Annotated in this window: 54 protein-coding genes and 1 pseudogene (2 of these 55 only partly in view); 30 read left to right on the forward strand and 25 right to left on the reverse strand. The window is 66.8% G+C overall.

Translation table 11 applies throughout. The annotated features are described in order from the left end of the window. Positions 1-1,344: the 5' portion of a GMC family oxidoreductase gene (locus ACYRGX_RS03965; RefSeq protein WP_473055316.1), read on the reverse strand. Its footprint begins 315 nt before the window's first position; the window shows 1,344 of its 1,659 coding nt (coding positions 1-1,344); it begins with the start codon at positions 1,342-1,344; the stop codon falls past the left edge of the window. A 273-nt stretch (positions 1,345-1,617) separates the two neighbouring features. On the opposite strand from ACYRGX_RS03965, the gene ACYRGX_RS03970 reads away from it, so the two are divergent. From ACYRGX_RS03970 to ACYRGX_RS04000, 7 genes are all read left to right on the forward strand, one after another. Continuing rightward, positions 1,618-2,361 carry a GntR family transcriptional regulator gene (locus tag ACYRGX_RS03970; protein ID WP_473055317.1) on the forward strand — a complete coding sequence of 248 codons (744 nt, stop codon included), beginning with the start codon at positions 1,618-1,620 and terminating at the stop codon, positions 2,359-2,361. Further along, positions 2,358-3,491: a mandelate racemase/muconate lactonizing enzyme family protein gene (locus ACYRGX_RS03975; protein ID WP_473055318.1), complete on the forward strand. Its 1,134-nt coding sequence runs from the start codon at positions 2,358-2,360 to the stop codon at positions 3,489-3,491. Before ACYRGX_RS03970 ends, ACYRGX_RS03975 begins: the two co-directional genes overlap by 4 nt. A gap of 55 nt (positions 3,492-3,546) precedes the next feature. Next, positions 3,547-3,909: a YidH family protein gene (locus tag ACYRGX_RS03980; RefSeq protein ID WP_473055319.1), complete on the forward strand. Its 363-nt coding sequence runs from the start codon at positions 3,547-3,549 to the stop codon at positions 3,907-3,909. Positions 3,910-3,918: 9 nt separating this feature from the next. After that, a complete protein-coding gene (locus ACYRGX_RS03985; RefSeq protein ID WP_473055320.1) occupies positions 3,919-4,239 on the forward strand; it encodes a DUF202 domain-containing protein in 321 nt (106 codons plus the stop codon). 357 nt (positions 4,240-4,596) lie between these two features. Continuing rightward, positions 4,597-5,574, forward strand: coding sequence for a Bug family tripartite tricarboxylate transporter substrate binding protein (locus tag ACYRGX_RS03990; RefSeq protein ID WP_473055321.1), 978 nt, complete (start codon positions 4,597-4,599; stop codon positions 5,572-5,574). Positions 5,575-5,589: 15 nt separating this feature from the next. After that, positions 5,590-6,090, forward strand: coding sequence for a tripartite tricarboxylate transporter TctB family protein (locus ACYRGX_RS03995; protein ID WP_473055322.1), 501 nt, complete (start codon positions 5,590-5,592; stop codon positions 6,088-6,090). A gap of 25 nt (positions 6,091-6,115) precedes the next feature. Beyond that, positions 6,116-7,597, forward strand: coding sequence for a tripartite tricarboxylate transporter permease (locus tag ACYRGX_RS04000; RefSeq protein WP_473055323.1), 1,482 nt, complete (start codon positions 6,116-6,118; stop codon positions 7,595-7,597). 287 nt (positions 7,598-7,884) lie between these two features. Here the strand turns inward: ACYRGX_RS04000 and pcaF are convergent, their stop codons facing one another. From pcaF to ACYRGX_RS04035, 7 genes are all read right to left on the reverse strand, one after another. After that, complete coding sequence (gene pcaF / locus ACYRGX_RS04005; RefSeq protein WP_473055324.1) at positions 7,885-9,090, reverse strand: 3-oxoadipyl-CoA thiolase; 1,206 nt, start codon at positions 9,088-9,090, stop codon at positions 7,885-7,887. Further along, positions 9,087-9,869 carry a CoA-transferase subunit beta gene (locus ACYRGX_RS04010; protein ID WP_473055325.1) on the reverse strand — a complete coding sequence of 261 codons (783 nt, stop codon included), beginning with the start codon at positions 9,867-9,869 and terminating at the stop codon, positions 9,087-9,089. Before ACYRGX_RS04010 ends, pcaF begins: the two co-directional genes overlap by 4 nt. Then, positions 9,869-10,732, reverse strand: a complete 864-nt coding sequence (locus tag ACYRGX_RS04015; protein ID WP_473055326.1) for a CoA transferase subunit A — start codon at positions 10,730-10,732, stop codon at positions 9,869-9,871. Before ACYRGX_RS04015 ends, ACYRGX_RS04010 begins: the two co-directional genes overlap by 1 nt. Before the next feature lie 175 nt (positions 10,733-10,907). Beyond that, complete coding sequence (locus ACYRGX_RS04020) at positions 10,908-11,858, reverse strand: 3-hydroxyacyl-CoA dehydrogenase (protein WP_473055327.1); 951 nt, start codon at positions 11,856-11,858, stop codon at positions 10,908-10,910. Next, complete coding sequence (locus ACYRGX_RS04025) at positions 11,851-12,552, reverse strand: SDR family oxidoreductase (RefSeq protein WP_473055328.1); 702 nt, start codon at positions 12,550-12,552, stop codon at positions 11,851-11,853. The genes ACYRGX_RS04020 and ACYRGX_RS04025 overlap by 8 nt, the downstream gene beginning before the upstream one ends. A gap of 459 nt (positions 12,553-13,011) precedes the next feature. Next, positions 13,012-13,851 (reverse strand): IclR family transcriptional regulator domain-containing protein, encoded by an 840-nt coding sequence (locus tag ACYRGX_RS04030; protein ID WP_473055329.1) that lies wholly within the window; start codon positions 13,849-13,851, stop codon positions 13,012-13,014. 132 nt (positions 13,852-13,983) lie between these two features. Then, positions 13,984-14,994, reverse strand: coding sequence for a zinc-binding alcohol dehydrogenase family protein (locus ACYRGX_RS04035; protein ID WP_473055330.1), 1,011 nt, complete (start codon positions 14,992-14,994; stop codon positions 13,984-13,986). Between the two features lie 114 nt (positions 14,995-15,108). On the opposite strand from ACYRGX_RS04035, the gene ACYRGX_RS04040 reads away from it, so the two are divergent. Then, complete coding sequence (locus tag ACYRGX_RS04040; protein ID WP_473055331.1) at positions 15,109-16,017, forward strand: LysR family transcriptional regulator; 909 nt, start codon at positions 15,109-15,111, stop codon at positions 16,015-16,017. Between the two features lie 14 nt (positions 16,018-16,031). Here the strand turns inward: ACYRGX_RS04040 and ACYRGX_RS04045 are convergent, their stop codons facing one another. From ACYRGX_RS04045 to ACYRGX_RS04060, 4 genes are read right to left on the reverse strand one after another with little or no spacing between them, the layout of a single operon-like run. Then, positions 16,032-16,322, reverse strand: coding sequence for a putative quinol monooxygenase (locus ACYRGX_RS04045; protein WP_473055332.1), 291 nt, complete (start codon positions 16,320-16,322; stop codon positions 16,032-16,034). 34 nt (positions 16,323-16,356) lie between these two features. Then, positions 16,357-17,544, reverse strand: a complete 1,188-nt coding sequence (locus ACYRGX_RS04050) for an MFS transporter (RefSeq protein WP_473055333.1) — start codon at positions 17,542-17,544, stop codon at positions 16,357-16,359. A gap of 54 nt (positions 17,545-17,598) precedes the next feature. Beyond that, positions 17,599-18,363: an SDR family oxidoreductase gene (locus ACYRGX_RS04055; protein WP_473055334.1), complete on the reverse strand. Its 765-nt coding sequence runs from the start codon at positions 18,361-18,363 to the stop codon at positions 17,599-17,601. A 13-nt stretch (positions 18,364-18,376) separates the two neighbouring features. After that, positions 18,377-19,174 (reverse strand): SDR family NAD(P)-dependent oxidoreductase, encoded by a 798-nt coding sequence (locus ACYRGX_RS04060; protein ID WP_473055335.1) that lies wholly within the window; start codon positions 19,172-19,174, stop codon positions 18,377-18,379. Between the two features lie 110 nt (positions 19,175-19,284). Between ACYRGX_RS04060 and ACYRGX_RS04065 the strand changes: the two genes are divergently transcribed. The 11 genes from ACYRGX_RS04065 (at position 19,285) to ACYRGX_RS04115 (ending at position 30,417) form a co-directional block, all read left to right on the forward strand. Next, on the forward strand, positions 19,285-20,235 hold the full coding sequence (locus ACYRGX_RS04065) for a GlxA family transcriptional regulator (protein WP_473055336.1): 951 nt from the start codon (positions 19,285-19,287) through the stop codon (positions 20,233-20,235). A gap of 77 nt (positions 20,236-20,312) precedes the next feature. Continuing rightward, positions 20,313-21,896 (forward strand): sigma-54 interaction domain-containing protein, encoded by a 1,584-nt coding sequence (locus ACYRGX_RS04070; protein ID WP_473055337.1) that lies wholly within the window; start codon positions 20,313-20,315, stop codon positions 21,894-21,896. 211 nt (positions 21,897-22,107) lie between these two features. Continuing rightward, positions 22,108-22,650: an OsmC family protein gene (locus ACYRGX_RS04075; protein ID WP_473055338.1), complete on the forward strand. Its 543-nt coding sequence runs from the start codon at positions 22,108-22,110 to the stop codon at positions 22,648-22,650. A 24-nt stretch (positions 22,651-22,674) separates the two neighbouring features. Then, positions 22,675-23,811 carry an acyl-CoA dehydrogenase family protein gene (locus ACYRGX_RS04080; protein WP_473055339.1) on the forward strand — a complete coding sequence of 379 codons (1,137 nt, stop codon included), beginning with the start codon at positions 22,675-22,677 and terminating at the stop codon, positions 23,809-23,811. Continuing rightward, complete coding sequence (locus ACYRGX_RS04085) at positions 23,808-25,145, forward strand: FAD-dependent oxidoreductase (protein WP_473055340.1); 1,338 nt, start codon at positions 23,808-23,810, stop codon at positions 25,143-25,145. The genes ACYRGX_RS04080 and ACYRGX_RS04085 overlap by 4 nt, the downstream gene beginning before the upstream one ends. A gap of 27 nt (positions 25,146-25,172) precedes the next feature. Further along, complete coding sequence (locus ACYRGX_RS04090) at positions 25,173-26,558, forward strand: CmpA/NrtA family ABC transporter substrate-binding protein (RefSeq protein WP_473055341.1); 1,386 nt, start codon at positions 25,173-25,175, stop codon at positions 26,556-26,558. 10 nt (positions 26,559-26,568) lie between these two features. Continuing rightward, positions 26,569-27,420: a nitrate ABC transporter permease gene (gene ntrB / locus ACYRGX_RS04095; protein ID WP_473055342.1), complete on the forward strand. Its 852-nt coding sequence runs from the start codon at positions 26,569-26,571 to the stop codon at positions 27,418-27,420. Beyond that, positions 27,410-28,318: an ABC transporter ATP-binding protein gene (locus tag ACYRGX_RS04100; RefSeq protein WP_473055343.1), complete on the forward strand. Its 909-nt coding sequence runs from the start codon at positions 27,410-27,412 to the stop codon at positions 28,316-28,318. The genes ntrB and ACYRGX_RS04100 overlap by 11 nt, the downstream gene beginning before the upstream one ends. Positions 28,319-28,344: 26 nt before the next feature. Further along, the gene (gene cynS / locus ACYRGX_RS04105; RefSeq protein ID WP_473055344.1) at positions 28,345-28,794 is read left to right on the forward strand and encodes a cyanase; all 450 of its coding nucleotides are present in this window, start codon (positions 28,345-28,347) and stop codon (positions 28,792-28,794) included. A gap of 6 nt (positions 28,795-28,800) precedes the next feature. Then, a complete protein-coding gene (locus ACYRGX_RS04110) occupies positions 28,801-29,619 on the forward strand; it encodes a sulfite exporter TauE/SafE family protein (protein WP_473055345.1) in 819 nt (272 codons plus the stop codon). A gap of 9 nt (positions 29,620-29,628) precedes the next feature. Beyond that, on the forward strand, positions 29,629-30,417 hold the full coding sequence (locus ACYRGX_RS04115) for an MBL fold metallo-hydrolase (protein WP_473055346.1): 789 nt from the start codon (positions 29,629-29,631) through the stop codon (positions 30,415-30,417). A 14-nt stretch (positions 30,418-30,431) separates the two neighbouring features. Here ACYRGX_RS04115 and grxC read toward each other — a convergent pair whose 3' ends face one another. After that, on the reverse strand, positions 30,432-30,671 hold the full coding sequence (gene grxC / locus ACYRGX_RS04120; protein ID WP_473055347.1) for a glutaredoxin 3: 240 nt from the start codon (positions 30,669-30,671) through the stop codon (positions 30,432-30,434). Beyond that, positions 30,668-31,204: a carboxymuconolactone decarboxylase family protein gene (locus ACYRGX_RS04125; RefSeq protein ID WP_473055348.1), complete on the reverse strand. Its 537-nt coding sequence runs from the start codon at positions 31,202-31,204 to the stop codon at positions 30,668-30,670. The genes grxC and ACYRGX_RS04125 overlap by 4 nt, the downstream gene beginning before the upstream one ends. Positions 31,205-31,340: 136 nt before the next feature. On the opposite strand from ACYRGX_RS04125, the gene ACYRGX_RS04130 reads away from it, so the two are divergent. Then, positions 31,341-32,165, forward strand: a complete 825-nt coding sequence (locus ACYRGX_RS04130; protein ID WP_473055349.1) for an AraC family transcriptional regulator — start codon at positions 31,341-31,343, stop codon at positions 32,163-32,165. A 24-nt stretch (positions 32,166-32,189) separates the two neighbouring features. Here ACYRGX_RS04130 and ACYRGX_RS04135 read toward each other — a convergent pair whose 3' ends face one another. Continuing rightward, the gene (locus tag ACYRGX_RS04135) at positions 32,190-32,837 is read right to left on the reverse strand and encodes a TetR/AcrR family transcriptional regulator (protein ID WP_473055350.1); all 648 of its coding nucleotides are present in this window, start codon (positions 32,835-32,837) and stop codon (positions 32,190-32,192) included. An 85-nt stretch (positions 32,838-32,922) separates the two neighbouring features. Between ACYRGX_RS04135 and ACYRGX_RS04140 the strand changes: the two genes are divergently transcribed. From ACYRGX_RS04140 to ACYRGX_RS04150, 3 genes are read left to right on the forward strand one after another with little or no spacing between them, the layout of a single operon-like run. Further along, positions 32,923-34,416: a flavin-containing monooxygenase gene (locus ACYRGX_RS04140; RefSeq protein ID WP_473055351.1), complete on the forward strand. Its 1,494-nt coding sequence runs from the start codon at positions 32,923-32,925 to the stop codon at positions 34,414-34,416. Further along, the gene (locus ACYRGX_RS04145; protein WP_473055352.1) at positions 34,413-35,330 is read left to right on the forward strand and encodes an alpha/beta fold hydrolase; all 918 of its coding nucleotides are present in this window, start codon (positions 34,413-34,415) and stop codon (positions 35,328-35,330) included. The genes ACYRGX_RS04140 and ACYRGX_RS04145 overlap by 4 nt, the downstream gene beginning before the upstream one ends. Beyond that, entirely contained in the window at positions 35,327-36,160 is an 834-nt protein-coding gene (locus ACYRGX_RS04150; protein ID WP_473055353.1) for an SDR family NAD(P)-dependent oxidoreductase, read from the forward strand. The genes ACYRGX_RS04145 and ACYRGX_RS04150 overlap by 4 nt, the downstream gene beginning before the upstream one ends. A 161-nt stretch (positions 36,161-36,321) precedes the next feature. Here the strand turns inward: ACYRGX_RS04150 and ACYRGX_RS04155 are convergent, their stop codons facing one another. After that, positions 36,322-36,855, reverse strand: coding sequence for a Dps family protein (locus ACYRGX_RS04155; protein WP_473055354.1), 534 nt, complete (start codon positions 36,853-36,855; stop codon positions 36,322-36,324). Positions 36,856-36,980: 125 nt separating this feature from the next. Further along, positions 36,981-38,990, reverse strand: coding sequence for a DNA helicase Rep (gene rep / locus ACYRGX_RS04160; protein WP_473055355.1), 2,010 nt, complete (start codon positions 38,988-38,990; stop codon positions 36,981-36,983). A 203-nt stretch (positions 38,991-39,193) separates the two neighbouring features. Here rep and ACYRGX_RS04165 point away from each other — a divergent pair. Together ACYRGX_RS04165 and ACYRGX_RS04170 are read left to right on the forward strand one after the other, a co-directional pair. After that, positions 39,194-40,246: pseudogene (locus tag ACYRGX_RS04165) on the forward strand (Cache 3/Cache 2 fusion domain-containing protein); the annotation flags it as partial. Positions 40,247-40,378: 132 nt separating this feature from the next. After that, the gene (locus ACYRGX_RS04170) at positions 40,379-41,101 is read left to right on the forward strand and encodes a methyl-accepting chemotaxis protein (RefSeq protein WP_473056630.1); all 723 of its coding nucleotides are present in this window, start codon (positions 40,379-40,381) and stop codon (positions 41,099-41,101) included. A gap of 48 nt (positions 41,102-41,149) precedes the next feature. On the opposite strand, the gene ACYRGX_RS04175 is transcribed toward ACYRGX_RS04170, so the two are convergent. The 5 genes from ACYRGX_RS04175 to ACYRGX_RS04195 are packed head-to-tail and all read right to left on the reverse strand — an operon-like array spanning position 41,150 to position 45,592. After that, positions 41,150-41,887, reverse strand: coding sequence for an amino acid ABC transporter ATP-binding protein (locus ACYRGX_RS04175; protein ID WP_473055356.1), 738 nt, complete (start codon positions 41,885-41,887; stop codon positions 41,150-41,152). Further along, on the reverse strand, positions 41,884-43,386 hold the full coding sequence (argH, locus tag ACYRGX_RS04180) for an argininosuccinate lyase (RefSeq protein WP_473055357.1): 1,503 nt from the start codon (positions 43,384-43,386) through the stop codon (positions 41,884-41,886). The genes ACYRGX_RS04175 and argH overlap by 4 nt, the downstream gene beginning before the upstream one ends. 10 nt (positions 43,387-43,396) lie before the next feature. After that, a complete protein-coding gene (locus ACYRGX_RS04185) occupies positions 43,397-44,074 on the reverse strand; it encodes an amino acid ABC transporter permease (protein WP_473055358.1) in 678 nt (225 codons plus the stop codon). A 10-nt stretch (positions 44,075-44,084) separates the two neighbouring features. Continuing rightward, positions 44,085-44,750, reverse strand: coding sequence for an amino acid ABC transporter permease (locus ACYRGX_RS04190; protein ID WP_473055359.1), 666 nt, complete (start codon positions 44,748-44,750; stop codon positions 44,085-44,087). An 11-nt stretch (positions 44,751-44,761) separates the two neighbouring features. Further along, positions 44,762-45,592, reverse strand: a complete 831-nt coding sequence (locus ACYRGX_RS04195) for a transporter substrate-binding domain-containing protein (RefSeq protein WP_473055360.1) — start codon at positions 45,590-45,592, stop codon at positions 44,762-44,764. 210 nt (positions 45,593-45,802) lie between these two features. Here ACYRGX_RS04195 and ACYRGX_RS04200 point away from each other — a divergent pair, with 210 nt between their 5' ends. Next, positions 45,803-46,702, forward strand: a complete 900-nt coding sequence (locus ACYRGX_RS04200) for a LysR substrate-binding domain-containing protein (protein WP_473055361.1) — start codon at positions 45,803-45,805, stop codon at positions 46,700-46,702. Positions 46,703-46,735: 33 nt separating this feature from the next. On the opposite strand, the gene ACYRGX_RS04205 is transcribed toward ACYRGX_RS04200, so the two are convergent. The 3 genes from ACYRGX_RS04205 to ACYRGX_RS04215 all read right to left on the reverse strand — a co-directional run bounded on the left by ACYRGX_RS04205 (position 46,736) and on the right by ACYRGX_RS04215 (position 50,577). Continuing rightward, on the reverse strand, positions 46,736-48,700 hold the full coding sequence (locus ACYRGX_RS04205; protein ID WP_473055362.1) for a BCCT family transporter: 1,965 nt from the start codon (positions 48,698-48,700) through the stop codon (positions 46,736-46,738). A gap of 99 nt (positions 48,701-48,799) precedes the next feature. Further along, a complete protein-coding gene (locus ACYRGX_RS04210) occupies positions 48,800-50,287 on the reverse strand; it encodes a YifB family Mg chelatase-like AAA ATPase (RefSeq protein WP_473055363.1) in 1,488 nt (495 codons plus the stop codon). Positions 50,288-50,319: 32 nt separating this feature from the next. Continuing rightward, positions 50,320-50,577 carry an accessory factor UbiK family protein gene (locus ACYRGX_RS04215; RefSeq protein ID WP_473055364.1) on the reverse strand — a complete coding sequence of 86 codons (258 nt, stop codon included), beginning with the start codon at positions 50,575-50,577 and terminating at the stop codon, positions 50,320-50,322. 403 nt (positions 50,578-50,980) lie between these two features. Here ACYRGX_RS04215 and glnK point away from each other — a divergent pair, with 403 nt between their 5' ends. The 4 genes from glnK to ACYRGX_RS04235 form a co-directional block, all read left to right on the forward strand. Continuing rightward, on the forward strand, positions 50,981-51,319 hold the full coding sequence (glnK, locus tag ACYRGX_RS04220; RefSeq protein WP_003096476.1) for a P-II family nitrogen regulator: 339 nt from the start codon (positions 50,981-50,983) through the stop codon (positions 51,317-51,319). Between the two features lie 35 nt (positions 51,320-51,354). Beyond that, positions 51,355-52,674, forward strand: coding sequence for an ammonium transporter (locus tag ACYRGX_RS04225; protein WP_473055365.1), 1,320 nt, complete (start codon positions 51,355-51,357; stop codon positions 52,672-52,674). A 77-nt stretch (positions 52,675-52,751) separates the two neighbouring features. Further along, positions 52,752-54,002 carry an ammonium transporter gene (locus tag ACYRGX_RS04230; protein ID WP_473055366.1) on the forward strand — a complete coding sequence of 417 codons (1,251 nt, stop codon included), beginning with the start codon at positions 52,752-52,754 and terminating at the stop codon, positions 54,000-54,002. Between the two features lie 92 nt (positions 54,003-54,094). Then, a protein-coding gene (locus tag ACYRGX_RS04235) for a secondary thiamine-phosphate synthase enzyme YjbQ (protein WP_473055367.1) crosses the window boundary here: on the forward strand, positions 54,095-54,393 show its 5' portion. It continues 127 nt past the right edge of the window; the window shows 299 of its 426 coding nt (coding positions 1-299); it begins with the start codon at positions 54,095-54,097; its stop codon lies off the right edge, out of view.

A 54,393-nucleotide genomic window follows, 5' to 3' on the forward strand; every position in this document is an offset into this window, starting at 1 on the left:
GCCGGGCTCCAGCTCGGCTTCCCAGAGCTCGCGAAAGGCCGGCTGGTTGGCGATGTCCCGCAGGATCTTGATGCCCTCGACCATGACCTTGCGGTCGAACGGGTCGGAGAAGTAGCGTGGGTCGATCACCGGGGCCGCGGCAGGATCGGCCGAGGCCAGGCGGATCGTTCCGCGAGAGCGCGGGTGGCACTGCCAGACGGACGCGGTGAAGCCCGGATAGCGGTGCAGCGGGGCGCCGGGTTTATCGACGGTGAGCGGCATGACGTTGAACTGCACGTCCGGGCGCTCCCCGTCGGCATAGGGCGTGCACGCGCTACCGCCCACCTGACCTGCGCCGACGGTCAGCGGGCCAGAAGACCTGAACAGCCATAGCAGTCCCATCTCCACGAGCTTGAGGGGGTTGCGCACGTCGGTGTTGAGCGAGACCTTCTTGCGCAGGCGATAGGTCACCCGCATCTGGTAATGGTCCTGCAGGTTGCTGCCGACCTCGGGCGCGTCGTGCACGAGTGCGATGCCGTGTTCGCGCAGGTGTTCGGCGGGGCCGATGCCGGACAGCATCAGCAACTGGGGGGTCTGGATCGCCCCGGAAGACAGGATCACCTCGCGGCTCGCCAGTGCCTGGTGGAGCTTGCCGTTCTCCCGCCAGGCCACGCCCTGTGTCTGCTTCCCCTCGAAGAGCACGCGGGTCACTTGCGCCCCGGTGCGGATGGTCAGGTTGGGGCGATTGCGGATCGGCTTTATGAAGGCGGTAGCGGAGCTGCAGCGCCAACGGCCCTTGAGGCTGAGCTGGTAGGCACCGACGCCCAGCGTATTGGCGCCATTCAAGTCGGGGTTGTACGGCAGGCCGTATTGCTGCGCGGCCGTGACCCAGGCCGCGCAATACGGGTGATCGTGGCGAAGGTCGGAGACCCCCAGTTCTCCCGTATCCCCGCGCTCTGCGTTAGCGCCCTTGGCGTAGCGTTCGAGCTTGCGGAAATACGGCAGGACCTCCTTGTACGACCAGCCCGTGGCGCCCTGGGCAGCCCAGCCGTCGAAGTCTTCTTTCTGGCCGCGAATGAAGATCAGCCCGTTGATCGAGCTGGAGCCCCCCATGACGCGCCCACGCGGCCAGACGATGTTGCGCCCTGCGGTGCCTTCCGAGGGTTGGGTGTCGAACAGACGGGAGAAGCGTTCGTCGTAGATCGAGCGGAAGTAGCCCACGGGCAAGTGCAGCCAGAAGTTTCGGTTCCAGCCGCCGGCCTCGAGGAGCAGGACGCGATGGTTGGGATCTGCGGAAAGGCGGTTGGCGACGATGCATCCCGCCGACCCCGCGCCTACCACGATGTAGTCGTAGGTTTCGGACACGTTAGGGTTCCTCGACTGTTCGGATCGATGTTGTTGTCGTGGCGTGAACCTGGGGACGTTCAGGCCTTAAGATCATAAAGTCCTAATGTTAGGACGTCTCTTGTTTGAGACGTTTCCACATGCTAGCGTTGCTGTCAACGTTTTTCGTGAAGAGCCGCGCTGCCGAGTCGCGCGCGTTACCGGGTGGGAAGAGACGAATGCTGCTGATGCGATGCTGGATGGAAGGTGAAACCGCGCAACTGAATCGGGCGGGTGCCCCGGCGGTGACCGAGCATGAGTGAAAAGAGCGGCAAGCCCCGGTTCTTCGATGCCAGCCCGATCCCCATCTACGTGCAGTTGGCGGACATCTTCCGCTACCGCATCGACCGGCAGATCTGGCCCGAGGGCAGTCTGGTGCCGAGCATCGAGAAACTCATGGAGGAGTTCTCCGTGTCGCGGGTCACCGTGCGCCAGGCCATGCAATTGCTCAGCAGTTCCGGCCTGGTCCAGGTCCAGCGGGGCTTCGGCACTCTGGTATTGAAGGGGCCGGACAAGCGAAACCCGCTGAAAGTCGAAACGACGCTCGATGCGCTGGTGGAGGCCTACCGTGGCGACAAGCCGCTGCTGACCAATATCTCCGACTCCACCGCGCCGCTCTGCCTCAATGACCTTGACGGCACGCCGGCGCCGTCCTACCAGCACCTGCGCCGTGTCCACACCCGCGATGGGGTGAAGTACTGCGTCATTTCCATCTACCTGGATGAGCGCGTTTTTCTGCAGGCCGAGGAGCGCTTTCGCAGCGAAGTCATTCTTCCGGTCCTCGTCTCGCTGCCGGACGTCAGCATCGCCGGCGCCAAGCAGAGCATCACCATCGCCAAGGCGGACCTGGAAACTTCGCGGCTGCTGGACCTGCCGCTCGGCGACCCGATCGCCAATGTGCGGCGCGTTCTTACGGCATCCGACCGGACCATCATCTACGTTGCCGAGGCGACCTACCGCGGTGACTACATCCACCTCGAAATGGATCTAAAAAAATGAACAATCAGATCGCCATCCGAGAGGTCGCAGCCTTCGTCTACCGCTGCCCGCTGGAATCCCCCGTGCAAACCTCGTTCGGGATCATGCTGGACCGCCCTATGGTGCTGGTGCGCGTCACCGATAGCGACGGTCATCAGGGCTGGGGCGAGGTCTGGTGCAATTTCCCGATGGTGGGTGCCGAGCATCGCGCACGACTGGTGGCCAGCGTTTTCCGCCCGTTGCTGACCGCGACGCCGTTCGACTCGCCGCAGCAGGCGCTCGAGGCGCTGACCGCGGGCACCGACGTGCTCGCGCTGCAGTCCGCCGAGCCGGGTCCCTTCGCCCAATGCATCGCGGGCATCGACCTTGCGCTCTGGGACCTCTGCGCGCGGCGTGCCGGGCAACCGCTGTGGCGTTATCTCGGCGGCCAGAGCGATCGGATTCCCGTCTACGCCAGCGGCCTCAATCCGACTCATCCGGAACGCCTGGCGAGCAGCATGCAGGCCGCCGGCTTCACGCGCTTCAAGCTCAAGGTCGGTTTTGGCGTCGATCGGGATGTCGCCAACCTGCATGCGTTGCGCAGTGCTTTGGGTAGCGATGCCGGCTTGATGGTGGACGTGAACCAGGGTTGGACGCTCGCCGACGCAAGAGCGCAGCTCCCCCAGTTCGAGCCGTTCGCCTTGGGCTGGATCGAAGAGCCGCTGCGCTGCAACACACCGTGGACGCAGTGGCGGGAGCTCAAGCAGATGACCGCCATTGCGCTGGCGGCCGGGGAGAACATCCTGGGCGAGGCCGCGTTCCAGCAGGCGCTGGATAGTCAGGTACTGTCCGTGGTCCAGCCGGATGCGGCGAAATGGGGCGGGATCAGCAAGGGACTGCCCCTGGCCGGCGCGATCACTGCGGCAGGCGCCCGCTATTTTCCGCATTACCTCGGTGGCGGGATTGGTCTGGTCGCGTCCGCCCATCTGCTCGCGGCAGCCGGCGGCGACGGTGCCCTCGAAGTGGATTCCAACCCGAACCCACTGCGGACCGAACTGGCGCCCTTCCTGCAACAGGTGCGAGACGGCATCACCCATCTCGGTGAGGCGCCGGGCATCGGCGACATCGCCGGCCTGGCGGCAATCGAGCCGTATCTTTCGGCTACCTGCTGACCTCCGGAAGCCTCAGCCCCGCCATCGGATCAGTCATTGAGGAGTCCGTCCGACGATGCCGCAGCCTTCTGCGTCTTCCCGTTTCTCCCTCAGGGTCGGGAGTGAACCGGATCCCCGTTTCACGCTGGCCAACGAGCGAACCTTCCTGGCCTGGATCCGCACGGCGCTGGCGCTGATGGCTGCCGGTATCGCGGTGGAAGCGTTCGCCACCGACCTGCTTGCGTCGCGGCTGCGGACGGCTACGGCCATCGCCCTGCTGGTGTTGGCCATGCTGGTCAGTGCCAGCGCCTGCGTTCGCTGGTTCCGCGTGGAACGGGCGCTGCGCTTGAAGCGGCCGCTGCCGCTGCCTTTGCCCATACCGCTGGTAGCCTGCGGGTTGATCGCCGTCGCGTTGTTCCTGGCCGTCCGGCTGGTGTAGCGGGCGCCTGTGCGAAGGCTGCATACGGACCCCGGGCTCCAGCCCGAGCGCACGGCACTGACGTGGAGGCGAACGCTGATCTCCTGCCTGGTATTGATGGCCCTGCTGGTCCGGCGCATCCCCGACCACCCGATACGCGTCGTCACTACCGCAGCGCTATTGGGCTTGATCGTCGCTGCGACGATGCTCTCACTCAAGCGCCGTTACCTTCGTCAGTGCCGTGGCATCGAGGCAGAACGGGTACGCCCTGCCGCGCGCTCGGTGACGCTCCTCGGCACGAGCCTGGCGTGCGTCGCGGGCGGCCTCGCGGTCAGTCTCGTCATCTACTGACTGCCCTGCGGAGCCTGCACGGCAGCACCCCTGACTTCGAGCACGCCAAGCGGGTCGAGCGCTCCGCCTCATCGGCGGCGGTACGACTGGGCGGGCTCCTCTTCGTCCCGCTCACCCCTGCGCACCAGCCCATGGCCTGGACGTGAAGTCCGACAGGCGCCGATGAGTTCGTTTACCGTCCCATTGGAATACAACCGTGCGGTAATCGAACGACTCTTGCGCGCAGAGGGAGGCAGCGTCGAGCCAATCCTTTAAGGTCTGGCCTTAGCGGCTATCGATCGAAAGACTGGCCGGCGGGCGGCTGCCAACCGCGTTGCCAGCGCCGCGCATAAAACAACTACAAGACAGGAAGGCATCATGATCCCAAGCATCAAGCGCACGCTGTGCCTGCTCGCCCTCGGCGCAACGCTCCCCTTCACGGCCGCGGTCCACGCGAAGGACTGGCCCACCGATAACGTCCGCCTGATCGTGCCCTATGCGCCGGGCGGTACAACCGACATCCTCTCGCGCAAGGTCGCCGACCTGCTGCAGAAGGAGATCGGCACGGTGATCGTCGAGAACCGCCCCGGTGCGGGTTCCACCGTGGCTACCGGCCAACTGGTGCGGGACACCCGTGGCGCGGACCACACCATCCTCATGGCCTCCCCCGGTCATACCATCGGCCCGGTGATCTACAAGAACCTGCCGTACGACCCGGTGAAGGACTTCACCTTCATCCGTAACGTCATCGAGATCCCCAACGTGATGGTGGTGCCGGCCAACAGCCCGTATCACAGCGTTCGCGAATTCGTCGAAGCCGCCAAGAACAAGGAAATGACCTTCAGCTCCTCCGGGGTTGGCAGCTCGATCCACATGTCCGGCGAGCTGTTCAAGAGCATGACCGGCACCCAGATGACCCACGTGCCGTTCCGCGGTAGCGGCGAGGCCCTGCCGGCATTGCTCAGCGGCGATGTGGACGTGTCCTTCGAGAACATGCCCGCCGTGCTGCCGCACATCAAGTCGGGCAAGCTGCGGGCGCTGGCGGTGACTTCGGCCGAGCCCTCGCCGTACCTGCCGGGTGTCGAACCGCTGTCCAAGGTCGGTGCCGACCTGGGTCTGAGCGATTTCGTCACCAACGCCTGGTTCGGCCTGGTGGCCAACAAGAAGATGTCCGCACAGGCGGTACAGACCCTGCAGAAAGCGCTGGAGAAGGTCATCGCCGACCCGAGCTTCGCGGACTTCGCCGCGCAGATCGGCGGTACTCCCGCGCCCCAGGAGGGCGATGCCTTCCGCGACTACGTCGCCCAGGACGTACAGCGCTGGCAGCGTGTCGCCGGTCAGGCCGACCTGAAATAGCGCGGGAGCACGCCAATGACCACTGTTGCCGCCAGCGCCCGTGTGCGCTGGGTGAACCTCAATACCCTGCTCGGCGCGTTCTGGCTGGCGGCCGCGCTGGTCTTCCTCTTCTATCTGGTGCCGAACTACATCGAAGAAGCACCGATGGTGCAGAGTCCGATGCAGTCGCCACGCTGGCTCCCCAGCGTGGCCGGCTGGGTGATCGTGGTGCTCTCGCTGGCCCTGATGCTGGAGGGCTGCCTGCGGCCCGCGCCCGTTTCGGAGGAACCCGCCGAGGCGGGTTCGCCGGCCTGGCGCCCGTTGCTGATGTTGGCGGGGCTCGGCGTCTACTGGCTGGCGTTCGAGTCGCTTGGCGCGATCGTCGCCGGCATTCTCGCCACCCTGCTGCTGTTCGCGGCGCACCCGGTGCGCAAGCCCTGGCTCTACCTGCTGGCGCTTGCCTTCCCCTGGCTGGTGAGCCTGCTGTTCATCCACGTGCTGAACGTCCCGCTGCCTTCCGGCACGTTGTGGGACTGAACCCCCTCCTTTCGCGAGTGACCGCATGGAACATCTTTCCGAAGTCCTGAGCCTGTTCCTCAGCGTCGACAACTTCATCGCGATCGGCATAGGCGTGCTGATCGGCGTGGTGGTCGGCGCAATTCCCGGGCTGACCGCCACCATGGCGGTCGCCCTGGCGCTGCCGTTCACCTTTTCCCTCGAGCCGGTGACGGCCATCCTGCTGTTGGTGGGTATCTACAAGGGCGGCATGTATGGCGGTTCGATCACCGCCATTCTGATCCACACCCCCGGCTCGCCGGCGGCGGCCTGCACGCTGCTCGACGGTTATCCGCTGACGCTGCAAGGCAAGGCGAAGAAGGCGCTGCAGATGGCGCTGTACTCGTCCTGCATCGCCGATGTGCTGTCGAACCTGGCGCTGATCCTGTTCGCGTCCTACCTGGCGAAGATCGCCCTGAACTTCGGACCGCCGGAGTTCTTCTGGCTGATCTGTTTCTCGCTGACCATCATCATCTCGATTGCTGGCGAATCCGCGATCAAGGGGCTGATCGCCGCCGCACTGGGCGTCATCGTCGCGTCGGTCGGCATGGACGTGGTCTACGGCAGCCAGCGGCTGACCTTCGGCAACTACAACCTGATGGACCGGGTGTCGTTCGTGCCGCTGCTGATCGGCCTGTTCGCCGTGCCCGAGGTGATCGACTTCTACCTGAAGAAGGCGGCCCCGCATGTCCGCGCGATGTCCAGCGGCGCCGGCCTGACGCTCAAGGAGCTCAAGCAAAGCCTGAAGACCATCGTGCGCGGCTCCTTCATCGGCGTGATCATCGGCGCGGTGCCGGGTACCGGCGCCACTGCCGCGGCCTTCATTTCCTACAGCGAGGCCAAGCGTCGTTCGCGCAACCGGGCGAACTTCGGCAAGGGCGAGCTGGAAGGCGTGGCGGCCTCCGAATCAGGCAATAACGGCGTGGCCGGCGCCACGCTGATCCCGCTGCTGTCGCTGGGGATTCCCGGTGACGTGATCACCGCGATCATCCTCGGCGCTTTCATGATTCACGGGCTCACGCCCGGTCCGGTGCTGTTCCAGGAAAACCTCACGCTGGTCTACGCGCTGTTCTGCGGGATCATGCTCAGCTCGGCGGTGTTGCTCTTCGTCGGTCACGGGGTGATCAAGTACTTCTCGCTGATCGCCGATATCCCCAAGGCGATCCTCCTGCCGATCGTGCTGATGTTCTGCGTCTACGGCGCCTACGCGGTGAACAACAGCGTCTTCGATATCGGCCTGATGCTGCTGTTCGGCGTGGTCGGCTACCTGTTCAACCGCACCGGCTTCGCCACCGCGCCGTTCCTGCTCGGCTTCATCCTCGGGCCGATGTTCGAGGACAACCTGCGGCGTACGCTGCTGATCGGTCGCGGCGATCCGATGATCTTCTTCCGTGGCCCGATCACCTGGCTGTTCATCGCGTTCACCGTGCTGTCGCTGTTCTTCGCCATCCGCCGTTACTGGCAGGACCACATCAGCCGCACCGCCTGAATCCCACGCCCCGCGCAAGTGCTCTTGCCGCGGGGCGTGCGGCCTTACACCGCTTCGCCCCTCGTCCTCTCCGTCGCATCAGCCTGCCGCTGCGGCTCCTCCAAAGCATGAAATCCACTGCTCATGAAGCTTGGCGCACGCCGCTGGAGCGCGAGTCGTGGCGTGACCGGGGTGCGTCCTGTCAGGCGATGAAATGCGGGAAGAGGGGAGGCGCGCGGGTGGAGCAGACGCGCGTCGAGTGACGCAGGGGGAGGGGCAGGTGGGCGGCGCCGGGGCGCCGCCCGTGTTCAGACGCGTTCGAGGGCGATGGCCAGGCCCTGGCCGACACCGACGCAGAGGGTCGCCAGCGCCAGCCGGCCACCGCTGGCGTGCAATTGGTGTACGGCGGTGAGCACCAGGCGATTGCCGCTCATGCCCAGCGGATGGCCCAGGGCAATGGCCCCGCCGTTCGGGTTGACCTTGTCGCTGTCGTCCGCCAGGCCGAGTTCGCGCATCACCGCCAGGCCCTGGGCCGCGAAGGCTTCGTTGAGCTCGATGGCATCGAAGTCCTCGATGCGCAGTTGCAGACGCGCGAGCAGCTTGCGCACCGCCGGCACCGGGCCGACGCCCATCACCCGCGGCAGTACGCCCGCGCTGGCCATGCCCAGCACCCGCGCGCGGGGCACCAGGCCGTGTCGCTGCGCGGCCTCAGCGCTGGCCAGGATCATCGCCGAGGCACCGTCGTTGAGTCCCGAGGCGTTGCCGGCGGTGACCGTCCGGTCCGCACCGTTCACCGGCTTGAGCCGTTGCAGCCCGTCGAGGCTGGTTTCCGGCCGGGGATGTTCGTCGGCCTCCACCCGCGTCTCGCCCTTGCGCGTGCGGATCGTCACCGCGACGATTTCCTCGGCATGGAAGCCGCGCGCGGCAGCCGCCGCGGTGCGCTGCTGGCTGCGCAGGGCGAAGGCGTCCTGGTCTTCGCGGCTGACGGCATATTCCTCGGCCACGTTGTCCCCGGTCACCGGCATGCTGTCGACGCCGTAGGCCTCCTTCAGCGCCGGGTTGACGAAGCGCCAACCGAGGGTGGTGTCCTCCAGCTTCTGCGCGCGGCCGAAGGCGCTGTCGGCCTTGCCCATCACGTAGGGCGCACGGGTCATCGACTCCACGCCGGCGGCGATGGCCAGGTCCATCTCGCCCAGGGCGATGGCGCGGTAGGCGGTGCCGACGGCCTCCATGCCCGAGGCGCAGAGACGGTTCAGGGTCACGCCGGGGACGCTGGCCGGCAAACCGGCGAGCAATAGCGCCATGCGCGCGACGTTGCGGTTGTCTTCGCCGGACTGGTTGGCGCAGCCCATGAAGACCTCTTCCACCGCGTCGGGATCGAGGCCGGGATTACGTTCGAGCAGGGCGCGCAACGGCACGGCCGCCAGGTCATCGGCGCGTATCGCGGAGAGCGCGCCGTTGAGTCGGCCAATCGGCGTGCGCACGGCATCGCAAACGAAGACGTCGCGGCTCATTCGCCACCTCCGCTCTGTCCGTGCGCCGCGGCGGTGCGGGCTTCCAGGGCGCGCAGGGCTTCGAGCTCATGGGTCAGCGGCGCTGCGGTTTCGCCCAGCGGCTCGGCGAAGCGAATCGGCCAGCCGGTGTTCTCGATCACCTGCTCGCGGGTCACGCCGGGGTGCAGCGAGACGACCACGAACTCGTTGCTCGGCGCTTCCGGCTCCATGACGCAGAGGTCGGTGATGATCGCCACGGGTCCTTCTCCCGGCAGCCCCAGGCGCTTGCGGTGGTCGCCGCCCTCGCCATGCCCCACCGAGGTGATGAAGGTCAGTTTGTCGACGAAGGTGCGATTGCCCTGCTTGAGGATGATCAGCACCCTTTTCGCGCTGCCGGCGATCTCCGGTGCGCCGCCAGCGCCGGGTAGACGCACCTTGGGCGCGTGGTAGTCGCCGATCACCGTGGTGTTGATGTTGCCGAACCTATCGACCTGCGCGGCGCCGAGGAAGCCGACGTCGATCCGCCCGCCCTGCAGCCAGTAGCGGAAGATCTCGCCGGTGGGCACCACGGTATCCGCCGTCTCGGCCAGCTCGCCGTCGCCGATGGACAGCGGCAGGACGTCGGGCTTGGCACCGATCGGGCCGGATTCGTAGATCAGCGTCACCTCCGGAGCGTGGGTCAGGCGTGCCAGGTTGGCGGCCTTGGAGGGCAGGCCGATGCCGACGAAGGTCACGTCGCCGTTGCCCAGGCGCCGCGAGGCGGCGACGGTCATCATTTCTTGGGTGGTGTAGGCACTCATCAGTGGGCCTCCGCGAGAGATTGTTTGCCGATCTTCCGCAGGAATTGCGCGAAGTCCTCGGTTGCGTGGATGTACTCGTCGATCCAGGCCTCGAAGGCCGCCCGGTCACGGGCGATGGGGTCCCAGTCCTGGTAGAAGCGGTTGTCCCGCGCGTAGTAACCGTGGGCGTAGGAGGGGTGCGCGCCGCCGGGCACCACGCAGACGGCGGTGAGAGCCCAGCTCGGCAGCACGCAGGCGTTCATCGGTGCCTGCAGATCGTCCACCACCTCTTCAACGGTGACGATGCAGCGGCGGGCGGCCAGGGCGGCCTCTTTCTGCACGCCGAGGATGCCTTGTACCAGCACGTTGCCCTTGCGGTCGGCCTTCTGCGCGTGAATCACGGTGACGTCCGGGCGCAGGCTCGGTACCGCCGCGAGGACCTCGCCACTGAACGGGCAAGTGACGGTCTTGATCAGCGGATTGACCTTGGGCAGGTCCGAGCCCTGGTAGGCGCGCAGCACCGCGAACGGCAGGTTCGAGGCGCCGGCGACGTAGGCATTGGCGAGGTCGGCGTGGCTGTGCTCTTCGATCTCCAGGGGCCGGGGCCAGTGCTTTTCCACTGCGTCGCGCAGGCGGTGCAGCGAGCCTACGCCCGGGTTTCCGCCCCAGGAGAACACCAGTTTCTTCGCGCAGCCGGCACCGATCATCAGGTCGTAGACCAGGTCGGGGGTCATGCGGATCAGCGTAAGCTCGCGGCGCTTCTGGCGAATCAGCTCATGGGCGGCGGCGGTGGGAATCAGATGGGTGAAGCCTTCGAGGGCGACGCTGTCGCCGTCTTCGACGAAGCGTGCGATGGCTTCGCTCAGGGGCAGGAATTCGGCCATTGGATCTCATCTCTCTTGGCAGGGCGCACACGGCTGCGCCGGTTGGCTAGGAAGCTATTGCCGAGTGAGCCGGCCATCAATCCGATAATCGAATAGTTGTGCGATTAGCGAACGAAACGCGTGGCTCTCGGGCATCGGCAACGGTGTTTCTTGGGGTGGTGGGGTTCTTGCGGATTCAGTCCCGCGCGCGCTGTCGCTGCTTGCGCAGCCTCGCCAGGTGCATCAGTTCACGGTCGCGCCAGCGCACACGGGCCTCCCAGTCCTCGAGCGGCAGCAGGGCCCGCCGTTGAGCCTGCACGTCCGCTACCATGTCCTCGCTCCAGACGTCGTCCTGGCCGCGTTCGCTGCCCATTCGCGCGTAGGCATCGGCCATCCGCTGGGCGTGCTCGGCGATGCCGCCGCGGTAGTTCAGGTCCGAGGTTTCGAACGGGCCGATGACCGACCAGCGCAGGCCCAGCCCGTCGCGCATGACGGTATCGATGTCCTCCACCGAGGCCACGCCATCGCGCACCAGGCAATAGGCTTCGCGCAGCACGGCGCCCTGCAGGCGGTTGAAGACGAAGCCGATCGGCTCCTTGTTCACGCGTACCGGGCGCAGTGCGGCGCGGGCATACAGCGCGCAGCAGCGCTCGACGACCGCGGCCTCGGTGAACGGGGCCGGCACGATCTCGATGACCGGCAGCAGGTACGGCGGGTTGCCGGGGTGCGTGACCAGGCAACGCGAACGGCTGTCCAGTTCGGCGGCGAACGATGAGGCGGGCAGGGCGGAGGACGAGCTGGCGAAAATCGCCTGCGCCGGTGCCAGGCGCTCCAGATCCTCGAAGATCGCCCGCTTCACCTCGACCCGCTCCGGTGCGCATTCCTGCACCAGCGCTGCGTCGCGCACCGCCTCGTCCAGCGCCGCGCAGACGCGCACCCTGTCCAGCAGCGCCTCGGCCGGCTCTTCGAGCAGGTCGAACTCGGCCAGGCCGCGGGCGCGCTCCAGCAGGCGCGTCGGCGCCTGCTCGCGCATCGTCGGGTCCGGATCGTAGAGGCGTACGCTCAGGCCGGCGCGAGCGAACACCAGGGCGAAGGCTACGCCGATGCTGCCGGCACCGACGATGGCGATGGGCGCGTGCTCAGACACTGGCGACCCCCACCGTCATCCCGCCGCAGACGTACAGCGTCTGCCCGGTGACGAATCCCGAGCGCTCATCGAGGAAGAACGACACGGCCTGCGCCACGTCCTCCGGCGTGCCGACGCGCTTGACCGGCACCGATTCGATGATCTTGCGCGTGCGCGGCGCGTCGGGCGGATTGGCCCGGTCGAACAGCTCGGTGCGGATCGGCCCCGGCCCGATGGCGTTCGCGGTGATGCCGTGTACGCCCAGTTCCAGCGACCAGACCCGGGTCAACCCGAGCAACCCCGCCTTGCTGGCCGCGTAGGCGGAGCGCAGGTCCTTGCCCAGCGCCGCGCGGGACGACATGTTGACCACGCGGCCAAAGCCCTCGGCCTTCATCCCGGGCAACAGCGCCTGCAGGCATTGAAAGGCGCAGCGCAGGTTGAGCGAGAAGGCCAGCTCCAGATCCGCCAGGCTCTGCTCCTCGACCGCGGCGGGCAGTACCACACCGACGTTGTTCACCAGGCGGGTGATCGGGCCATCGGCCAGCGCCTGTTCGAGGGCGGCCGCGGTGGCTTCGGGGTCCGACAGGTCCGCGCGGATGCCGTCGCCGACCCGGTCGATGATGACCGGCTCATAGCCGTCGGCACGGCAGCGTTCGGCGGTGGCCGCGCCAATGCCGGCGGCGCCTCCGGTGATGAGAACTCGGGGTCTGGTCATGGGTACGCTCGTTGTTCGGGACGCGCAAGGCGCCTGCGTTGCCGGGAGCTGGCGTTGTGCCGGCCAGCAGGAAGGGTTCGTTCGAGCCGGTGCGGGAGCGGCCGCTCAGCGCCGCTTCACGCGCGGACGCGGGAGCTGCCGGCTAGCGGCGACGCGGCTGGACGACGGCAGACGAGCAACCCTGCGGGAGACCGCGTCGGGCTGTAGGGGGCGTTGCCGCTGTGGCAAATGATCCGGAAGGTTCAAGTGACGATCTCCGTATTGTTGTTATTGGACGGGCAGGCATTGGCACCCACCTCGATCGCGGGGGATGCCCGGAGGATGATTCACGGTACGAAGCAGGGGCGTGGCGCGCAATTCGATATTCGATTAGTGGTTCGGTAATCGAACGAAACTTGAGCGCGCTCGCAGCAGCGCCCCGCGCGCTGCCGGCTCAGCGAGGGGACGGGTAGGGTTGCCTCAGGGGAACAGGCGGGCGCTCAACTCGACGCTCGCTTCGAGCAGCTTCGGCAGGAAGCGGGTTTCCAGCTCCTGGCGGCTGACGCGGCCGGCATGGGTGCCGACGTTGAGCGCGGCCAGCACCTGGCCGGCGGAGTCGCGCACCGGCACGGCCACCGAGCGCAAACCCATTTCGAGCTCCTGGTCCGTGATCACCCAGCCCTGCTGGCGCACCTGCTGGATGCTCTCCAGCAAGGCTTGCCGGCTGCTCACGGTGCGCCGGGTCTTCACCTGCAAATCGGCCTGTTCCAGGTATTCCCCGAGGGCGACGTCATCCAGCGCCGCGAGCAGGATCCGCCCCATCGACGTGCAATAGGCCGGCAGGCGGCTGCCGACGGAGAGGTCCACCGAGATCAACCGTTGTGGCGTTGCCGAGCGTGCGATGTAGAGGATTTCCTCACCCTCCAGCGTCGCCATCGAGCACGCCTCGTGCAGTTCCTCGCTGAGGCGGTCGAGCAGGGGCTGCGCGGTCACCGCCAGGGGCGTCGAGGACAGATAGGCATGGCCCAGTGTCAGCACCTTGGGCAGCAGCGAGTACATGCGCCCGTCGGTGGTCGCGTAGCCGAGCTTGATCAGCGTGTAGAGGCAGCGGCGCACGGCGGCCCGCGAGATGCCGGTGCGGTGGCTGATCTGGGCGATGGTCAGGTGCCGCTTGCGCTCCTGGAAGGCATGAATGACCACCAGGCCGCGCGCCAGCGAATTCATGAAGTTCGGGTCACCGCCCAGCGCCTCGATGCGCTCAGCGGGCGAGGCGATGATGGGTGGGGCGATGGTGGAGCGGGCAGTGTCGGAGGTATCCATCGGACGTATCGGTTGGCGGGCGGTGGCCGGCAGTATTGGCCAAGGTCCCGTTGCCGCGCAACGCGATGTCGCCGCGGCGAGTCAGTGGCGGACACCCCGACCGCTGACTCGCCCTGGTGGTTTGCCCGGACCTCAAAAACCTTCGAGAACGATCTTGCCGCGGGCCTTGCCGCTCTCGATCAGCGCATGGGCGCGGCGCAGGTTGGCCGCCTCGATGCGCCCGAAGTGCTCGCCGAGGGTGGTCTTCAGCACGCCCGCGTCGATCAGCTCGGCGACCCGGTTGAGCAGGTGATGCTGGGCGATCATGTCCTCGGTCTGGAACAGCGAGCGGGTGAACATCAGCTCCCAGTGCAGCGCCAGCGACTTGCGTTTGAGCGGCAGCACGTCGAGGCTGGCCGGATCGTCGATCAGCGCCAGGCTGCCCTGGGGACGCAGGACTTCGACCAGTTGCGGCAGGTAGCTGTCGGTGTGGGTCAGGCTGATGACATGGTCCACCGCCTCGATGTCCAACTGCTGCAGTTGCGCGGCCAGCGGCTGGCTGTGGTCGATCACATGGTGCGCGCCGAGGGTCGTCACCCACTCGCGGGTTTCCGTGCGGGAGGCGCTGCCGATCACCGTCAACTGCGTCAGCCGGCGTGCCAGTTGGGTGAGGATCGAGCCGACGCCGCCACCGGCGCCCATGATCAGCAGGCTCTTGCCGGCACCGCCGTGCTCCGCGATGCCGAGGCGGTCGAAGAGCAGCTCCCAGGCGGTGATCGAGGTCAGCGGCAGTGCCGCGGCGCTGGCGTCGTCGAGGCTGCGCGGCTTGCGTCCGACGATGCGCTCGTCGACCAGGTGCAGCTCGCTGTAGCTGCCGGGGCGGTCGATGGCGCCGGCGTAGAACACCTCGTCGCCGGGCTGGAACAGTGTCACCTCCGCGCCCACGCTACGCACCACGCCCACCGCGTCCCAGCCGAGCACCTTGGGTTGCTGCGTGGCGCCGGAGCCGGCGCGCACCTTGGTGTCGACCGGGTTGACCGAGATCGCACGGACCTCCACCAGCAGGTCGCGGGGGCCGGGGGTAGGATCGGGCAACTCGCTGTCGAACAGGGCGCGAGGGTCGTCGATCGGCAGGCCGTGTTCGGTGAAGACGATGGCTTTCATGGCGGTTCACTCCAGAGATGGGCTGCGCGGGGCGCGGTGTGGTGGCATGTTCGGCTTCCCTCGACTGGAGAAAAAGCCGCAGAATCGGCCAACACTTTCACTTCTGGTGTGAAAATGCTCCGCCTGGAAGACTTGCACCTGTTCATCCGTACCGCCGCGCTGGGCAGCTTTTCCAACGCTGCGCGCGAGGCCGACCTGCTGCCCGGCCAGGTGGCCGCCGCGATCAAGCGCCTGGAACGCGAGCTGGATATCCGCCTGTTCGCCCGCTCCACCCGTAGCCTGCGGCTGACGGCCGAGGGCGAGTTGTACCTGCCCTACGCCCAGGAGGCGCTGGATCGGTTGCGCGAGGGGGATGAACGCGTGCGCCGGCAGAGCCCGCAGTTGCAGGGGATGCTGCAGGTCTCCGTGCCGTCGGATCTGGGGCGCAACCTGCTGCTGCCCTGGCTTTCCGAGTTCCGTCGCGCGCACCCGGCGCTGACCCTGCGGCTGCTGGCCTCGGATCAGGTCGCCGACGTGTTTCGCGATCCGGTGGACATCGCCCTGCGCTACGGCGTGTTCGAGGATGCCAGCTACGTCGCCTTGCCGTTGGCTCCGTGGAACCGCCGCGTGTTGGTGGGCGCACCGGATTACCTGCAGCGCCACGGGCGGCCGCAGACGCCGGCGGATCTGCAGCGGCACAGCTGCCTGCTCTATTCGCTCAGCGGCCGGGTGCATGACCGCTGGCAGTTCGATGGGCAGGCGGTGCCGGTGAATGGCCCGCTGTTCAGCAACGATGCCGACATCGTGCGGCGCTGGGCGGTGGCCGGCGAAGGGTTGGTCTACAAGTCCTGGCTGGATGTGCGAGAGGACGTTCAGGCGGGGCGCCTGGAGCGGCTGCTCGGCCAGTACACCACCGAAGCGACACCGCTGAACCTGGTCTGCCCGCACCGCCGGCAGTACTCGCCGGCCGTGCAGCAGCTCCACGCTGCATTGCGCGAGCGGCTGGATGCGTTGCAGGGGGAGTTGCCGGCCTGTGGGCGGTGAGCGCCTGGCTGGCGTCAGAGCCGGCGGGTGAGCTTTCTGATATCGACGTCCACGCGCCCGTCGAGCGCCTGGGCGAGGGTCTGGAACACCTCGCCCGCCAGGTGCTGCTGGAGCGCGTCTTCGCTCTCCCAGCGTTCGATCATGACCCAGCGCCGGGACTCTTCTAGGTCCTGGTGCAGGTCGTAGGCGAGGCATCCGGCTTCCTTCCGCGAGCCCTCCACGGCCACGCGCAGGGCGGCTTCAGCGGCTTCGGCGTGGCCGGCTCGGGCCACCAGGGTGGCGACTACGATCAACGGACTGCTCATGAGCAAGTCTCCTGTGGGATGAGGTGAACGCGCTTCAGATTGCAGCGCCGAGCATCGCGCGTCTGGCTTGGCGCTCTGACAGTGACACGCAACCCAGCGCCAGCGCCAGGCACAGCAGCGAGGCGGCGAGCAAGCCTTGATAGCCGTACAACGGGTAGAGCCAGCCGGCGATGGCCGAGCCCAGGCCGATGCCACCGAACAGGAAGGAGGCCGTCAGCGCCAGGGCGATGCCGCGCTGCTGCGGTCGCAGTTCTACCATGCGTCGCTGTTGGGTGGGCCAGACGATGTCGGTGGCCAGCGCCCAGAGCACCAGCGCCGCCAGCAGGTAGCCCAGTTGCAGTGGTGCGAGCCAGAGGAAGGCGGCATCGACCATCAGCAGGCCGATGCCAGCGACCAGCAGACGCGCCGCACTCAGGTAGCGGGCGGCACGGGTGACCAGCAGGTTGCCGAGGATGCCCGCGATGCCCAGCACGGTCAGCGCCAGGGATACATCGACGGCATCGCCCTGGTAGTCGTTGCGGATCACTGGCGCGAGGAAGGCGTAGGTGGAAAACACCCCGGTAGTGACGAAGAACACCACCAGCAGCGCGCTCAGCGCTCCCGGATCGCCGAGCATTCCGAGCATCGCGCGCAGCGAGGCGGGTTCGCCGGCGACCCGGTCCGGCACCCGGTAGAGAATCAGCAGCGCACAGGCGATACCCGCCAGGCCAATGCCCAGGAACAGGCTGCGAGCCCCCCACAGGTGCGCCAGCCAGGCGGTCAGCGGCATGCCGGCTAGCCCGGCCAGGCTCAGGCCCATCAGCACCACGGCAATCGCCGAGCCCTGCTGTTCGCGGCTCACCAGGTGCGAACCGAGCGCGCCCAGGACCGGACCGATGAAGCCTGCGCCGATGCCCATCAGCACCCGCGCGAGCAGCAGCGTCTGATAGTCGGGCGCCGCGGCGAAGAGCAACGCCGCCGTACTGAACAGACCGAGGCCGAGCAACACCTGGCGGCGCCGTGGCAGATGACCGAGCAGCACTTGCAACAGCGGTGCGGCGATGGCGAAGCTGACGCCGAAGACGGTGATCAGCAGGGCGCTTTGCGCAGGGCTCAGCGCCCACTCCTGGGCGATCGGCTCGAGGCTGCCGACCACTGACAGCGCGCCGACCGCCTGGACGAAGTACGCCAGACTCAGCAAACGCAGCGCCAGCAGAGGGGCCCGGGGAATGCCGTGGTTCATGGTTTTTCTTCCGTAGCGGAGGAGAGAAGCAGGCCCCGAGGGCCTGCCGGCGGTTCAGGCAACCGGGATGGGGTTCTCCACCAGCGCCTGGTTGAACTGATTCACCAGCGCATGCTCGTTGGGGCCGACGTTGGCGCGCAGCGGCACCACCGCGTCCACCAGTACCTCGGTGGTAGCGTGTTCGAGCTTGCCCAGCGTCTGGCTGATGAAGGTATCCAGCGGCATTGCCCGCGGGTCGCCGCTCTTGTGGACCAGGTCGGTATCCACCCAGGGCGGAGCGATTTCCAGCACCCCGACCGAGCTGTCGCGCAGGGTGAATCGCTGCGACAGGCTGTAGGAGTGCATCGCCGCTTTGGTCGCGGAATACAGCGCGGTGGCCGCCAGCGGCAGGAAGGCCAGCACCGAGCTGTTGTTGATGATCCATGCCTGCGGTTGGCGCTTGAGGTGCTCGACGAACGCCGCGCTGACGCGCACCGGACCGAGCAGGTTGGTCGTCACCAGGCTCACCGCCTGGGCATCGTCCAGAGCGCCGGAACTGGGGTCGTCGAAGGGCATGATGCCGGCGTTGTTGATAATCACGTTGAGCGACGGATGCCGTGCGATCACCTGCCGGGCGACGGCCTGGATCTGCTGCGGGTCGCCGATGTCCAGCGCCACCGTATCCATGCCCGGGTTGGCGGCGGCGATTTCATCCAGCAGTGCCTGGCGGCGGCCCGCGACGATCACCTGGTTGCCCAGGCGGTGGAAGGCTTCGGCCAGGCCGCGGCCGATGCCGGAGGTGCCGCCGGTGATGAAGATCGTGTTTCCCGTGAGTTTCATGGTCGTTTCCTTCTCAGTGAGTGGCGTAGCGGGGTGCGGGGACGTTGCTCGACAACTGCTTGGCCAGCGCCAGGCGCTGAGCCTCGTAGGCTTGCCATTGGCCGAGGTCGTGCAGGGAGGGAATGGAGATCGCTTCGTCGCGCGCATAGTCGAGCAGGGCAGCGTCGACCAGTTGCTCGGCGCGCATGACGATGGCCGGGTCCAGGTGTTCCAGCGGCAGGCCACCGGTGGCCCAGAATTCCGTGGCAGTGGCGCCCGGCAGCACCGCCTGGACCTGCACGCCCTTGTCTGCCAGTTCGTGCCGCAGGGACTGGCTGAAGGCGGTGACGAAGGCCTTGCTGCCGCCGTAGACGCCGTTGAGGATCTCCGGCGCGAGGCTGACGATGGAGGAGATGTTGATGATGCCGCCGTGGCCGCGGGCGACCATGCCCGGCACCGCCGCGTAGGTCAGGCGCGTCAGCGCGGTGACGTTGAGTTCGATCATCCGGGTCATCTGCTCCACGTCGCTTTGCAGCAGCGGCGTGTGCGTACCGATGCCGGCGTTGTTCACCAGCAGGGTGATGCTGGCGTCCTCGCGCAGCTTGGCCTCCACCTGCGCCAGTCCGGCGCGCTCGCCGAGGTCGGCCGCGAGCACCTCGACTTCTCGCCGGGTGTCGCTGGTGATCCGCGTGGCCAGTGCGTTCAGGCGTTCACGGTTGCGGGCAACCAGGATCAGGTCATAGCCGCGCTGGGCGAGGCGTTCTGCGTAAAGGGCGCCGATGCCCGAAGAGGCGCCGGTGATCAGGGCGGTACCGAGTGCTTGAGTGGACATGCTGTGCTCCGTTTGGCGCTATCGATTGGGGTGGAGCCATCATGCGTGGACTGGCGAATGTCTCAAATGACGTTTAAGGTGTGTTTTTGAGACATTGCAGGAGAGGCGCGATGCATCGGGTGGGCTATCTGTTGGCGGACGACTTCCAGGTGATGTCGCTGGCCTCGCAAACGGTCTTCGAATTCGCCAACCGGGTGGCGCAGGCGCCGTTCTATGTGATCGAGAATTTCTCGGCAAAGGGCGGCCTGGTGCGCTCCTCCCTGGGGATGTGCGTGGAAACCCGTGCCTTCGGCGCTCCGGGGCTTGCCGATACCTGGATGGTCGCCGGGGTCAACGATCCGCTGACGACCTCCGCCGATTCCGACACGCTGGCCTTCGTGCGCCTCGCCGGTAGCCAGGCGCGGCGGGTCGCGGGGGTCTGTACCGGCGGTTTCGTGCTGGCCCAGGCCGGCTTGCTCGACGGTCGCCGGGCGACCACCCACTGGGCCTATGCCAAGGCCCTGCAGCGGCTGCATCCCGCGGTGCGGGTCGAGGAAGACCGCATCTTCATCACCGACGGCCCGATCTGGACCTCTGCCGGCATGACCGCGGCGCTGGACCTGGCGCTGGCGATGGTGGAGAAGGATCTGGGCGCGGAGGTCGCGCGTTCCGTCGCGCACAAACTGGTCATGCACCAGCGGCGTTCCGGCGGCCAGTCGCAGCATTCGGAAATGCTCGCGCTGGCGCCCAAGTCCGATCGCATTCAGCAGGCGCTGAACTATGCCCGCCAGCACCTGCAGCGGGCGTTGAGCGTCGAGGAACTGGCCGAGCAAGTTCATCTCAGCCCGCGTCAGTTCACCCGCGTATTCACCGCCGAGACCGGCCAGTCGCCGGCCAAGGCCATCGAGAGCCTGCGTCTGGAGGCGGCACGGTTGATGGTCGAGCAGAGCCGCCACAGCCTGGATGCCATCGCCCGGGAGACCGGCTTTCGTGATCGACGGCACATGCGTGAGGTCTTCCTGCGCGGCTTCGGCATCCCGCCTCAGGCGTTGCGCCGTGAGGTGCGCAGCCTGCCGGCCTAGCGCGATGCGGCAGCTTGCCTCACCTCGCAAAATCACGCCTACTTTGGCATCCATGCCGTGCGATGCGAGACATGCCGATGACCAGCAGTGACAAGGAACCCGAGGACTCACCGGTCTACTGGCGAGCCCAGGAGATGCTCCTGCTGCAGCAGGTCACCACGCTCGCCGGGCGTGACTTCGCGCCGGAGGGGGTGCTGCGCGAGATGTTGCACCTGCTTTCCGAACTGCTCGGGCTGAACCGTGGGCGCATCGTGCTGCTCGACGAAGCCGGGCTGCAGGGGCGTATTCGCTATGCCTACGGCCTGACCCAGGACGAGATCGGCCGTGGCTGCTATGCGCTGGACGAGGGCATCACCGGCAAGGTGTTGGCGCGCGGGCAACTGATCATCGTCCAAGACATCGACAACGACCCGCTCTTCCTCGGGCGCATGGTCGAGCGCCGCAACCTGCCGCCCGGCACGGTCTCCTACATCGCGCTGCCGATCCAGATCGGCCAGCGCACCATCGGCGTGTTGGCCTGCCACCGGATTCGCCGGCGCAACCGGCCGTTGGCCGACGACCTCACCATCCTGCGTATTCTCGCCACCTTCGCCGGGCAGATCCTGCATCTGCAGGAACACCTGCGGGAGAAGACCGAGGCGCTGGAGCAGCGCAACACGCTTCTGGCGCGGGCGCTGGAGACCCGTACCAGCCGCTACGGGATCATCGGCAGCGCGCCACAACTGCTGCGCGCGTTGTCCGAGCTGGAGCGGGTCGCCGATGCCTCGGCCAGCGTGCTGTTGTTGGGCGAGTCGGGGACCGGCAAGGAGCTGTTTGCCCGCGCGCTGCACCTGTCCAGCCCGCGCCGGGACAAGCCTTTCATTCGGGTCAACTGCGCGGCGATCCCGGACACGCTGTTCGAGTCCGAGCTGTTCGGCTACGAGCGTGGCGCCTTCACTGGTGCGCAGAGCGCGCGTGCCGGCTGGTTCGAGCAGGCCGACGGCGGCACCATCTTCCTCGACGAGATCGGCGAGCTGCCGCTGGCGATGCAGACCAAGCTGCTGCGTACCCTGCAGGAAGGCACCCTGACGCGCCTGGGCGCCAAGCGCGAACTGCGCATCGACGTGCGCCTGGTGGCGGCGACCAACCGCGACCTGGAGCTGGAAGTGGCCGCCGGCAGCTTCCGCCAGGATCTCTACTACCGGCTCAACGTCATTCCCATCCGCCTGCCGGCGCTGGCCGAGCGGCGCTCGGACATCCCGGCGCTGGTGCTGCATTTCCTCAATCACCTCAACCAGGTCAACCAGCGCAATGTCAGCCTCAGCACCGAGGCGATCAAGCGCCTGCAGCGGCATGCCTGGCCCGGCAACATCCGCGAGCTGTCTAACGTCGTCGAGCGCATGGTGTTGCTGGCCGACCATCCGCTGCTGAGCGCCGCCGACGTCGAGCGCTTCCTGCCCCAGGAAAGCGAGGTGGCCACGTCGCCCATGGCAATGCCCGAGCCACTGGCGGCCTATGGCGACACGGTCAGGCCCTACGTGTCGGTCGCTTCTCATAGCGCCGATGCCTTGCGCCAGGCGCTGGCGCGCAGCGGCGGCAACAAGTCGCGCGCTGCGCAGGCCCTGGGCATGACCGCCCGGCAGTTCCACTACCGCTGGCAGAAGCTGGTCGCGCAATCCTGAGAAAACACTTTGTCGACATTGTCGACAAAGTGTTTTCCGCGGCGGTCTGCGGCAACCTGTCACGGTCGCTGTGACGTCGTGTCGCTGTCTCTTAATTCATTGAAAATAAAAGATAAAAAATAAATTAACGGCCATTGGCACAGCGGTTGCTCTTCTCCTTCGCAAGCACATGACATTGCGTCGGCCCCGCCGACAGGACCTGGAGAGCAGCATGAACGCACCCGCCACCGTGAAAACCCACCTTCGCCCGATCGACCGCGACGGCCTGCTGGCCTTCGCCGAAAAGGGCCGCAACAACCCCGGCAGCCGTGGCACCAACAAGGTCCACACGGTCATGCAGGGCATGTACCGCAGCCTCAGCTACGTCGGTGATCACGAGCCGGTGGTGGTCGACGAACCCCTGCATCTGTTTGGCGAGGACACCGCGCCCGCGCCCGGCGAGATCGTCCTCTCCGGCCTGGGCGGTTGCCTGGCCGTCGGTATCACCGCGGTGGCCACCTGGAAGCAGGTGAAGCTGAGCAAGCTGGAAATCTTCCTCGAGGCGGACATCGGCAACCCGGCCGCCTGGGGCGCCGGTGGCGCGCCGATGCAGCCGGAGCAGATGGGCTTCCAGGAAATCCGCGTGAAGGTCCTGGTCGAGGGCGATGCCAGCCGCGAAGTGCTCGACGAGATCGTCCAGCAGGCCAATTTCTACTCGCCGGTGGCCAACAGCATGCGCAATCCCATCGCGTTCAGCATCGCCCTGGCCGACTGAAGCCGCGCCCCGCAGGAGACCGCCATGAACAGCGTTGCCGCCTCCATCGCCGGGTTCGCCCCCGGCGCGAACGAACCCTCCCTGCTCGAGCGGGTGTCGGCGATTGCCCGCGGCCCGCTGGCCGAGGCCGCCAATCGCATCGACCATGGCCATTACCCGCTGGAGATCATGGCGAACCTGGCCCGGGCCGGCGCTTTCGGCGCCCACCTGGAGTGCAATGGCGCCGACTTCGGCCAGGCCCTGGCGGCCACCGGCGAGATCGCCCGCAGCTGCGGTTCGACGGGCTTCCTCGCCTGGTGCCACAACGTCTGCGGCTTGTATCTGGAGCAGTCCGGCAACCCGGCGCTGCTGGCGCGCCTGGGCGGACACGTCGAGGGCCGCAGCTTCGGCGGCACTGCCCTGTCCAACCCGATGAAGGCGATGGCCGGGATCGAGCCGATGCTGCTGCGGGCGCAGACGGTGCCCGGCGGCTACCGGGTCAGCGGTTCGCTGCCCTGGGTCAGTCACATCGCCAGCGGGCAGTATTGCGGCGCCATTGCCAGCGTGCTGCGCGGCGATGGCAGTCGCTCCCACGAGATCATGTTCCTGCTCGATCTGGATGAGCGCGTCGAGTTGCGTCCCTGTCCGGAATTCTCCGGCATGGAGGGCACCAGCACCTGGGGCATTCGCCTGACCGAGCACTTCATCGGCGAGGATCAGCTCATCGCCGATCCCGCCGGACCCTTCGTCGAGCGCGTGCGCGCGGCCTTCATCCTGCTGCAGGTGGGGATGGCCACCGGGCTGGTGCAGGCCAGTCTGGATGCGATGCGCGAGGTCGAGCCGGTGCTCGGGCACGTCAACCAGTTCCTGCATGATCGCCCCGAGGTCCTCCAGGCCGAGTTCGACGAGCTGGGCGAGCGCGTTGCCGGGCTGGTGCGCACGCCCTACGAGACCAGCAAGGACTTCCTCCTCGATGTGCTCGATGCCCGCGTGCAGGGCGCCGAGCTGGCCCTGCGCGCGACCCAGTCGGCGCTGCTGCACCAGGGCGCGCGGGGCTATCTGCTCAGCGCCGGGCCGCAGCGGCGCATCCGCGAGGCGCACTTCGTGGCGATCGTCACCCCGGCAATCAAGCACCTGCGCTACCAGATGAACCGCCTGATGCAGGAGGCGCAGCCAGCATGAGCGCCACGACCCGAGCCTGGCGACAGTTCATCTGCCGCGCCTGCGGGCTGATCTACGACGAAGCCCTGGGCGACCCCGACAGCGGGCTGGCACCCGGCACCCGCTTCGAGGACATTCCCGACGACTGGGAGTGCCCGCTGTGCGGCGTCACCAAGCTCGACTTCGAACCCTACGTGATGCGCGAGCCGGCCAGCGCGGTGGCGATGCCGGTGGGCGTGCAGGAGACCGGCATCGTGGTGGTCGGTGGCGGACTCGCCGGCTGGTCGGTGGTCGAGGCCATTCGCGCCCTCGACGAGCGCACACCGATCACCCTGGTGAGCGCCTGCAAGGGCGACCTGTACCACAAGCCGGAGTTGTCCGTGGCCCTGAGCCGCGGGCAGGATGCAGCCAGCCTGGTGCGCGAGCGCGCCGTCGATGCCGCGCGACGATTGGGTGTGCGCCTGTTGCCGGAGACCTTCGCGGTCGGCCTGTCGCCACGCCTGCACCAGTTGCGGACCACCCGCGGCAACCTGCACTACACCCGTCTGGTGCTGGCCCAGGGCGCGCGCGCCGCGTTGCCGAAGGCCCTGCCCGCGGCGCTCTGCTGGCGGGTCAATCACCTGCAGGGCTGGGCCGCGCTGCAGGCGCGCCTGGCCGAGCGCGGCGGGCAGCAGGTGGCGGTGATCGGCGGCGGGATGATCGGCTGCGAGATCGCCGAGGACCTGGCACGCGCCGGGCATCGTGTCAGCCTGCTCGACCGCCAAGCGCAGCCACTCGCCGCACTGCTGCCCGAGGTCGCGGCCCAGCGCCTGCGTGCTGCCCAGGAGCAGCTCGGCATCGACTGGCGCGGTGGCGTGGAAGTCGCCTCGCTGGTCGCACTGGCCGATGGCCGCAAGCGCCTGACCACCCACTGCGGCCAGCAGTTGGAGGTCGACCAGGTGATCGCCGCCACCGGCCTGGTTACCGAGCCGCGCCTGGCACGCCTGGCGGGCCTGGCGTTCGCCCGCGGCATCGCCGTCGATCCGGCGACGCTGCAGACCAGCGACGCGGACGTCTACGCGCTGGGCGACTGCATCAGCCTGGACGGAGTGCCCTGTCGTTTCATCGAGCCGATCGCCCGCCAGGCTCGCGCCATCGCCGCGCACATCGCCGGCGAGACGGGCGCCGAGTACCGCCACAGCGCTCCGCTGATTCGCCTCAAGTCCACCTCGCTGCCCATCGTGCTGCAGGGCCTGCCGCGCGCCGAAGGGCACTGGCACGTGGTGGAGCAAAGCACGGGCCTGCTGCTCATGGAGCAGCGGCTGAATGGTGTGAACCTCGCAACGTTGCGCGTCGGACGCGCCGCTGCGGCATGAATGCATGACCCACAGGAGGGTACCCGAGTGAGCGACGAGAATGTCTTCCGCCCCTATTCCAGGCACACCACCCTCACGGGTTGCGCTTGCGGCAAACACGCCAGCGCCGAGGAACACGACCAGGCCGAACGCCAGGCACGCCTGCGCGACAGCGAGCGCCTGTCGCGGGATTTCGTCGAGGCGGCCGCGGTGCGCGCGCTGTTTCCCAATGACGTGACGCGCCGCCGCTTTCTCCAGGCGGTGGGCGCCAGCACCGCGATGGCGGCGATCTCCAGTGTGCTGCCGCTCGGCTCGCTGCAGGCGATGGCTGACGAGCGCGGCCCGCTGGAGAAGAGCGATCTGAAGATCGGCTTCATCCCGATCAACTGCGCCACGCCGCTGATCATGGCTGACCCGCTGGGGCTGTATCGCAAGCAGGGGCTGTCGGTGAGCCTGCAGAAGACCGCCGGCTGGGCGCTGGTGCGCGACAACATGCTCAACGGCGAGCTGGACGCCTCGCACATGCTCGCGCCGATGCCGCTTGCGATCAGCATGGGTCTGGGCTCCAGCCCGCAGCCGATGCGCGTGGCCACCATCCAGAACATCAACGGCCAAGCCATCGTGCTGGCGCTCAAGCACAAGGCCAATCGCGACCCGAAGAACTGGAAGGGCTTCAAGTTCGCCATTCCGTTCGAGTACTCGATGCACAACTTCCTGTTGCGCTACTACCTCGCCGAACACGGCCTCGATCCGGACCGCGACGTGCAACTGCGAGTCACCCCGCCGGCAGAGATGATCGCCAACCTGCGCGCCGGCAATATCGACGGATTCTTCGGCCCGGAGCCGTTCAACCAGCGTGCGGTGTACGACCAGATCGGCTTCATCCACGTGCTCTCCAAGGACCTCTGGGACGGCCACCCGTGTTGTTCGTTCGGCGTCTCGGAGGCCTTCATCAAGGCCCATCCGAACACCTTCGCGGCGCTCTACCGGGCAATTCTCGAAGCCGCTGCCATGGCCCAGGACAAGAGCCAGTTGCCCACCATTGCCAAGGCCATTGCCACGCCGAACTACCTCAACCAGCCGGAGACGGTGATCCTCCAGGCGCTTTCCGGGCGCTTCGCCGACGGCCTGGGCGAGGTGCGCAACGAGCCGGAGCGTTCGGGCTTCGACCCGATGCCTTGGTACTCCATGGCCACCTGGATGCTCACGCAGATGAAGCGTTGGGGCTATGTGAAGGCCGACGTCGACTACAACACTCTGGCCGAACAGGTGTTCCTGCTCACGGATGCGCGCCGGCAGATGGCCGCGCTGGGCATGGCCGAGGCGGAGGCGCAGCCGGCCAGCGGCTACAAGCCATTCGAGGTCATGGGCCGCCCCTACGATCCCAGCGACCCGGACGCCTACCTGGGCGAGTTCGCCATCCGCCACGCCTGAGGAGGCCGCGATGAATCCACAACTGCGCTTCAAGGCCGCACTGCTGTCGCTGCTGTTGCTCGCCGTTTTGCTGCTGGTCTGGCAGGCCGCGACCCACAGTAGCGGGCAATCCGCAGAACTGAGTGCCGCCGACGCCGAGTACGCGGCGCTGATGGGCCACAGCGCCGAGGCACCGAAGCAGGACGGCTTTCCCACCCCGGCACAGTTCTTCGCCCTGGCCGGCCAGCAACTGAGCGAGCCGTTCTACGACCGCGGGCCGAACGACAAGGGTATCGGCATCCAGCTCGCCCACTCCCTCGGGCGGGTGGCGCTGGGCTACCTGATCGCACTGCTGGTGGCGATCCCGCTGGGCTTTCTGATCGGTATGTCGCCGCTGCTGTACCAGGCGTTCAATCCGTTCATCCAGGTGCTCAAGCCGATCTCGCCGCTGGCCTGGATGCCGATCGCGCTCTATACCATTCGCGACGCGTCGGTTTCCGCGGTATTCGTGATCTTCATCTGTTCCATCTGGCCGATGCTGATCAACACCGCGTTCGGCGTCGCCGGGGTGCGCAAGGACTGGCTGAACGTGGCGCGCACGCTGGAGGTGTCGCCGCTGCGCAAGGCCCTGTGCGTGATCCTGCCGGCCGCCGCGCCGACCATCGTCACCGGTATGCGCATCTCCATGGGCATCGCCTGGCTGGTCATCGTCGCCGCGGAAATGCTCATCGGTGGCACCGGCATCGGCTATTTCGTCTGGAACGAATGGAACAACCTGTCGCTGGCCAACGTGATCTTCGCGGTCCTGATGATCGGTCTGATCGGGATGCTGCTCGATCTGCTCTTTGCACAACTGCAGAAGAAGGTGACCTATGTCGACTAAGCCCTTCCTCAAGGTCGAAGGCCTGAGCAAGCGTTACCTGGCGGGCCAGCCGGCGGTGTTCGAGAACATCAATTTCCAATTGGAACAGGGCGAGTTCGTCTGCGTGATCGGCCATTCCGGCTGCGGCAAGAGCACCATCCTCAACGTTCTCGCCGGGCTGGAACAGTCCAGTGGCGGGGCGGTGGTGATGGCCGGCAAGGAGGTCACCGGGCCGAGCCTGGAGCGTGGGGTGGTGTTCCAGGGGCACGCGCTGATGCCCTGGCTGACGGTGGAGCAGAACATCGCCTTCGCGGTGAAGTCGCGCCATCCGCAATGGTCGCGGCGGCAGATCGCCAAGCACGGCGCGCGTTTCATCGACATGGTCGGCCTGAGCGCCGCCGCGCAGAAGAAACCGGCGGAGCTCTCCGGCGGCATGAAGCAGCGCGTCGGCATCGCCCGCGCCTTCGCCGTCGAGCCGAAGATGCTGTTGATGGACGAGCCCTTCGGCGCGCTGGACGCGCTGACCCGCGGGGTGATCCAGGACGAACTGGTGAAGATCTGCCAGGCGACCCGACAGACCGTGTTCATGATCACCCATGACGTCGACGAGGCGATCCTCCTCGCCGACAAGGTGATGCTGATGAGCAACGGTCCCCAGGCGCGCATCGCCGAGATCGTGATCAACACCCTGCCGCGCGAGCGCAGCCGCGAAACCATCCACCACGACCCGCAGTTCTACCGCATCCGCAACCACCTGGTGGATTTCCTCGTGCGCCGCTCGCGGAGCATCCAGCAGGGTGAGGAGGGCTGCATCGGCGACCAGCCGCTGATCGTCCGCCCCGGCCTTGACGAGAGCGATCCGCCACCGCCCCCCGATCCGCAGACGCTGCAGCCGCTGCGTCGCATCCATGCTGTCTGAACCCAGTCCAACCGAGGAATCGAACGATGATTAGCGACCGCGTACAAGTCACCCAGATGATCCTGGCCGCCAAGGTCACCCAGGGCATCAAGTGGAGCCAGGCTGCCGAGGCGATCGGCAAGAGCAAGGAGTGGACCACCGCCGGGCTGCTCGGCCAGATGGCCTTCGACAAGCCCCAGGCCGAGACCCTCGGCAAGCTGTTCGGCCTCAGCGACGAGGCGATCGCCTGGCTGCAGATCGTGCCCTACAAGGGCTCGCTGCCCAGCGCGGTGCCGACCGATCCGCTGATCTACCGCTGGTACGAGATCGTCAACGTCTACGGCAGCACCATCAAGGAGCTGATCCACGAGGAGTTCGGCGACGGCATCATGAGCGCGATCGACTTCTCCATGGACATCCAGCGCGAGGCCGACCCGAAGGGCGATCGCGTCAATGTGGTGCTGTCCGGCAAGTTCCTGCCGTACAAGAGCTACTGACGCGCGATGCCGGACGCCGCGCTGTTCGCCGCCGTCGCAGGCACGGTGGTTGGCCTGGGCATGGGTTTGACCGGCGCCGGTGGCGGTGTGCTGGCGGTGCCGGCGCTGACCCTGGGCCTGGGCCTGGCGCCGAGCCAGGCGGTGCCGCTGGGGTTGCTGGCGATCGCCAGCTCGGCCCTGCTCGGCAGCCTAGACGGCCTGCGGCGGGGCCTGGTGCGCTATCGCGCGGCGCTGTGCATGGCCGCCGTCGGCATGTTCACCGCGGTACTGGGCGGCTACCTGGCCCGGGCGCTGTCAGGGGATGCGCTGATGCTGGCGTTCAGCCTGGTGCTGATGTTCAGTGCCCTGCGCCAGGGCGCACAGGTGCTCGCCCCGGAAAGTAGTCCCCAGGGCCCGGCGTCAGCCAAGCCCTGCCGCCTGCTGGCCGATGGGCGCTTCTGCTGGACGCCGAGCTGCTTCCTGCACTTCGGCGCCATCGGTGGCGTGGCGGGGCTGCTCAGCGGCATGCTCGGCGTGGGTGGCGGGTTTCTCATCGTGCCGTGCATGCGCCGCTACTGCGAGCTGGGCATGCAGGGCGTGGTCGCCACCTCGCTGGCGGTCATTGCGCTGGTGTCCCTGGCCGGCGTCGGCCAGGCCGTGCATGCCGGGGTGACGCTGTCCTTCGACGGCCTGGCGTTCATCCTGGCCTGCGTGCTCGGCATGCTCGCCGCACGGGGGCTGGCGCCACGGCTCTCGCCGCGGGCGCTGCAACTGGGCTTCGCGCTGCTGGCCGCAGGCGTCGCCATCGCCCTGGGCGCGCGCAGTGTCACCCATCTGTTTGCTTGAGGAGGCTCCATGGCCGTCGCGGTCCGCTCGTTCTTCGATCCCGTCACCTCGACCTTCACCCATGTGCTGCACGCCGAGGGCCATGCGCCGTGCGCCGTGGTCGATGCGGTGCTCGGCTATGACCCGGCCAGCGGGCGCAGCGAGACTCTGATGGCCGACGAGGTGCTGGCCTACATCCAGCACCATGGCCTGCAGTTGGAGTGGCTGCTGGAAACCCATGTGCATGCCGACCACCTGTCCGCCGCGAGCTACCTGCGCGACCGACTCGGCGGGCGCATCGGCATCAGCGCTCGGGTGCTGGAGGTGCGTGAGGCGTTGGCAGGGCGCTACGGGCCGTTCCACGGACTGCCTTACGACCATTTGTTCGGCGACGACGAGGTGTTTCACGTCGGCCCGTTGCGCGTCCAGGCGTTGGCCGTGCCGGGGCATACGCCGGCCGACCTCGCCTTCCTGGTCGACGACGAGGTGGTGTTCGTCGGCGATACGCTGTTCCCACCGGACGTCGGTACCGCCCGCTGCGACTTTCCCGGCGGCGACGCGCGGGCGCTCTACCGCTCCATTGGCCGCCTGCTCGATCTGCCGGGGAATACCCGTCTGCGCCTGTGCCATGACTACCCGCCCGGCGAGCGAGCGCCGATCGCCGAATGCAGCGTGGCTGAGCAGCGTGCGGGCAACATCCATGTGCATGAGGGCGTGTCCGAGGCGGACTTCGTTGCCGCGCGCCGGGCGCGGGACGCGACCCTGCCGGCGCCGCGGCTGCTCGAAGCGTCCATGCGCGCCAATTTGGGCGGGTACTAAACGACGATGGTTGCTCAGGGATTCAGGCCTCCCGCGCGGTCGAGTGCCAGCAGCTCATCGAAGCCGCCAACATGGTGTCCGTCGAGGTAGATCTGCGGCACCGTACGGCGCCCGCTGCGGGCCACCAGGGCAGCACGCTGCGCGGGGTCGGTGCCGACGTCGATCTCGCTGAAGCTCACCCCGCGGCGCGAGAGCAGTGCCTTGGCCTGCACGCAGAACGGGCAGCCCGGCGCGGTGTATACCTGGGCGCTCATGCCGACACCTCCTCGAGGGGCGCCACCGCCGGGAAGTCTAGCTCGGTACGGGCAACGTTGTTGAGGTAGTTGGTCAGCGTCAGCAGGGCGATCTGTGCGATCACGTCCACCACCTGGGCATCGCTCAAGCCGGCGGCGCGGGCGTCCTCCAGCTGCGCGTCGCTCACCTGGCCGCGGCTCTGGGTCACCTGGCGGGCGAAACGGGCAAGGCCATCCAGGTTACCGCGGCGTGCCTGTTCCAGGCTCTGCGGGTCGAGTCCGGCCTTGCTGCCGGACAGCGAGTGTGCGGCCAGGCAATAGTCACAGCCGTTCACTTCGGAGGCGGCCAGGGCGACGGTTTCCCGTTGTCGTGGGCTGAGAGAGTTCTTGGCCAGAGCCTGGGTCAGCGCCAGATAGCCGTTGAGGGCGGCCGGGGCGTTGGCCAGTGTGGCCAGGGCGTTGGGTACCCGGCCAAAACTCTTCTGGATAGCGGCCAGCGAGGCGCGGGCGGCGTCGGGGGCTTGCTCGATGGAAAGGGGGGCGATGCGGCTCATGGTGGTACTCCTGGATGATCGGCTCAAGGCTGGACTGTGCGCCAGCGTCGAGAGAGATGATCTGCCTACGGGCTTTCCATATGGTGTCTAATCGTCGAGACTATCGTGCAGATCGTCCAAAAAATTGGAGATGACCATGGATCGCCTTTCCGCCTTGCTGGGCCACTTCAGCCTGCGGGCCAGTACCTACTACAGTGGCGGACTGTGTGGCAGCGCGGCCAACGAGGGAGAAGACGGCCGTGGACATCTTCACCTGTTACGCGCAGGGCGGCTGCGGCTGGCGGCGGACAGCCGCCGCGAATACCTGATCGACGAACCGACCCTCATCCTCTTCTGCCGCCCGACTGCCCATGCCTTGCATGCCGATGCGCGGGATCAGGCGCAGGTGGTCTGCGCTTCGCTGGGCTTCGAGGGGGGGAACGAGAATCCACTGACGCTGGCGTTGCCAAGCCCCTTGCTGGTGCCGTTGGCGGCATTGCCGGAAATGAGCGCTAACCTCGACTGGTTGTTCCGCGAGGCCTTTGGCGAGGCCTGCGGCCGCGCCGCGGTGCTCGATCGTCTGTTCGAATTGATCCTGATCCAGGTGCTGCGCCATTTGCTGGACACCCAGGGACTCTCTACCGGCTTACTGGCGGGCCTGGCCGATACCCGTCTGGCGCGGGCGCTGACGCTGATGCACGATGCGCCGCAACAGGCGTGGACGGTGGAGCGCCTGGCGCAAGCCTGCAACCTCTCGCGTGCCGGGTTCGCTGCGCGTTTCCATGAAGTCGTGGGCAGCACGCCGGCGGATTATCTGCTCGCCTGGCGCATTGCCCTGGTGCAGAAGCGCTTGCGCGAAGGGCGTCCCATCGCCCTGATCGCCGACGAGGTGGGCTACGAAAGCGCCTCCGCACTGTCCCGGGCATTTCGCCGCAAGGTCGGCCAGAGCCCCCGTGAATGGCTCAACGGATTGGCCGCCTGAGCGCCCGGAACCCCCGGGAGCCAATCAGCCGCGTAATTGCTCCAGGGTGCCGATGAGCACCTTGAGGGTCGCGGCGACCACCACCTCGCGCGGTGCGGCGTAGCGGCTGCGCACCCACATGATGCCGGCATGGATGACCGCGCCGGCCAGCGAGGCGCCGACGAAGGCCAGCTCACGCGGGTCCGCGGCGGCGAGGGGGCCGCCGTGGCGGGCGATGTGCTCCATCATCAAACCGGCGAACAGGCCCATGTGGCGGTTGTACAACTCGTCCACCCGGGGGCTGACGCCAAGCACCTCGGCGTGGGTGATGCGCGCGAAGTGCGGGTCGCTCATCGCCTCGAAGAAGCAGTCGAGCCCGGCGCGGGCCTGTTCGCGCAGCCCGCCCGGCGTGGCCGCGAGCACCTGGCGCAGATGCTCGCGGTGGGTATCCATCAGGTGCTCGTAGCAGGCGACCAGCAGGTCCTCCATGGTCTCGAAGGACTCGTAGAAGTAGCGGTTGGTCAGGCCGCTGGCGGCCGTCAGCGCCCGCATGGTGGTGGCGTGGTAGCCGATCTCGCCGAACAGCCCGATGCCCGCCTCGATGAAGCGCTGGCGCCTGAGTGCCGCGCGTTCGCTGGCCGCGACCCCGGAATAGGGGCGTTTGCTGGCGGCGATGGGGGGAGCGTCGTTCATGAGGGCGATCCTATCAATTGACAACAGGCGTTGTCACAACCATATTCAACTGACAACAACCGTTGCCACAATGAGGGCGCGAGCGATGAACGATTCACCCGTACCCGAGCGGGATGCCATAGACGTGCTGATCATCGGAGCCGGCATCTCCGGCATCGGTGCCGCCTATCACCTGCAGAAGCACTGCCCGCAGCGCTCCTACGCCATCGTCGAGGCACGCGCGGATCTGGGTGGCACCTGGGACCTGTTCCGCTACCCGGGCATCCGCTCCGACTCGGACCTGTACACCTTCGGTTACGACTTCAAGCCGTGGAAGGAGGACAAGGCCATCGCCGACGGTGCCTCGATCAAGGCATACATCGCCGAGACCGCGCAGGAGAACGGCATCGACCACAAGATCCGTTTCGGCCACCGGGTGGTCGATTGCGACTGGTCGAGCCAGCACCAGTGCTGGCGAGTGACCCTGCGTCGGGAAAGCGATGGCCGGACTCAGGTCATCGAGGCGCGCTGGATCTTCGCCGCCGCCGGTTACTACCGCTACGACCAGGGCTACGCGCCGGGCTTTCCGGGCCAGGAGGACTTCGCCGGGCGCATCGTGCATCCGCAGGCCTGGCCGGAGGAGTTGGACTACACCGGCAAGCGCGTGGTGGTGATCGGCAGCGGCGCCACGGCGGTGACCCTGGTGCCGGCGCTGGCCAAGCACGCGGCGCACGTCACCATGCTCCAGCGCACCCCCAGCTACGTGCTGCCGGTGCCGACCGCGGACCCCATCGCCCGCTGCCTGCGGCCCTGGTTGCCGGAAGACCTCGCCTTCGCCCTGACGCGCCGCTTCAACATCGCCAAGCAGCGCTGGGTGTATGCCTTCTGCCAGCGCTTCCCGCGGCGCGCCCGCAAGATCATTCGCCGCATGAACGCGCGCATGCTGCCCCCCGGTTATCCCGTGGACACGCACTTCAATCCGCCCTACAACCCCTGGGAGCAGCGGCTGTGCGCGGTCCCCGGCGGGGATCTGTTCAAGGTCATTTCCTCGGGGCGGGCGTCGGTGGTCACCGAGCGCATCGCGCGTTTCAACGCCGGCGGGATCGAGCTGTGCTCGGGCGAGCAGTTGGATGCGGACCTCATCGTCACCGCCACCGGGTTGAACCTGCTGCCGCTGGGCGGCATCCGCCCGCGCCTGGACGGTCAGCCCGTGACGCTCTCCGAGTGCGTCACCTACCGCGGCATGCTGCTCAGCGGGGTGCCCAACTTCGCCATTGCGGTGGGCTACACCTCTTCCTCCTGGACGCTGAAGATCGGCCTGCTCTGCGAGCACTTCACCCGCCTGCTGAACTACATGCAGGCGCAGGGGTACGCGGTCTGCACGCCTCGGGCCGATCCGGCGATGGAGACCGAGCCGCTGCTCAACTTCGGCGCCGGCTACGTGCAGCGCTCGCTTGACCAGTTGCCGCGGCAGGGGCGCCGCGAGCCCTGGTCGATGTCCTGGAACTACGCCGCCGACGTCAAGGTGCTGCGCAAGGGGCGGGTCGACGATCCAGCGCTGGAGTTTCTCCCGCCGACGGCGCAGGAGGCTCGCGCATGAGCCTGATGCCGTACGAGGAACGCTTCGCCGAGCTGCCCAACGGCCAGCGCCTGTGCTACGCCGAGCATGGCGATGCGCAGGCGCCGGCGCTGTTGCTGGTGGTCGGCCTGGGGCTGCAACTGAGCTACTGGCCGGCGGCGTTGATCGAGCCGTTGCTGGCGGCCGGGCTGCGCGTGATCCGCTTCGACAACCGCGATGCCGGGCGCTCCTCGCGCTGCGCCACGCCGCATCCGAACCTCTGGCAGCAATTGCGCGGACGTGCGCCGCAGGGCGCCTACGGCCTGGAGCAGATGGCCGATGACACGGCGCTGCTGCTCGACCATCTGGGTATCGCGCAGGCGCATCTGGTGGGCATGTCGATGGGCGGAATGATCGCCCAGGTGCTGGCCTACCGGCATCCGCAGCGCGTCGCCTCGCTGGTATCCATCTTCTCCAACACCGGCGCCCGGCGCATCGGCCAGCCGGCCTACTCGACCCTCTGGCGCATGGCGCGCGCCAGGGCGCCGCGCAGCGAGGCCGAGGCGATCGCGAGCTACGCGGCGATGATGCGCCACATCGGTGACCGCGAGGTGCCGGACATCGAGGCGCAGTGGGCCGAATACGCCGCGCTGGCCTGGCGGCGCAGCGGCGAGCGCGCCGATACCCGCGCGCTGTTCCGGCAGATCGGCGCCATTCTCAAGTCCGCCGACCGCGGCGCGGCGCTGGCCAGCGTGCGGGCGCCGAGCCTGGTACTGCATGGCGATCGCGACCTGATGGTCCATCCGTCCGGCGGCGAGGCGACCGCCCAGGCGATTCCGGGGGCGCGCCACGAAACGCTGCTCGGCCTGCGTCACCAGATCGACGGGCGGCAAGCACCACGCATCGCCCAACGCGTGTTGCAGCACATCCATGCCCGAGGGGAGGTAGCGCCATGAAGTTCGACGAACGTGTCGCCGTCATTACCGGCGCGGCCAGCGGCATCGGCCGCGCCCTGGCCGAACGCCTGGCCCGTGAGGGCTGCCACCTGGCGCTGGTGGATCGCGACGAGGCCGGTCTGGGCGAGACCGCCGCGGCCTTGCCGGCGCGGGATCGGCGGGTCAGCCTGCATGTCGTCGATCTCGCCGAGCCCGAGGCGGTGCGACGGCTGCCCGAGGAGGTGATGCGAGCCCACAGCGCCGTGCATCTGCTGGTGAACAATGCCGGCGTGGCCATCGGCGGCACCTTCGAGCAGGTCGCCAGCGAGGATTTCGACTGGCTGATGCGCATCAACTTCCAGGCCGTGGTCGAGCTCTGCCGTGGCTTCCTGCCGATCCTGCGGGAGCAGCCGGTGCCGACGAAGATCGTCAACCTGTCGAGTCTCTACGGGCTGATCGCGCCGCCGGGACAGACCGCCTACAGCGCCAGCAAGTTCGCCGTGCGGGGTTTCAGCAACGCCTTGCGCCACGAACTGCAGGGGAGTTCGGTGAGCCTGCTGGTGGTGCATCCGGGGGGCGTCGCGACCCGCATCGCGGACAGTGCCAAGGTGCCGCTGGGCGCCGATCCGCTGGAGGTCGAGCAGCATCGGCGGGCGATGAAAAAGCTGTTGAAAATGCCCGCCGAGCGCGCGGCACAGATCATCGCCAAGGCGATCGCCGATGATCGCGCGCGGGTGCTGGTGGGCAGCGATGCACGCCTGGTATCGCTGCTCGAGCGTCTGCTGCCGGTGAACTACTGGCGGCTCATCGAGGCGCTGCTGCGCGGGCGTCAGCCTGGCGCCGGTTCCTAGCGGGTTTTCGGCTCTTCGTAGGGATCTGCCGGGGGAACGGGTACGGATATCCCGGCTTTGCTCAGCGCAAAAAAAGTAGCCCCGCCAGGGGCGGGGCTGGGTCGTCCTCATCAGGCTTGGGCTCCGGTGGGCGAGGCCCGCCGTTCCCTCGGGACGTTCTGTCAGGCCCGAGCGATGCTCTGGGCCAGGAACCAGGCGCGCTCTTCGGCCTGGTCGATCCACTCTTCCAGCAGGCTGGTCGTCGCCACGTCGCGCGCATCGCTGGTCAGCTCGTGGGTGCTGCGCATGTAGGCGGCCAGCGCCTGGTTGTCGGCGTGCAGCTCGGTGAGCATGTCCTGCGCGGAGAGGCTTTCCGCCTCGCTGCTGGCCAGGCGCTTGTTGGCGACGACCTGCTCTACCGAGCGCAGCGACGGTTGGCCGATCTTGCGCGCGCGCTCGGCGATCGGGTCGACGATGGCGAACAACTGAGCGGCCTGGTCGTCGAGCAGCAGATGATACTCGCGAAAGTGCGGGCCGGCGATGTGCCAGTGGAAGTTCTTGGTCTTGAAGTACAGCGCGAACACATCGGCGAGCAGCGTGTTCAGCGCCTTGCCGATGGCCGGCGCCTGCTCGATGCCGGCGGCGTCGGCACCTTGTGCCTTGCTGCGGATCCGTTCGACGTTTTTCAGTTCTTGCTGGGCGGTAGCCTTGGTCATGGTGTCCTCCTTAAATGACTCAAAGCGCTTGCTAGAGCGGGCGCTTTCAATTGGCCTGTGTTCAATAGACCGCAATTTAAGAAAGGTTACTCATGCGTTTTGGCAATCGCCGGAACAGACGCTGACTATCGCTTGAGCATCGCCCGCATCGCCGCCAGGGCATCGTTGCCGCGCGCGGCTTTCTGCTCGACGGGCGCTTCTTCCTGGCCTTCCCAGGCCAGGTCGTCCGGCGGCAGTTCGTCGAGGAAGCGGCTCGGTGCGCAGTCGATCACCTCGCCGTACTGCTTGCGCTTGCTGGCGAAGGTGAAGGCCAGGGTCTGCCGCGCCCGGGTGATGCCGACGTAGGCCAGGCGACGTTCCTCTTCGATGCTGTCGGCCTCGATGCTGGAACGGTGCGGGAGGATTTCCTCCTCCATGCCCATGATGAACACGTAGGGAAATTCCAGACCCTTGGAGGCATGCAGGGTCATCATCTGCACGCCGTCGGCCCCTTCCTCTTCCTCCTGCTGGCGCTCGAGCATGTCGCGAAGAACCAGCTTGGCGATGGCTTCCTCGATCGTCATGCCGCCGTCCTCGTCGCGTTCGAGGATGTTCTTCAGGGCTTCGACGAGGAACCAGACGTTGCTGATGCGAAAGTCCGCCGCCTTGTCGCTGCTGGTGTTCTGGCGAATCCAGTTCTCGTAGTCGATATCCGCGACCATGCCACGCAGGGCGGCGATGGGGTCATCCTGGGCGCACTGCTGGCGCAGCCGGTCCATGTAGCGCTTGAAGCGCGACAGACGCTCGGTGTAACGCGCGTCGAGGTGTTCGGCCAGGCCCAGCTCGTCGCTCGCCTGGTACATCGACAGCTTGCGCTCGGTGGCGTAGTTACCGAGTTTCTCCAGGGTGGTGGAGCCGATCTCCCGGCGCGGGACGTTGATGACCCGCAGGTAGGCGTTGTCGTCGTCCGGATTCACCAGCAGGCGGAAGTAGCTCATCAGGTCCTTCACTTCCTGGCGGGCGAAGAAGCTGGTGCCGCCGGAGAGGCGATAGGGAATCTGGTGGTGCTGCAGTTTCAGCTCCATCAGCTTGGCCTGGTGGTTGCCGCGATAGAGGATGGCGAAGTCCGAATAGGGGCGCTGGGTCTTCAGGTGCAGGGTGAGGATTTCCAGGGCGATGCGCTCGGCCTCGGCGTCCTCGTTCTTGCAGCGGATCACGCGGATCGGGTCGCCGTGGCCCATCTCGCTCCACAGTTGCTTCTCGAAGACGTGGGGGTTGTTGGCGATGAGCACGTTGGCGCACTTGAGGATGCGGCTGGTGGAGCGGTAGTTCTGCTCCAGCATCACCACCTTGAGCGAGGGAAAATCCTCCTTGAGCTGCATGAGGTTTTCCGGCCGTGCGCCGCGCCAGGCATAGATCGACTGGTCGTCGTCGCCGACCACGGTGAACTGCGCGCGCTCGGCGACCAGCAGCTTCACCAGCAGGTACTGGCTGGCGTTGGTGTCCTGGTATTCGTCGACCAGCATGTAGCGCACCCGGTTGCGCCACTTCTCCAGCACCTCGGGGTGCTCCTGGAACAGCTTCACCGGCTGCAGGATGAGGTCGTCGAAGTCGACCGCGTTGAACGCCTTGAGGGTGCGCTGGTAGTGCAGGTAGACCACCGCGGCGGTCTGCTCCTTGGGGCCGCGCGCCTCGGCCAGCGCCTGCTCGGGGAGGATCAGGTCGTTCTTCCAGTTGCCGATGTAGTTCTTGATCTCGTCGACGCCATCGTCGCCGGCGTATTCCTTCTGCATGATGTCCGAAAGCAGCGACTTGATGTCGCCCTCGTCGAAGATCGAGAAGCCGGGCTTGTAGCCCAGGTGGGCGTACTCGCGGCGAATGATGTTCAGTCCGAGGTTGTGAAAGGTCGAGACCGTCAGCCCCTTGCCCTCGCTGCCGCGCAGCAGCGTCGAGACGCGCGCCTTCATCTCCCGCGCGGCCTTGTTGGTGAAGGTCACCGCGGTGATGTACTGGGCACGGATGCCGCACTGCTGGATCAGGTAGGCGATTTTCCGGGTGATCACGCTGGTCTTGCCGGAACCGGCGCCGGCCAGGACGAGCAGCGGTCCGCCGATGTAGTTCACGGCTTCCTGCTGGCGGGGGTTGAGACGGGACATGGTCGGCTTCCGGGTGAAACGAGCCGCGCATTCTAGCAGCCCGCCCCGTGTTAAAAGGCCCAGCATCACGCTCAACTTCCGGCCGGTCCGACCGATAGACTATGGTGTTCCCATCCCCCCTTTTTGGTGACCATATGGCCACTCCCCGTTCACGCATTGCATTGCAACTGGCGCTGACCCTCAGTGCCCTGCTGATTCTGCTCATGGCGCTGAGCACCCTGTGGGCATTGCGCTCGCTGGATACCAGCAACCTCACGACCCGCGAGCAACACCTCGGCAGCGAGGCGCGGTTGGTCGCCGAGCAATTGCAGACCTTCCACGATGGTCTGCTGGTCAGCACGCAACGCTTGTCGGGGCTCTTCGAAAAGCGCTTCTCGGCCGGCCTGCGTCTAGATACCGGTACGCGTATCCAGATCGCCGGCCGGCAGACTCCGGCGCTCTATCTGCAGGATTCCCTCCTCAACGGTGAATATGCCCAGGTTGACGAGTTCCGCGAGTTGACGGCCGGGGTCGCCACGGTATTCGTGCGCGATGGCGACGAGTTGGTGCGTGTCACGACCTCGCTGAGCAAGGAGGACGGCACGCGGGCGGTGGGTACGCAACTGGACCATGCCCATCCGGCCTATGCCCGGCTGCTGGCCGGTGACAGCTACGTAGGGCGCGCGCAGCTATTTGGACGCCTCTACATGACCCAGTACACGCCGGTGAAGGATGCCTCGGGCCAGGTCATCGCGGTGCTTTTCGTGGGTTTCGACTATACCGACGAGCAGCGTGATCGCCTCGCGTCGCTCGGCCGCCTGAGCCTGGGGCAGTCCGGTTTCGTCGCGGTGCTCGACGACAAAGGCGCCTGGCTGGTGCCGCCACCCCGTCCGGTCGAGCCGGCCACGGTGGTCGAGCAATTGTCGGGGCCGCTCGCTACGCCGGGCAGCGGCGCCTACTGGAGCGACGGTCGTGAGTCTTTCTATAGCGTGGGCGCGCGCTTCGAGGACGGCCCCTGGCAGATCCTCGCGACCTTGCCGAAGAGCGAGATCCGCGCGGTCACCTGGCGGGTCGGTGGCGAACTGGCACTGGGCAGTCTGATCGCCCTGGTCCTCGCCATCGGTGCCCTGGTCTGGCTGGTCAGCCGCCGCCTGAGCCCGCTGGGCGAGCTGGTGGAACAGGCGCGCGCGCTGGGCAAGGGCGATCTGAGTGCGCGCCTGACGCTGCAACGGCGTGACGAGATCGGAGACCTCGCCAGCAGCTTCAATGCCATGGCGCAAGCGCTGTCGAACATGGTCTCGGGCATTCGCGAGAGCGCACAGCGGGTCGACGAGCGCGCTCGCCTGGTGGCGGACCTGGCCAATGGCGCGCACGGCTCGGTCGAGCAGCAGGCCGGCGAGGTGACCGGGATGGCGGGGGCGGTGGAGGAGTTCTCCGCCACGTCGGCGGACATCGCCGGCAACATGCGCGCCACCGAGACGCTGGCCAAGGACAACGCCCAGCAGACGCGCATCGGCCAGGGCACCATGGGTGAGGCTTCCGGCGCCCTGCAGCAGATTTCCGGTTCGCTGGAAGACACCGCGCAGGTCATCGGACGCCTGGGCCAGCGCTCCCAGGACATCGGCAGCATCCTCGGCACCATCGCCGCGATTTCCGAGCAGACCAACCTGCTGGCGCTCAACGCCGCCATCGAGGCGGCGCGTGCCGGGGACCAGGGCCGTGGCTTCGCCGTGGTCGCCGACGAGGTGCGCAGCCTGGCCGGGCGTACCCGCGAGGCGACCGAGGAGATCTCCGGGATGATCGGCAATATCCAGGCTGAGGCGGACTCCGCGGTAAGCACCGTGGAACGGGCACGCACGTTGATGGAGAGAGGTCTGGAACTCAACGGCCAGGTGGCGCACGTGCTGCAGCGCATCGCTGACCAGACGGCCTCTGCCGACGAGCAGTTCGCGGCCATCAGCAGCGCAGCGGTGGAGCAGAGCCAGACGGCCGAGCTGCTCAGCCGCAACCTGCAGAGCATCGCCCAGAGCAACGACGAGCAGCGCCACGCCCTGGCCAGCCTGGCGCAGACCGCCAGGGAGCTGGACGAACTGGCTGCCGGGTTGCACGACGAGGTCGGTCGCTTCCGCTAAGCGCGAAAAGGGCACTGCCCGAACACGCAGTGCCCTTTTTACTGACCGTCAGCGCAGAACGCTGGCGAGGAACTGTTGGGTACGTGGGTGTTGCGGCGCGCCGAACAGTTGCTCGGGCTCACCCATCTCGACGATGCTGCCGTGGTCGAAGAACACCACCCGGTCGGCGACTTCGCGGGCGAAGCCCATCTCGTGGGTCACCACCACCATGGTCATGCCTTCACGGGCCAATGACTTCATCACCTCCAGCACGTCGTTCACGGTTTCCGGGTCGAGCGCCGAGGTCGGCTCATCGAACAGCAACAGCTGCGGACGCATCGCCAGCGCGCGGACGATGGCCACGCGCTGCTGCTGGCCCCCGGACAGTTGCGCCGGATAGTCCTGCGCCTTGTGCCGCAGGCCGACGCGGTCGAGCAGGGCGAGTGCCTCCTCCTCCGCCTGCGCGCGCTTGAGTCCGCGTCGGCGGGTCGGCGCCAGGGTCATGTTGGCGATAATGTTCAGGTGCGGGAACAGGGTGTAATCCTGGAACACCATGCCGACGTTGTCGCGCAGCTTGGTCATGGCCTTGCGGTCGCGGGCGTCGATCGGCGTGCCGGCAAACGTCACGCTGCCCCGGCTCGGTGCCTCGAGGTTGTTCAGGCAGCGGATGAAGGTGGATTTGCCCGAGCCGCTGGGGCCGATAATCACCACCACTTCGCCTTCGGCGACATCCAGATCGATACCCTTGACCACCTCGTGCTCGCCGAACTGCTTGCACAGGCCGCGCACCTCCATGAGCGCACTCATCGCTCGGCCAACGCGCGGATGGCTTGGTCGAGGCGGCTGCGCGCGCCTTGCTGGCGCTCACGGCGCAGGCGCGCAGCCTCGCGTTCCAGGGTCAGCCGCGCCTGGGCGGCCTCCAGGGTCGCGTCCAGTGCCGGGCGGCCGGGAGCGCCGGGCGAGCGGCGTGCCTGTACGTTGGCGACCGGTGCCAGGCACTCGCGCACCTTCTCCTCGTCCAGGCCCAGCGGGTGACCGAGCTGTTCCTGGGCGGCGGTGTCGATCATGGCTCCGGTGATCTGGTCGGCATGCTGGCCGGCATCCATCGCCTGGCGTACCACGGCACCGACGATATGGTGGGCCTCGCGAAACGACAGGTCGGCGTCACGCACGATGAGGTCAGCCAGGCCGGTGGCGGTGGAGAAGTCCTCCGCGGCCAGGCGCAGGCCGCGCTCGGCGTTTGGCGTGGCGGTGCGCAGCACCAGCTCCAGCAGCTTCAGGCAGCGCAGCGATTCCTCGGCAGCCTCCCAGAAGCCGCGGGTGCCTTCGCGATTCACTTCGCTGGAGTGGGTGAAGTGAGTGCCCTTGACGGTCATGTTGGCAGCCATCTGCAGGCCGACGATGTGGCCGGTGCGGCCCTTGAGGTATTCGAGGACGACCGGGTTCTTCTTCTGCGGCATGATGCTGGAGGTGCCGCAGACGCTGTCGGGGAACTCGATCAGGCTGAATTCGTGGCTCACCCAGGTGAAATAGTCCTGGCTGACGCGGCTCCAGAACACCGCCAGCAGGCTCAGGTGCGCCATGCTTTCGAGGATGAAGTCGCGCGAGGCGACGGCGTCCAGGGTGTTGTCGATGTAGCCGTCGAAACCCAGCAGTTCGGCGGTGCGCGAGCGGTCGATGGCGAACGGCGTGCCGGCGAAGGCGGCGGCGCCCAACGGGCTCTGGTTCATGCTCTGCAGTGTCGTGGTCAGGCGCTGGCAGTCGCGCTCCAGGGCCTGCGCCACGCCGGCCAGGTAGAACCCGTAGGTGATCGGCTGGGCCGGCTGCAGGTGGGTGTAGCCGGGCATCACCACGTCGGCGAAGCGCCGGGCATTGTCCAGCGTGGCCTGGCGCACGGCGATCAATTGCTCCACCAGCGCCATCAGCACTTCGCGGGCGTTGATGCGGTCCAGCGTGGCGAGCAGGTCGTTGCGGCTGCGGCCGGTGTGCAGACGGCCGCCGATGTCCTCGCCAACCGCTCCGATCAGGTGCGCTTCGTAGTTGAAGTAGGCGTCTTCGCGCTCCGGGTCGAGGCTCACGGCGTCCGGGCCGTCCGCTTCCATCTGCAGAATGCCGCGTGCCAGCACGGCGGCATGCTCGCTGCGCAGCAGCCCGCATTCGGCGAGCATCACCACGTGGGCCTTGTTCACGTCGCCGAGGTTAGCGAACCCCTGGGCGAAACCGGCCAGGCGCGGCAGGTAGATGTATTCGCAGACCTCCGGAGCGGTGGTCTCCTTCAGACGACGACTGACTTTCGATGCGTGCATGTCGATTCTCTCAACGGGTAGGGCGGGTCACGGGGCGACCGAGGCGGTATTCGAGGTAGCGGCTGAGCCAGGTCAGCGCGGAGCAGATGACGAAGTAGACGAGCAGGACGGTGCCGTAGACGGCGAAGGCGGGACTCTGGCCGGTCATCATGGTGGTGCGTTCGATGATCGTCTGGCCGGTCTTGAGGAATTCGGTCACCCCGACCAGCGCGCCCAGCGAGGTGGCCTGCACGAGCAGCGTGAGCAGCCCGGTATAGGCCGGTAGGATCGCCTTCATCGACTGCGGCATGATGATGTAGCGGTAGATCTCCCAGGGTTTGAGGCCCAACGCCCAGGCGCTCTTCCACTGGTGGCGCGGGACCGACTCCAGGCCGCCGCGGACGATCTCGATGCCGTTGGCGCTGCCCCACAGGGTCAGCCCGGTGGTCACCGCGACGAAGGGCGTCAGGTCCATGCCGAGCATCGGCGCGCCGAAGAAGATGAAGAATACGTTGACGATCAGGGGGATCGAGCGGAACAGCTCGACGTAGCCGTGGATCAGCCAGCGCAGGGCGCGGCTGCGCAAGGTGGCGAGCACCCCGAGCAGCAGCGAGATCACGGTGGTGAAGGCGAGGATCACCAGGGCCAGCTTGAGCGTCATCGCCAAGCCCTTGGAGATGAACACCCAGTTCTCTATGAAGAAATGCATGCGACGGCCCTCAATGCTGCACGAAGGGGCGCTGCAGGCGCGCCGAGAGACGGCTGGTGAACAGCGACAACACGGCGACCAGTGCCAGGTAGATCACGCAGATCGCGCTGAACATCTCCAGGGCGCGGAAATCCGTGGCGATACGGTCGACCGCCACGAAGGTCAGCTCGGCAAGGCCGATGGCCTGCAGGTAGGAGGAGTTCTTCAGCAGCGAAATGGCGGTGTTGAGCATCGCCGGCAGACTGGTGCGCACGGCGATGGGCAGCGCCACCAGCCAGAAGTACTGACGCGGGCGCAGGCTCAGCGCCAGGCTGGCCTCGCGCATGCTCTGGCTGACGGTGGCCAGGCCGCCGCGCACGTTTTCGGTCTGGTACGCGCCGGCCCACAGCGACAGGCAGATCACCCCGGACCAGAACAGCGACAGGTCCAGGCCCAGCGCCGGCAGCCCATAGAAGATGAAGAACAGCTGCACCAGGATCGGCGTGTTGCGCACCAGCTCGACGTAGAGCATGACCAACTGGGACAGCAGCGGCAGGCGGAACAAGCGCACCGCGCCGCCCAGCACGCCGATCAGCAGCGAGAAGGCGATGGCCAGCAGGGACACCCGTACGGTCATCCACAAACCGTCGAGCAGGGCCGGCCACTGGCCGAGCAAGTACTGAAAGTCGTAGGTCATGCGTCTGCCACTCAGTCGACTTGCGGGCGCGGCTGGGTGAAGACGTCGATGTAATAGCTGCGAATCTTCTCGTCGACGTACTTGTTGATCCAGCCTACGAACAGGTTTTCGCTGTGCATGCGGGTCACGGCGGCGTCGAGGTAGGCCTTCAGCTCCGGCTCGTTCTTGCGCAGGCCGATGGCGGCGTCGGAGATCTGGTAGGGGTCGTCGACCAGGCGTACGCGGTCATCGCTGCCGGTGACCACCACCAGGGTTGCAGCATCATGGGCGTAGCCGTCGGCACGCCCCTGGAGGAAGCTCTGCAGGGCGTCGGCGGAGCTGTTCAGGCGCAGCGTCTCGACCTCCGGCATATGGTCCTCGAACCACTTGGCCTGCACGGTGCCCTTGAGTACGGCAACGGTCTTGCCGTTGAAGTCCTTCATTTTCTGGATCGGGCTGTCCTTCTTCACCAGCACGCCGCTGGCGCCCCAGCGGTAGGGCGTGCTGAACGCCACGACGCGTTCGCGCTCGGGGGTGATGCCCAGGGTGGCGATGAGGAAGTCGACCTTGCCGGTCATCAGCATCGGAATGCGGTTCTCGCCGGTGACGCAGGTCAGTTGGACCTTGTCCTTGGAGCCAAGGGCCCATTCGCCGATCTGCCGGGCCATTTCCACCTCGACACCGGCGAACTCGCCGTTCTTGTCCTGGAAGCCGTAGGGCGGCTGGTCACAGCGCACACCAACCGTCAGCGTACCGGCACTCTGGATGGCCTCGGGAACGGGGGGCATTTCGGCGGCGTGGGTGAAGGTGGCGGCGAGCGTCAGGACGAGCGAGCCGACCAAGGAACTGCGGGGAAATGACATGGGACCTCTCCAGTGGCTTCGAATGGGCAGCGGATGCGCGGGCGCTCCGCTGCCTTGATGGAAGATGAAGGGCAGGGCCAAAGGACGGCCAGGAAGAATGAAGCGGGGTGGCGGCCTTTTGGCTTGCTCGTTATGAGTCCGTTTTAAAGCGGCGCACTCATGCCTGCAAATAAAGATATGCTAGAGGTCTATTCAGAAATGATATGGCCTATGAACTTCAAGCAGATCGAAGCCTTCCGTGCCGTGATGCTCTCAGGCTCTATGACGGCCGCCGCAGAGGCGATGCACACCTCGCAACCGAACATCAGCCGGTTGATCGCGCAGCTCGAACGCAGTGCCGGCTTTCGCCTGTTCGAACGCCTCCACGGTCGCCTGCAGGCGACGGACGAGGGCAAAGCGCTGTTCCGCGATGTGGAACGGGCCTTCGTGGGATTGAAGAGTCTCGAGGACTCCGTCACGCAGATCCGTCAGATCGGTACCGGACGGCTGCGTATCGCGGCGGTTCCGTCGATCTCCATAACGATGCTGCCGAGGGTGTTGCATCGTTTTCGCGAAGCCCATCCGAACGTGGCCCTGTCCGTCTACACCAGCGATTCGATGACGGTGGCGCAGTGGGCCGCCTCGCAGTTCTGCGATGTCGGCCTGGCGGCCTACAGTGGCGAGGGGATTCCGGGTATCGAGGCGACGCTGGTCTATGACGTGCCGGGCGTGTGCATCTTCCCGCCGGGGCATCCCTTCGCCGAGCGCGAGAGCCTGACGCCGAAGGATTTCGAAGGGCAGGAGTTCATCTCGCTACTCAACACCGACGGCAATCGCGGGCGCATCGACCGTCTGTTCGATGCCCAAGGGGTGCGACGCAGGATGGGTGTCGAGGCGCCCTATGCGGCGACGGCCTGCCAGATGGTCGGCCTGGGCATGGGGGTCAGTCTGGTCAGCCAGATGGTGGCTCGCGAGTATCAGCACACGGGCTTGCTGATGCGGCCTTTCGCGCCGGTGCTGCGCTATACCAGCTATGTGCTGCGATCGACCCACCTGCCGGAGAACCTGCTCACCCGACGCTTCGTCGACCTGTTGGTCGACATGCAGCGCGAAACCTTGAGTGAGCGCTGAACGGGTCCGGGTAACTGCCCGGACCCGCTCCGTTCAGTTGGTGACGTGCAGGTAGTGCATGTAGCGCTCGAACTGATCGAGGATGTCGCCAATCACGTCCTCACGGCTCCAGCCCATCACGTCGTAGTCCTGTCCACCCTCGCTCAGGTGAACTTCGGCTCGGAAGTACTTGCGCGATTCCTGGCTGTCTTCCTGTGAGCCGACCATGGCGAACGCCGGCATGTTGTAGGCCCGTGCGCGTACCTCGTAGATGAAGTCGGGGGATTCCTCGGCGCCGACCTCCAGGCGGGTGCGACCGTCCTCGCCGTCCTTGATGCGCACCTGGTAGCCCTGCTTGGCCAGCTCATCGGCGACGGATTCCTGGGCGGGGCGCACCACGTCGGCGATGAAGCGCACCACATGCGCCCGACGCGGGAACATCGAGATGCTGCGCAGGCGTCGCTGCCAGCCGCCGGCCCCGCTGGGCATCGGGCGCGAGCCCAGCGCCTGGCTGCGGATGCCGCGCTTGGTGGCGTCCAGTTGCAGGGCCTTGAGCAGTCCCCACATCGACAACAGCAGGGCGATGGTGAACGGCAGGGCGCTGGCGATGGTGGCGGTCTGCAGGGTCGACAGGCCGCCGGCCAGCAGCAGGGCGATGGCGACCAGGCCCATGGAGCATGCCCAGAAGATCCGCTGCCAGACCGGCGAGGCATCGCTGCCGCCGGAGGCGAGCATGTCCACCACCAGCGCGCCGGAGTCCGCCGAGGTGACGAAGAACACCACCACCATGACGATGGCGACGGTGGAAATCACGGCGGAGAAGGGGAACTGTTCCAGGAACACGAACAGGGCGAGTGAGCTGTCCTGCTGGATCGAATCGGCGAGTCCGGTGACTTGATCCCAGAGGATCATGTGGATCGCGGTATCGCCGAACACCGTCATCCACAGCAGGGTGAAACCGGTGGGGACCAGTAGCACGCCGGTGACGAACTGGCGGATGGTGCGGCCGCGGGAGATGCGCGCGATGAACAGGCCGACGAAGGGCGACCAGGCCAGCCACCAGCCCCAGTAGAACAGCGTCCAGCCACCGATCCAGTCGTTGGGCTCGTAGGCGTAGAGGTTGAAGGTCTTGTTGACGATATCCGACAGGTAGGTGCCCGTGTTCTGCACGAAGGTCTGCAGGATGAATACGGTCGGTCCGGTGATGACCACCAGCAGCACCAGCAGCACGGCGAGCGACAGGTTGAGCTCGGACAGCCGGCGCACGCCTTTGTCCAGGCCGGTGACCACGGAAAGGGTCGCCAGCGCGGTGGTCCCGATGATCAGTGCGATCTGCACCGGCACGCTCACCGGCACGCCGTAGAGGTGGTTCAGGCCGGTGTTGATCTGGGTGACCCCCAGGCCCAGCGAAGTGGCCACGCCGAGCACCGTGCCGATGATCGCGAAGATGTCCACGGCATGGCCGATCGGGCCATAGATGCGATCGCCGATGATCGGGTAGAGCGCCGAGCGCAGGGTCAGCGGCAAGCCATGGCGGTAGCTGAAGTAGGCGAGGATCATCGCCACGATGGCGTAGATCGCCCAGGCGTGCAGACCCCAGTGGAAGAAGGTGATCTTCATCGCCTCACGGGCGGCTTCGACGCTGCCGCCGTCGCCCACCGGGGGTGAGAGGAAGTGCATTACCGGCTCGGCAACGCCGAAGAACATCAGGCCGATGCCCATGCCGGCGGAGAACAGCATGGCGAACCAGGTGCCGTTGCTGTAGTCGGGCGTACTGTGGTCAGGCCCGAGCTTGATGTCGCCATAGCGCGACAGGGCGAGGATCACCACCATCAGCAGGATCAGCGCCACCGCAAGGATGTAGATCCAACTGGCGTTGGCGATGACCCAGCCCTGCAGGGCTGAAAAGGTCTGTTGGGCGCTTTCCTGGAAGGCACTGGCGTAGATTACCAGCGCCAGGATCAGTACCGCAGAGGTGACGAAGACGGGATAGTTGAGGGTCGATTTGGGCTTGTCCATCGGGCGGGCGCTCCTTGGTCGGCTCGTGGGCGCCCTTCATGGGCGCAGCTCATCTGACTGACAAGTTTGACAAGCGATCCACTCGATGTGAAATCAATCTTAGGTGGTGCGGTACTGCAACGCTTCTGCCAGGTGCTCGCGGGCGATTGCTGGGTGGCCCTCCAGGTCGGCCAGCGTCCGCGCCACCTTGAGCACGCGATGGGCCGCGCGCAGGGACAGTCCGAGGCGTTCGCAGGCCTGTTCCAGCCAGGTGCGATCGACGCTGGAGAGGGCGCAGTGCAGGGCCAGTCCCTGCAGATCGAGAAAAGCGTTCGGACGTCCCTGGCGGCGGCGCTGTAGCGCCCGTGCGGCGGCGACCAGGGCCGCTGCTTCGGCGCTGCTGGGGCCTTCGTGGGTCTGCGCCTGCAACGACGTGGCCTCGCGTTGCACGCTCAGTTGCAGGTCGATGCGGTCGAGTAGCGGGCCGGAGAGCTTGGCGCGGTAGCGCTGTATTTGCTCCGGACTGCAACGACAGCGGCCGGAAGGATCGCCCAGGTAGCCGCAAGGACAGGGATTCATCGCCGCGACCAGCTGAAAGCGCGCCGGGAAGCGCACCTTGTCGTTGGCCCGGGCTATGACGATCTCGCCGCTCTCCAGTGGCTCGCGAAGGACCTCCAGGACCTTGCGGTCGAACTCCGGCAACTCGTCGAGGAACAGCACGCCGTGGTGCGCCAGGGTGATCTCGCCGGGACGTGGGCGCGAACCGCCGCCGACCAGCGCCGGCCCGGAAGCACTGTGGTGCGGGTGGCGGAACGGGCGCTGCGGCCAGGCATCCAGCGGGGCGTGGCTGGCCACGGAGTGGATCGCCGCGACTTCCAGTGCCTCGTCCTCCTGCAGCGGGGGGAGCAGGCCGGGCAGGCGACTGGCGAGCAGCGTCTTGCCGGTACCCGGTGGCCCGCAGAACAGCAGGTTGTGGGCGCCTGCGGCGGCTACCAGGAGGGCACGCTTGGCGGCTTGCTGGCCCTGGACCTCCGCCAGTTCCGGGTAGGGGCGAGCGCATTGCAGCAGACCTTGCGCCTGGTACGGGGCCAGAGGCGCCTGGCCGCTGAAGTGTGCGCTGAATTCGAGCAGGTGGTCGGCGGCGAAGACCTGCAGACCGGACGCCAGGCTGGCTTCCTCGGCATTCGCCCGTGGCACCAGCAGGGCGCGACCGGCGGCACGCGCTGCCAGAGCGGCGGGCAGCACGCCCTGTACCGGGCGCAGCGCGCCGGAGAGCGCCAGTTCACCGAGGCATTCGCACTGATCGAGGCTGCCGGCCGGTAACTGGCCGCTGGCGAGCAGCAGGCCGAGGGCGATCGACAGGTCGAAGCGGCCGCCGTCCTTGGGGAGGTCGGCAGGGGCGAGGTTGAGGGTGATGCGTCGGGCAGGGTATTCGAAGCCGCAATTCTGCAAGGCACTGCGCACGCGATCCTTGCTTTCCTTGACGGCGGTTTCCGGCAGCCCGACCAGGGTGAAGGAGGGCAGGCCGTTGGCGAGATGCACCTCCACCGCCACCGGCGGCGCCTCGACGCCGAGCTGAGCGCGGCTATGCAGGATGGCGAGGGACATCGATCACTCCTTGATCGGCGTCCGCGCCGGCGTTATTCGCCGGGCGGGGTGGGGGCTTCCAGCTCGGCGACCCGGCGCTCCAGCGCCTCCAGCCGCGCACGGGTGCGGGCGAGCACTGCGCCCTGGCTGTCGAACTCCTCACGGCTGACCACGTCGAGCTTGCCGAGCGCGGATTGCAGCAGGGCCTTGAGTTGGCCCTCGAGTTGTTCGCGGCTGGCGCTGGGCTCGCTGGCGAAGAGGCGCGAGGCCTGGGCGGAAATCGAATCGAGCAGGGATTTGGGCGGCAACATCGTGTTTATCCGTGGCGGGCACCGGCAGAGTCTAGCACGGCGCTTCCGTTGGTCTGCGCGATGGTCTTGCTCCAATGTGGTGCGTTGGCATGGGGCGCCAGGTGCTAAGTTGGTGCGTATGCCTCGCCGCGGGTGGCATCCGCCCTGGCGCTGAGCGCCGTGATTCCTCAAGCCCGCACTTCTTAGGCTAACTGGCAAGAAATCTGCTTGGCGTCCTGCCGACGCACGCACCGAAGCGGTACCGGTGCTCTCGAAGGGGCCGGAATGCCCTCTCGGATGCGGCGGCGCGTAGTCCGATCGCGGTCGACTCGAGCCACGGTGTTACCTAAAAGCCAGACACTGCGCTTAGACTTGAAACGGGTCGTAATTTCCTGGGGCAAGTCCATTCACACGGGAGAAAGTCATGAAACTAGTCACTGCCATCATTAAGCCGTTCAAGCTCGACGACGTGCGCGAGTCGCTATCCGAGATCGGTGTGCAGGGCATCACCGTTACCGAGGTCAAGGGTTTCGGTCGCCAGAAAGGCCACACCGAGCTGTACCGCGGTGCCGAATACGTGGTGGATTTCCTGCCCAAAGTGAAAATCGACGTGGCCATCGCCGACGATCAGCTCGATCGCGTCATCGAAGCCATCACCAAGGCAGCCAACACCGGCAAGATCGGTGACGGCAAGATCTTCGTGGTCAACCTGGAACAGGCTATTCGTATCCGTACCGGCGAGACCGATACGGACGCGATCTAACGCCGCCCCGACCCCCCGCCCCAGGAGAATACCCAATGACTCTGCGAAGTTTCGCAGGGCGCGGAGCCCTTTTGTCTCTGCTGCTCGCCCCTGGCCTGGCCATGGCCCAGGAGGCGACGCTGGACAGCGGCGACACCGCCTGGATGCTCACCTCCACTGCACTGGTACTGTTCATGACCGTACCGGGCCTGGCACTTTTCTACGGCGGCATGGTGCGCGCCAAGAACGTGCTTTCGGTGATGATGCAGTGCTTCGCCATCACGGGCCTGATCAGCATCCTCTGGATGGTGTACGGCTACAGCCTGGCATTCGATACCACCGGCATGGAAGCGGGAGTGACCAACTTCAGCTCCTTCGTCGGCGGCCTTTCGCGCGCTTTCCTCAGCGGCCTGACCACCGAGAGCCTGGTCGGCAACTTCCCTGAAAGCGTATTCATCACCTTCCAGATGACCTTCGCCATCATCACCCCGGCCCTCATCGTCGGCGCCTTCGCCGAACGTATGAAGTTCTCGGCGATGCTGGTGTTCAGTGGCCTCTGGTTTACCCTGGTCTACGCGCCCATCGCGCACATGGTGTGGAGCGGTGACGGCGGCCTGATGTGGGACTGGGGCGTGCTGGACTTCGCCGGCGGTACCGTGGTGCACATCAACGCCGGTGTCGCCGGTCTGATGGCCTGCCTGGTCCTCGGCAAGCGCAAGGGCTACCCGAGCACCCCGATGGCGCCGCACAACCTGGGTTACACCCTGGTCGGCGCAGCCATGCTGTGGGTCGGTTGGTTCGGCTTCAACGCCGGTTCCGCGGTCGCCGCCAACGGCACCGCCGGCATGGCCATGCTGGTCACCCAGATCGCCACCGCCGCTGCGGCCCTGGCCTGGATGTTCGCGGAGTGGGTCTGCCACGGTAAACCCAGCGCGCTGGGCATCGCCTCGGGCGTGGTCGCCGGCCTGGTCGCCATCACCCCGGCCGCCGGTACGGTGGGTCCGATGGGGGCGCTGATCATCGGTCTGGCCGCTGGCGTCATCTGCTTCTTCTGCGCCACCAGCCTCAAGCGCAAGCTCGGTTACGACGACTCCCTGGACGCCTTCGGCGTGCATGGCATCGGCGGCATCGTCGGTGCGCTGCTCACCGGCGTCTTCGCGGCTCCGGCTCTGGGCGGTTTCGGTTCGGTGGAAGACATCGGTCACCAACTCTTCGTGCAGTTCGAAGGGGTGGCCTTCACCGTGATCTACACCGGCATCGTCACCTTCGTGATCCTCAAGGTGCTGGATGCGGTGATGGGGCTGCGGGTCAGCGAAGAGGAAGAGTCCGTGGGTCTCGACCTCGCCCAGCACAACGAGCGTGGTTACAACCTGTAAGCGTAGGGAGCGTGCCCGGAGCCAACCCGGGCACATAACCGAACGGCGCCGAGCGGCGCTACGGCAAGAGGTGAAAAATGGAAAGCACAGCTTTGATCCCGGTCCAGTACGGACTCGATACCTTCTACTTCGTGGTCATGGGGGCCCTGGTGATGTGGATGGCGGCAGGTTTCGCCATGCTCGAAGCCGGCCTGGTGCGTAGCAAGAACACCACCGAGATCCTCACCAAGAACATCGTGCTCTACGCGGTGGCTTCGATCATGTATCTGGTGATCGGCTACCACATCATGTACTCCAGCCCCGAGGGCGGCATCCTGCCGAGCCTGGGCTTCCTCATCGGTGACGAAAACGCCGTGGACGTGGTCGCCGCCGGTGGCGATGGTGCGCCCTACTACTCGGCCCGCTCGGACTTCTTCTTCCAGGTGGTGTTCGCCGCGACCTGCATGTCCATCGTCTCCGGTGCCGTGGCCGAGCGCATGAAACTGTGGGCCTTCCTGGTCTTCGCCGTGGTGATGACGGGCTTCATCTACCCGATCCAGGGTTTCTGGAAATGGGGTTCGGGCTTCCTGAACTCGGCCGGCTTCCTCGACTTCGCCGGTTCCGGCGTGGTGCACATGGCCGGTGCCTCCGCTGCCCTGGCCGGTGTCCTGCTGCTCGGCGCGCGTAAAGGCAAGTACGGCCCCAACGGCCAGATCAATGCCTTCCCGGGTTCCAACCTGCCGCTGGCTACCCTGGGTGCCTTCATCCTGTGGCTGGGCTGGTTCGGCTTCAACGGCGGCTCGCAGCTGAAGATCACCACCATCGAAGACGCCAACGCGGTGGCTCAGGTGGTCGTGAACACCAACATGGCCGCTGCCGGTGGCCTGATCGCCGCGCTGATCGTCGCCCGCATCCTGTTCGGCAAGGCCGACCTGACCATGGTGCTCAACGGCGCCCTGGCAGGTCTGGTGGCCATCACCGCCGAACCGCTGACCCCCGGCGCCTTCCAGGCAACCCTGATCGGTGCCGTCGGTGGCGTGCTGGTGGTGTTCTCCATCCTCGCCCTGGACAAGCTGAAGATCGATGACCCGGTCGGTGCCATCTCCGTGCACGGCGTGGTCGGTATCTGGGGCCTGCTGGCCGTCTGCCTGACCAACCCCGATGCATCGCTGGGCGCCCAGCTGCTGGGTATCGTCTGCATCTTCGCCTGGGTATTCATCGCCAGCCTGATCGTCTGGGCCATCATCAAGGCGGTGATGGGCCTGCGCGTCAGCGAGGAAGAGGAATACGAAGGGGTGGACATCGCCGAATGCGGTATGGAAGCCTACCCGGAGTTCACCCGCAAATAAGCGGATCCGGGAGTATTCGAAGGGCGCCGCAAGGCGCCCTTTGTTTTTTCTGGCGCCGCGCTAGAATGCGCGCCAAATGGAGGCTATAGACAATGTGGCTGCAGCGAACACTGACCCTGCGACCGCGTGCCCGTGGATTCCATCTGATAACCGACGAACTGCTGGCGGGCTTGCCGGAACTGTGTGAAATGCGGGTCGGTCTGTTACACCTGTGGCTGCAGCACACGTCGGCCTCGTTGACCGTCAACGAGAACGCCGATGCCGCGGTCAGACGTGACTTCGAGCGGTTCTTCAACCGCCTGGTGCCGCAAGGCGAGGGTGGCTACGAACATGATTACGAGGGGCCGGACGACCTGCCGGCACACTTCAAGGCCAGCCTGCTCGGTTGCCA

The sequence above is a fragment of the Pseudomonas sp. R4-15 genome (genome assembly GCF_055768815.1).

Coding starts and splice junctions, on each gene's coding strand:
- ACYRGX_RS03980 (WP_473055319.1), top strand. CDS start 3,547: ATGCCGCAGCCTTCTGCGTCTTCCCGTTTCTCCCTCAGGGTCGGGAGT.
- ACYRGX_RS04195 (WP_473055360.1), bottom strand. CDS start 45,592: ATGTCATTTCCCCGCAGTTCCTTGGTCGGCTCGCTCGTCCTGACGCTC.
- ACYRGX_RS04225 (WP_473055365.1), top strand. CDS start 51,355: ATGACTCTGCGAAGTTTCGCAGGGCGCGGAGCCCTTTTGTCTCTGCTG.
- ACYRGX_RS04230 (WP_473055366.1), top strand. CDS start 52,752: ATGGAAAGCACAGCTTTGATCCCGGTCCAGTACGGACTCGATACCTTC.
- ACYRGX_RS04200 (WP_473055361.1), top strand. CDS start 45,803: ATGAACTTCAAGCAGATCGAAGCCTTCCGTGCCGTGATGCTCTCAGGC.
- ACYRGX_RS04185 (WP_473055358.1), bottom strand. CDS start 44,074: ATGCATTTCTTCATAGAGAACTGGGTGTTCATCTCCAAGGGCTTGGCG.
- ACYRGX_RS04055 (WP_473055334.1), bottom strand. CDS start 18,363: ATGAAACTCACGGGAAACACGATCTTCATCACCGGCGGCACCTCCGGC.
- ACYRGX_RS04025 (WP_473055328.1), bottom strand. CDS start 12,552: ATGACCAGACCCCGAGTTCTCATCACCGGAGGCGCCGCCGGCATTGGC.
- ACYRGX_RS04215 (WP_473055364.1), bottom strand. CDS start 50,577: ATGTTGCCGCCCAAATCCCTGCTCGATTCGATTTCCGCCCAGGCCTCG.
- ACYRGX_RS04130 (WP_473055349.1), top strand. CDS start 31,341: ATGGATCGCCTTTCCGCCTTGCTGGGCCACTTCAGCCTGCGGGCCAGT.
- ACYRGX_RS04080 (WP_473055339.1), top strand. CDS start 22,675: ATGAACAGCGTTGCCGCCTCCATCGCCGGGTTCGCCCCCGGCGCGAAC.
- ACYRGX_RS04010 (WP_473055325.1), bottom strand. CDS start 9,869: ATGAGTGCCTACACCACCCAAGAAATGATGACCGTCGCCGCCTCGCGG.
- ntrB (WP_473055342.1), top strand. CDS start 26,569: ATGAATCCACAACTGCGCTTCAAGGCCGCACTGCTGTCGCTGCTGTTG.
- ACYRGX_RS03990 (WP_473055321.1), top strand. CDS start 4,597: ATGATCCCAAGCATCAAGCGCACGCTGTGCCTGCTCGCCCTCGGCGCA.
- ACYRGX_RS04175 (WP_473055356.1), bottom strand. CDS start 41,887: ATGAGTGCGCTCATGGAGGTGCGCGGCCTGTGCAAGCAGTTCGGCGAG.
- rep (WP_473055355.1), bottom strand. CDS start 38,990: ATGTCCCGTCTCAACCCCCGCCAGCAGGAAGCCGTGAACTACATCGGC.
- ACYRGX_RS04060 (WP_473055335.1), bottom strand. CDS start 19,174: ATGTCCACTCAAGCACTCGGTACCGCCCTGATCACCGGCGCCTCTTCG.
- ACYRGX_RS04075 (WP_473055338.1), top strand. CDS start 22,108: ATGAACGCACCCGCCACCGTGAAAACCCACCTTCGCCCGATCGACCGC.
- ACYRGX_RS04015 (WP_473055326.1), bottom strand. CDS start 10,732: ATGGCCGAATTCCTGCCCCTGAGCGAAGCCATCGCACGCTTCGTCGAA.
- ACYRGX_RS03970 (WP_473055317.1), top strand. CDS start 1,618: ATGAGTGAAAAGAGCGGCAAGCCCCGGTTCTTCGATGCCAGCCCGATC.
- ACYRGX_RS04115 (WP_473055346.1), top strand. CDS start 29,629: ATGGCCGTCGCGGTCCGCTCGTTCTTCGATCCCGTCACCTCGACCTTC.
- ACYRGX_RS04030 (WP_473055329.1), bottom strand. CDS start 13,851: ATGGATACCTCCGACACTGCCCGCTCCACCATCGCCCCACCCATCATC.
- ACYRGX_RS04040 (WP_473055331.1), top strand. CDS start 15,109: ATGCTCCGCCTGGAAGACTTGCACCTGTTCATCCGTACCGCCGCGCTG.
- glnK (WP_003096476.1), top strand. CDS start 50,981: ATGAAACTAGTCACTGCCATCATTAAGCCGTTCAAGCTCGACGACGTG.
- ACYRGX_RS04155 (WP_473055354.1), bottom strand. CDS start 36,855: ATGACCAAGGCTACCGCCCAGCAAGAACTGAAAAACGTCGAACGGATC.
- ACYRGX_RS04085 (WP_473055340.1), top strand. CDS start 23,808: ATGAGCGCCACGACCCGAGCCTGGCGACAGTTCATCTGCCGCGCCTGC.
- ACYRGX_RS04170 (WP_473056630.1), top strand. CDS start 40,379: ATGGCGGGGGCGGTGGAGGAGTTCTCCGCCACGTCGGCGGACATCGCC.
- ACYRGX_RS04100 (WP_473055343.1), top strand. CDS start 27,410: ATGTCGACTAAGCCCTTCCTCAAGGTCGAAGGCCTGAGCAAGCGTTAC.
- ACYRGX_RS04140 (WP_473055351.1), top strand. CDS start 32,923: ATGAACGATTCACCCGTACCCGAGCGGGATGCCATAGACGTGCTGATC.
- ACYRGX_RS04205 (WP_473055362.1), bottom strand. CDS start 48,700: ATGGACAAGCCCAAATCGACCCTCAACTATCCCGTCTTCGTCACCTCT.
- ACYRGX_RS04135 (WP_473055350.1), bottom strand. CDS start 32,837: ATGAACGACGCTCCCCCCATCGCCGCCAGCAAACGCCCCTATTCCGGG.
- ACYRGX_RS04050 (WP_473055333.1), bottom strand. CDS start 17,544: ATGAACCACGGCATTCCCCGGGCCCCTCTGCTGGCGCTGCGTTTGCTG.
- ACYRGX_RS04070 (WP_473055337.1), top strand. CDS start 20,313: ATGACCAGCAGTGACAAGGAACCCGAGGACTCACCGGTCTACTGGCGA.
- ACYRGX_RS04000 (WP_473055323.1), top strand. CDS start 6,116: ATGGAACATCTTTCCGAAGTCCTGAGCCTGTTCCTCAGCGTCGACAAC.
- ACYRGX_RS04210 (WP_473055363.1), bottom strand. CDS start 50,287: ATGTCCCTCGCCATCCTGCATAGCCGCGCTCAGCTCGGCGTCGAGGCG.
- pcaF (WP_473055324.1), bottom strand. CDS start 9,090: ATGAGCCGCGACGTCTTCGTTTGCGATGCCGTGCGCACGCCGATTGGC.
- ACYRGX_RS04145 (WP_473055352.1), top strand. CDS start 34,413: ATGAGCCTGATGCCGTACGAGGAACGCTTCGCCGAGCTGCCCAACGGC.
- ACYRGX_RS04190 (WP_473055359.1), bottom strand. CDS start 44,750: ATGACCTACGACTTTCAGTACTTGCTCGGCCAGTGGCCGGCCCTGCTC.
- ACYRGX_RS03975 (WP_473055318.1), top strand. CDS start 2,358: ATGAACAATCAGATCGCCATCCGAGAGGTCGCAGCCTTCGTCTACCGC.
- cynS (WP_473055344.1), top strand. CDS start 28,345: ATGATTAGCGACCGCGTACAAGTCACCCAGATGATCCTGGCCGCCAAG.
- ACYRGX_RS04035 (WP_473055330.1), bottom strand. CDS start 14,994: ATGAAAGCCATCGTCTTCACCGAACACGGCCTGCCGATCGACGACCCT.
- argH (WP_473055357.1), bottom strand. CDS start 43,386: ATGCACGCATCGAAAGTCAGTCGTCGTCTGAAGGAGACCACCGCTCCG.
- ACYRGX_RS04125 (WP_473055348.1), bottom strand. CDS start 31,204: ATGAGCCGCATCGCCCCCCTTTCCATCGAGCAAGCCCCCGACGCCGCC.
- ACYRGX_RS04110 (WP_473055345.1), top strand. CDS start 28,801: ATGCCGGACGCCGCGCTGTTCGCCGCCGTCGCAGGCACGGTGGTTGGC.
- ACYRGX_RS04065 (WP_473055336.1), top strand. CDS start 19,285: ATGCATCGGGTGGGCTATCTGTTGGCGGACGACTTCCAGGTGATGTCG.
- grxC (WP_473055347.1), bottom strand. CDS start 30,671: ATGAGCGCCCAGGTATACACCGCGCCGGGCTGCCCGTTCTGCGTGCAG.
- ACYRGX_RS04045 (WP_473055332.1), bottom strand. CDS start 16,322: ATGAGCAGTCCGTTGATCGTAGTCGCCACCCTGGTGGCCCGAGCCGGC.
- ACYRGX_RS03995 (WP_473055322.1), top strand. CDS start 5,590: ATGACCACTGTTGCCGCCAGCGCCCGTGTGCGCTGGGTGAACCTCAAT.
- ACYRGX_RS04150 (WP_473055353.1), top strand. CDS start 35,327: ATGAAGTTCGACGAACGTGTCGCCGTCATTACCGGCGCGGCCAGCGGC.